The organism is Pseudomonas sp. LSJ-87 (assembly GCF_032971465.1).
In the GTDB taxonomy this organism is placed as follows: Bacteria; Pseudomonadota; Gammaproteobacteria; order Pseudomonadales; family Pseudomonadaceae; genus Aquipseudomonas; species Aquipseudomonas putida_Z.
Map to the genome: position 1 here is coordinate 54980 of NZ_JAWJYQ010000023.1, position 56552 is coordinate 111531.

General features: G+C 64.6%; 52 protein-coding genes, 1 pseudogene and 1 riboswitch (2 of these 54 running past the window's edge). Of the genes and pseudogenes, 26 read left to right on the forward strand and 27 right to left on the reverse strand.

The window, feature by feature from the left end:
• Positions 1-1903, forward strand: the 3' portion of a protein-coding gene (paaZ, locus tag RYH74_RS15335; protein ID WP_317409680.1) for a phenylacetic acid degradation bifunctional protein PaaZ. It extends 149 nt beyond the left edge of the window; the window shows 1903 of its 2052 coding nt (coding positions 150-2052); the start codon falls outside the window, past its left edge; its stop codon occupies positions 1901-1903.
• Between the two features lie 156 nt (positions 1904-2059).
• Positions 2060-2230, forward strand: a complete 171-nt coding sequence (locus tag RYH74_RS15340; protein ID WP_158090796.1) for a hypothetical protein — start codon at positions 2060-2062, stop codon at positions 2228-2230.
• Between the two features lie 255 nt (positions 2231-2485).
• On the opposite strand, the gene RYH74_RS15345 is transcribed toward RYH74_RS15340, so the two are convergent.
• Positions 2486-2743, reverse strand: a complete 258-nt coding sequence (locus tag RYH74_RS15345) for a DUF6555 family protein (RefSeq protein WP_025339101.1) — start codon at positions 2741-2743, stop codon at positions 2486-2488.
• Positions 2744-2912: 169 nt separating this feature from the next.
• Entirely contained in the window at positions 2913-3122 is a 210-nt protein-coding gene (locus tag RYH74_RS15350) for a general stress protein (protein WP_003259459.1), read from the reverse strand.
• A 275-nt stretch (positions 3123-3397) separates the two neighbouring features.
• On the opposite strand from RYH74_RS15350, the gene RYH74_RS15355 reads away from it, so the two are divergent.
• Together RYH74_RS15355 and RYH74_RS15360 are read left to right on the forward strand one after the other, a co-directional pair.
• The gene (locus tag RYH74_RS15355) at positions 3398-7180 is read left to right on the forward strand and encodes a CheR family methyltransferase (protein ID WP_317409681.1); all 3783 of its coding nucleotides are present in this window, start codon (positions 3398-3400) and stop codon (positions 7178-7180) included.
• 81 nt (positions 7181-7261) lie between these two features.
• Positions 7262-7660, forward strand: coding sequence for an NUDIX hydrolase (locus RYH74_RS15360; protein WP_075045227.1), 399 nt, complete (start codon positions 7262-7264; stop codon positions 7658-7660).
• Positions 7661-7768: 108 nt separating this feature from the next.
• On the opposite strand, the gene RYH74_RS15365 is transcribed toward RYH74_RS15360, so the two are convergent.
• Together RYH74_RS15365 and RYH74_RS15370 are read right to left on the reverse strand one after the other, a co-directional pair.
• Positions 7769-8320, reverse strand: coding sequence for an ATP-dependent Clp protease proteolytic subunit (locus RYH74_RS15365; protein ID WP_084785184.1), 552 nt, complete (start codon positions 8318-8320; stop codon positions 7769-7771).
• A 22-nt stretch (positions 8321-8342) separates the two neighbouring features.
• On the reverse strand, positions 8343-8717 hold the full coding sequence (locus tag RYH74_RS15370; protein WP_025339097.1) for a low affinity iron permease family protein: 375 nt from the start codon (positions 8715-8717) through the stop codon (positions 8343-8345).
• Between the two features lie 166 nt (positions 8718-8883).
• Between RYH74_RS15370 and RYH74_RS15375 the strand changes: the two genes are divergently transcribed.
• From RYH74_RS15375 to RYH74_RS15395, 5 genes are read left to right on the forward strand one after another with little or no spacing between them, the layout of a single operon-like run.
• The gene (locus RYH74_RS15375) at positions 8884-9801 is read left to right on the forward strand and encodes a DUF72 domain-containing protein (RefSeq protein WP_084785183.1); all 918 of its coding nucleotides are present in this window, start codon (positions 8884-8886) and stop codon (positions 9799-9801) included.
• Positions 9798-10583: an endonuclease/exonuclease/phosphatase family protein gene (locus RYH74_RS15380; RefSeq protein ID WP_075045224.1), complete on the forward strand. Its 786-nt coding sequence runs from the start codon at positions 9798-9800 to the stop codon at positions 10581-10583. Before RYH74_RS15375 ends, RYH74_RS15380 begins: the two co-directional genes overlap by 4 nt.
• Entirely contained in the window at positions 10580-11782 is a 1203-nt protein-coding gene (gene clsB, locus RYH74_RS15385) for a cardiolipin synthase ClsB (RefSeq protein ID WP_075045223.1), read from the forward strand. Before RYH74_RS15380 ends, clsB begins: the two co-directional genes overlap by 4 nt.
• Positions 11782-12729, forward strand: a complete 948-nt coding sequence (locus RYH74_RS15390; RefSeq protein ID WP_317409682.1) for a lysylphosphatidylglycerol synthase domain-containing protein — start codon at positions 11782-11784, stop codon at positions 12727-12729. Before clsB ends, RYH74_RS15390 begins: the two co-directional genes overlap by 1 nt.
• 34 nt (positions 12730-12763) lie before the next feature.
• Complete coding sequence (locus RYH74_RS15395) at positions 12764-13192, forward strand: hypothetical protein (protein WP_317409683.1); 429 nt, start codon at positions 12764-12766, stop codon at positions 13190-13192.
• Between the two features lie 333 nt (positions 13193-13525).
• Here the strand turns inward: RYH74_RS15395 and RYH74_RS15400 are convergent, their stop codons facing one another.
• Both RYH74_RS15400 and RYH74_RS15405 read right to left on the reverse strand, forming a co-directional pair.
• A complete protein-coding gene (locus tag RYH74_RS15400; protein WP_025339091.1) occupies positions 13526-13750 on the reverse strand; it encodes a metallothionein in 225 nt (74 codons plus the stop codon).
• Positions 13747-14211 (reverse strand): phosphotransferase system, HPr-related protein, encoded by a 465-nt coding sequence (locus tag RYH74_RS15405; protein ID WP_085589667.1) that lies wholly within the window; start codon positions 14209-14211, stop codon positions 13747-13749. The genes RYH74_RS15400 and RYH74_RS15405 overlap by 4 nt, the downstream gene beginning before the upstream one ends.
• Before the next feature lie 128 nt (positions 14212-14339).
• Between RYH74_RS15405 and ligD the strand changes: the two genes are divergently transcribed.
• The 5 genes from ligD to RYH74_RS15430 are packed head-to-tail and all read left to right on the forward strand — an operon-like array spanning position 14340 to position 19949.
• Positions 14340-16832, forward strand: a complete 2493-nt coding sequence (gene ligD, locus RYH74_RS15410) for a DNA ligase D (protein WP_317409684.1) — start codon at positions 14340-14342, stop codon at positions 16830-16832.
• Positions 16833-16886: 54 nt separating this feature from the next.
• Complete coding sequence (locus RYH74_RS15415; RefSeq protein ID WP_317409685.1) at positions 16887-17930, forward strand: acyl-CoA dehydrogenase family protein; 1044 nt, start codon at positions 16887-16889, stop codon at positions 17928-17930.
• Positions 17927-18682 carry a PIG-L family deacetylase gene (locus RYH74_RS15420; protein ID WP_317409686.1) on the forward strand — a complete coding sequence of 252 codons (756 nt, stop codon included), beginning with the start codon at positions 17927-17929 and terminating at the stop codon, positions 18680-18682. Before RYH74_RS15415 ends, RYH74_RS15420 begins: the two co-directional genes overlap by 4 nt.
• 11 nt (positions 18683-18693) lie before the next feature.
• Complete coding sequence (locus tag RYH74_RS15425; RefSeq protein WP_025339086.1) at positions 18694-19293, forward strand: class I SAM-dependent methyltransferase; 600 nt, start codon at positions 18694-18696, stop codon at positions 19291-19293.
• Positions 19290-19949 carry a glycosyltransferase gene (locus tag RYH74_RS15430; RefSeq protein WP_085692588.1) on the forward strand — a complete coding sequence of 220 codons (660 nt, stop codon included), beginning with the start codon at positions 19290-19292 and terminating at the stop codon, positions 19947-19949. Before RYH74_RS15425 ends, RYH74_RS15430 begins: the two co-directional genes overlap by 4 nt.
• A gap of 209 nt (positions 19950-20158) precedes the next feature.
• On the opposite strand, the gene RYH74_RS15435 is transcribed toward RYH74_RS15430, so the two are convergent.
• From RYH74_RS15435 to RYH74_RS15490, 12 genes and pseudogenes are all read right to left on the reverse strand, one after another.
• Positions 20159-20980 carry a Ku protein gene (locus tag RYH74_RS15435; RefSeq protein ID WP_046614175.1) on the reverse strand — a complete coding sequence of 274 codons (822 nt, stop codon included), beginning with the start codon at positions 20978-20980 and terminating at the stop codon, positions 20159-20161.
• A 72-nt stretch (positions 20981-21052) separates the two neighbouring features.
• Complete coding sequence (locus RYH74_RS15440; RefSeq protein ID WP_075045213.1) at positions 21053-21958, reverse strand: SDR family oxidoreductase; 906 nt, start codon at positions 21956-21958, stop codon at positions 21053-21055.
• Between the two features lie 441 nt (positions 21959-22399).
• The gene (locus RYH74_RS15445; RefSeq protein ID WP_157896960.1) at positions 22400-22912 is read right to left on the reverse strand and encodes a hypothetical protein; all 513 of its coding nucleotides are present in this window, start codon (positions 22910-22912) and stop codon (positions 22400-22402) included.
• Positions 22913-23290: 378 nt separating this feature from the next.
• On the reverse strand, positions 23291-23878 hold the full coding sequence (locus RYH74_RS15450; protein WP_084785181.1) for a nucleosidase: 588 nt from the start codon (positions 23876-23878) through the stop codon (positions 23291-23293).
• A 56-nt stretch (positions 23879-23934) separates the two neighbouring features.
• Positions 23935-25041: a carboxylate-amine ligase gene (locus RYH74_RS15455; protein WP_075045210.1), complete on the reverse strand. Its 1107-nt coding sequence runs from the start codon at positions 25039-25041 to the stop codon at positions 23935-23937.
• A 6-nt stretch (positions 25042-25047) separates the two neighbouring features.
• The gene (locus RYH74_RS15460; protein ID WP_317409687.1) at positions 25048-26001 is read right to left on the reverse strand and encodes a class I SAM-dependent methyltransferase; all 954 of its coding nucleotides are present in this window, start codon (positions 25999-26001) and stop codon (positions 25048-25050) included.
• Positions 26001-27335, reverse strand: coding sequence for an iron-containing redox enzyme family protein (locus tag RYH74_RS15465; protein ID WP_075045209.1), 1335 nt, complete (start codon positions 27333-27335; stop codon positions 26001-26003). Before RYH74_RS15465 ends, RYH74_RS15460 begins: the two co-directional genes overlap by 1 nt.
• A 21-nt stretch (positions 27336-27356) precedes the next feature.
• Positions 27357-27554, reverse strand: coding sequence for a hypothetical protein (locus tag RYH74_RS15470; RefSeq protein ID WP_003259932.1), 198 nt, complete (start codon positions 27552-27554; stop codon positions 27357-27359).
• 60 nt (positions 27555-27614) lie between these two features.
• Positions 27615-27734: pseudogene (locus RYH74_RS15475) on the reverse strand (general stress protein); the annotation flags it as partial.
• A 205-nt stretch (positions 27735-27939) separates the two neighbouring features.
• Entirely contained in the window at positions 27940-29223 is a 1284-nt protein-coding gene (locus RYH74_RS15480) for an NTP/NDP exchange transporter (RefSeq protein ID WP_075045208.1), read from the reverse strand.
• A 4-nt stretch (positions 29224-29227) separates the two neighbouring features.
• Entirely contained in the window at positions 29228-30136 is a 909-nt protein-coding gene (locus tag RYH74_RS15485) for an aldo/keto reductase (protein ID WP_317409688.1), read from the reverse strand.
• Positions 30137-30225: 89 nt separating this feature from the next.
• On the reverse strand, positions 30226-31089 hold the full coding sequence (locus RYH74_RS15490) for a Dyp-type peroxidase (RefSeq protein WP_025339073.1): 864 nt from the start codon (positions 31087-31089) through the stop codon (positions 30226-30228).
• A 184-nt stretch (positions 31090-31273) separates the two neighbouring features.
• Here RYH74_RS15490 and RYH74_RS15495 point away from each other — a divergent pair, with 184 nt between their 5' ends.
• Positions 31274-32167, forward strand: coding sequence for a bile acid:sodium symporter family protein (locus tag RYH74_RS15495; protein ID WP_317409689.1), 894 nt, complete (start codon positions 31274-31276; stop codon positions 32165-32167).
• 169 nt (positions 32168-32336) lie between these two features.
• Here RYH74_RS15495 and RYH74_RS15500 read toward each other — a convergent pair whose 3' ends face one another.
• Complete coding sequence (locus RYH74_RS15500) at positions 32337-32804, reverse strand: sterol desaturase family protein (protein WP_085589635.1); 468 nt, start codon at positions 32802-32804, stop codon at positions 32337-32339.
• Between the two features lie 397 nt (positions 32805-33201).
• On the opposite strand from RYH74_RS15500, the gene RYH74_RS15505 reads away from it, so the two are divergent.
• Positions 33202-33915: an MgtC/SapB family protein gene (locus RYH74_RS15505; protein ID WP_013972648.1), complete on the forward strand. Its 714-nt coding sequence runs from the start codon at positions 33202-33204 to the stop codon at positions 33913-33915.
• A 17-nt stretch (positions 33916-33932) separates the two neighbouring features.
• Positions 33933-34442 carry a GNAT family N-acetyltransferase gene (locus RYH74_RS15510; RefSeq protein ID WP_075045203.1) on the forward strand — a complete coding sequence of 170 codons (510 nt, stop codon included), beginning with the start codon at positions 33933-33935 and terminating at the stop codon, positions 34440-34442.
• A 132-nt stretch (positions 34443-34574) separates the two neighbouring features.
• Here RYH74_RS15510 and RYH74_RS15515 read toward each other — a convergent pair whose 3' ends face one another.
• On the reverse strand, positions 34575-36143 hold the full coding sequence (locus RYH74_RS15515; protein WP_286099831.1) for a sensor domain-containing diguanylate cyclase: 1569 nt from the start codon (positions 36141-36143) through the stop codon (positions 34575-34577).
• 152 nt (positions 36144-36295) lie between these two features.
• Here RYH74_RS15515 and RYH74_RS15520 point away from each other — a divergent pair, with 152 nt between their 5' ends.
• Complete coding sequence (locus RYH74_RS15520; RefSeq protein ID WP_085664821.1) at positions 36296-36796, forward strand: DUF4142 domain-containing protein; 501 nt, start codon at positions 36296-36298, stop codon at positions 36794-36796.
• A gap of 8 nt (positions 36797-36804) precedes the next feature.
• A complete protein-coding gene (locus tag RYH74_RS15525; protein WP_075045200.1) occupies positions 36805-37056 on the forward strand; it encodes a hypothetical protein in 252 nt (83 codons plus the stop codon).
• Positions 37057-37231: 175 nt separating this feature from the next.
• Here RYH74_RS15525 and RYH74_RS15530 read toward each other — a convergent pair whose 3' ends face one another.
• The 4 genes from RYH74_RS15530 to RYH74_RS15545 form a co-directional block, all read right to left on the reverse strand.
• Positions 37232-38224 carry a DNA-binding protein gene (locus RYH74_RS15530; RefSeq protein ID WP_317409690.1) on the reverse strand — a complete coding sequence of 331 codons (993 nt, stop codon included), beginning with the start codon at positions 38222-38224 and terminating at the stop codon, positions 37232-37234.
• A 228-nt stretch (positions 38225-38452) separates the two neighbouring features.
• The gene (codA, locus tag RYH74_RS15535) at positions 38453-39694 is read right to left on the reverse strand and encodes a cytosine deaminase (RefSeq protein WP_317409691.1); all 1242 of its coding nucleotides are present in this window, start codon (positions 39692-39694) and stop codon (positions 38453-38455) included.
• Between the two features lie 178 nt (positions 39695-39872).
• On the reverse strand, positions 39873-40535 hold the full coding sequence (gene tenA / locus RYH74_RS15540) for a thiaminase II (RefSeq protein ID WP_317409719.1): 663 nt from the start codon (positions 40533-40535) through the stop codon (positions 39873-39875).
• A complete protein-coding gene (locus RYH74_RS15545) occupies positions 40532-41179 on the reverse strand; it encodes a TenA family protein (protein WP_286099827.1) in 648 nt (215 codons plus the stop codon). Before RYH74_RS15545 ends, tenA begins: the two co-directional genes overlap by 4 nt.
• A gap of 78 nt (positions 41180-41257) precedes the next feature.
• Positions 41258-41372, reverse strand: a riboswitch (TPP riboswitch).
• 241 nt (positions 41373-41613) lie between these two features.
• On the opposite strand from RYH74_RS15545, the gene RYH74_RS15550 reads away from it, so the two are divergent.
• The 4 genes from RYH74_RS15550 to RYH74_RS15565 all read left to right on the forward strand — a co-directional run bounded on the left by RYH74_RS15550 (position 41614) and on the right by RYH74_RS15565 (position 49718).
• Entirely contained in the window at positions 41614-45006 is a 3393-nt protein-coding gene (locus RYH74_RS15550; RefSeq protein WP_317409692.1) for an Ig-like domain-containing protein, read from the forward strand.
• A 157-nt stretch (positions 45007-45163) separates the two neighbouring features.
• Positions 45164-46147 carry an SCO family protein gene (locus tag RYH74_RS15555; protein ID WP_075045196.1) on the forward strand — a complete coding sequence of 328 codons (984 nt, stop codon included), beginning with the start codon at positions 45164-45166 and terminating at the stop codon, positions 46145-46147.
• 81 nt (positions 46148-46228) lie between these two features.
• Entirely contained in the window at positions 46229-48553 is a 2325-nt protein-coding gene (locus RYH74_RS15560) for an EAL domain-containing protein (protein WP_317409693.1), read from the forward strand.
• Positions 48554-48767: 214 nt separating this feature from the next.
• Positions 48768-49718 carry a site-specific integrase gene (locus RYH74_RS15565; protein ID WP_075045195.1) on the forward strand — a complete coding sequence of 317 codons (951 nt, stop codon included), beginning with the start codon at positions 48768-48770 and terminating at the stop codon, positions 49716-49718.
• On the opposite strand, the gene RYH74_RS15570 is transcribed toward RYH74_RS15565, so the two are convergent.
• Positions 49708-50625: an SMP-30/gluconolactonase/LRE family protein gene (locus tag RYH74_RS15570; protein WP_317409720.1), complete on the reverse strand. Its 918-nt coding sequence runs from the start codon at positions 50623-50625 to the stop codon at positions 49708-49710. The two genes, RYH74_RS15565 and RYH74_RS15570, sit on opposite strands and share 11 nt — an antisense overlap.
• 205 nt (positions 50626-50830) lie before the next feature.
• On the opposite strand from RYH74_RS15570, the gene RYH74_RS15575 reads away from it, so the two are divergent.
• A complete protein-coding gene (locus tag RYH74_RS15575) occupies positions 50831-51772 on the forward strand; it encodes a LysR substrate-binding domain-containing protein (RefSeq protein ID WP_317409694.1) in 942 nt (313 codons plus the stop codon).
• A gap of 302 nt (positions 51773-52074) precedes the next feature.
• On the opposite strand, the gene RYH74_RS15580 is transcribed toward RYH74_RS15575, so the two are convergent.
• Together RYH74_RS15580 and RYH74_RS15585 are read right to left on the reverse strand one after the other, a co-directional pair.
• Positions 52075-53235, reverse strand: a complete 1161-nt coding sequence (locus tag RYH74_RS15580) for a glycerate kinase (RefSeq protein ID WP_317409695.1) — start codon at positions 53233-53235, stop codon at positions 52075-52077.
• Between the two features lie 120 nt (positions 53236-53355).
• Positions 53356-54453 carry a sugar diacid recognition domain-containing protein gene (locus RYH74_RS15585; protein WP_317409696.1) on the reverse strand — a complete coding sequence of 366 codons (1098 nt, stop codon included), beginning with the start codon at positions 54451-54453 and terminating at the stop codon, positions 53356-53358.
• 163 nt (positions 54454-54616) lie between these two features.
• Between RYH74_RS15585 and RYH74_RS15590 the strand changes: the two genes are divergently transcribed.
• Together RYH74_RS15590 and RYH74_RS15595 are read left to right on the forward strand one after the other, a co-directional pair.
• Positions 54617-55945 (forward strand): MFS transporter, encoded by a 1329-nt coding sequence (locus RYH74_RS15590; protein ID WP_317409697.1) that lies wholly within the window; start codon positions 54617-54619, stop codon positions 55943-55945.
• Positions 55946-56142: 197 nt separating this feature from the next.
• Positions 56143-56552, forward strand: the 5' portion of a protein-coding gene (locus RYH74_RS15595; RefSeq protein ID WP_317409698.1) for an FAD-dependent oxidoreductase. It continues 1111 nt past the right edge of the window; 410 of the gene's 1521 nt are visible here — the first part of the coding sequence; its start codon is at positions 56143-56145; its stop codon lies off the right edge, out of view.

A 56552-nucleotide genomic window follows, 5' to 3' on the forward strand; every position in this document is an offset into this window, starting at 1 on the left:
CCGCGCCCGTGGCCTGGCCGCGCTGATGGCGATGGACTTCCAGCAACGCGCTGCCCGCCTGAAGGCGCTGGCCCTGTACCTGGCCGAGCGCAAGGAGCAGCTCTACGCCCTGTCCCACCACAGCGGCGCCACCCGTGCCGACAGCTGGATCGACATCGAAGGCGGCAACGCCACGCTGTTCTCCTATGCGGGCATCGGCAGCCGTGAACTGCCGTCAGGCAACCTGGTGCACGAAGGCCCGGCCATCCCGCTGGGCAAGCAAGGCCATTTCGCCGGCAGCCACATCCTTGTGCCGCGCGCCGGCGTGGCAGTGCACATCAACGCCTTCAACTTCCCCATCTGGGGCATGCTGGAGAAGTTCGCCCCGACCTTCCTAGCCGGCATGCCATGCATCGTCAAGCCGGCGACCTCGACCAGCTACCTGACCGAGGCCGTGGTGCGGCTGATGAATGCATCCGGCTTGTTGCCCGAAGGCAGCCTGCAACTGGTGATCGGCAGCACCGGCGACCTGCTCGACCGCCTGCAAGGCCAGGACGTGGTGACCTTCACCGGTTCCGCCGACACCGCCGCCAAGTTGCGCGTCACACCGAACCTGGTACGCAACTCGGTGCCGTTCACCGCCGAAGCCGATTCGCTGAACTGCGCCATCCTCGGCCCGGACGTGACCCCGGATAGCGAAGAGTTCGATCTGTACATCAAGGAGGTGGTCCGCGAAATGACCACCAAGGCCGGCCAGAAATGCACCGCCATCCGCCGCGCCATCGTACCGGCCAGGCACATCGACGCCGTTGCCACGCGCCTGCGCGAGCGGCTGGCCAAGGTGGTGGTCGGTGACCCGTCGCAGGAAGGTGTGCGCATGGGCGCCCTGGCCTCTCACGATCAGCAGCACGATGTGGCCGAGCGGGTGCGCAGCCTGCTGCAGAGCTGCGACCAGCTGTTCGGCGCTAGCGATGGCTTTGCGCCGCGTGGCGAGGGCGTGGCCGAGGGCGCGTTCTTTGCCCCGACCTTGCTTCAGGCCCGTGACCCGCATGCCGAAGGCGGTGCCCACGATATCGAAGCGTTCGGCCCGGTCAGCACGCTGATGGCCTATGACGACCTCGATGAAGCCCTGGCGCTGGCCGCGCGGGGCAAAGGCAGCCTGGTGGCGACCCTGGTCACCGCCGACCGCAACGTGGCAGCCAAGGCCATCCCGGTGGCTGCCGCCTGGCATGGCCGCCTGCTGGTACTCGACAGCGAGGCAGCCAAGGAATCCACGGGGCATGGCTCGCCATTGCCGCAGCTCAAGCACGGCGGCCCGGGCCGCGCTGGTGGTGGTGAAGAGCTGGGTGGCCTGCGTGCCGTCAAGCACTACCTGCAACGTGCCGCTGTACAGGGTTCGCCGAGCATGCTCACGGCGGTAACCGGCGAATACGTGCGCGGTGGCGAAGTGATCGAAACCGAAGTGCACCCGTTCCGCCGCTATTTCGAGCAGTTGCGCATCGGCGAGTCGCTGCTCACCCACCGGCGCACCGTGACCGAAGCCGACCTGGTCAACTTCGGCTGCCTGTCGGGTGACCATTTCTACATGCACTTCGACGAGATCGCCGCCAAGCAATCGCAGTTCGGCAAGCGCATCGCCCACGGCTATTTCGTGTTGTCGGCAGCAGCCGGGCTGTTCGTCTCCCCGGGTGCAGGCCCGGTACTGGCCAACTACGGCCTGGATACCCTGCGCTTCATCAACCCGGTGGGCATCGGCGACACCATCCAGGCGCGCCTGACCTGCAAGCGCAAGATCGACCAGGGCAAGACCAGCCCGCTGGGCCAGCCCCAGGGCGTTGTGGCGTGGGATGTGGAGGTGACCAACCAGCTGGGCGAGCTGGTCGCCAGCTACGACATTCTCACCCTGGTGCTGAAACAGCCCTGACAGTGCCGTTGGTCAGGGGCGGTGGATATCCAATCGACCTCCCCTGGCTGTTACCGCTCTCATTCAATGAGGGGTGGTCAATGGCTTCGCCTCTCACTCCTGTATTGGGCCCGCCTGATCGCGGGCCTTTTTTTCATCGAGAGCGAGGGTTGCGAGATGAAAGATTTTACTGCGATGGGTGGCGGTAGCGCACAGGATGACTGGCCAGAGCTCGAGCCGGACCGGCGCAATGACCGGGCAGATGACCCGGATGCCGACCCCAATGTGACAGATGACGAAGAAAACCGCCCCGGCGTGCCGGCCAGCGACCCCGAGTCCGGTGCATGACCGTCATGCAGACGGTCTGCACGATCCCCTGTGGGAGATTGCCCAGCCCTTTGGGCCGCGCTGTCGCACAGATAACGGAATTCGCAAGCGATCCTCGTACCCTGTGGGAGCGGCTTTAGCCGCGAAGAATCCAACGCGGTGCATGGCACCGGCTGCGCCGGTGTTCGCGGCTAAAGCCGCTCCCACAGAGGATCGTGCCAACTTTTAGAATTTGAGCAGGACATATGTTCCCGCACGGATTGTGCAGTCGGGGAATCACATTGTCGCCGCTGACTGGTTCGGCTTGCCGCCGGATACCCGCCAGCTCACCGCGGTAATCCCGTAGCGCTCGGCCATCGGCCTGCTGACTTTCCTGATCTTCTCTCGGCCGAACTTGGGGATGATGCCGATGCCCGCATCGCAACTTGCCCAATGCCAGGCCTCGGCATTGTCCAGCGTCTCCAGACGGATGATGAAACTGCGCGGCTGGCCATGCAGTTGGTAATCGATGATGTACAGCTGTGGGCTTGGCATCGCAGGGGCCTCCTCTTCTCCATGGATGACACCCTGATTGATCGGGGTACGGCCAGAAGATTCAAAAAATTGTCGAACATCAGGTACCAGAGGCTATTGCAGCCTCGTTACGCAGTACCTGGCCGGCACCCGGTACCTGCGGATACCGGGTGTCCAGCAACCCTTCAACTTACTGCTGGCGGCCCCCGCCGTGGCTGTTCTGGCCGCCCTTGCGACCGGCCTCCGATGCCCGTTGGCGGTCGTTGGCGAAGTTGCCGCCAGAAGCCTGCCCGCCTTTGTGCCCCGCGCGGGAGGCCCGTTCCCGGTCATTGGCGAAATTGCCAGGGTTGGTTTCCTTGGTGCCGCCGCGCTGGCTGGTTCGCTCTTGATCCTGCGCCATGTGGTTTCTCCTTGCGATGGATGGGTCGCATGGATGTTTGCCATGCCTTGGTTCCGAGCCGCCGATCACACAGTCTGCTCAATGGTTTTGCCGGCAACTGACCAGTGGCACCAAACATGCGTCGGCAAAAGGTTTGCGTGGCGGAAGCAGGCGGGTCGCACTTTCCTGTGCCTGCGGAGGTCTCAACAACATGGCGACGGCCTATAATCCCGCCACACACACGCCCGATGATGCTGCTACGGGCGGAACGTTCCGGTCTGCACAAGGCTCCGTCCATGAAGTCGTCCCCCAAGCAACCTGCCTCGCCCCAGAACCCGGCGCTCAGCCCCAGCCACCTGGATTTCCCGGTGGTGGGCATCGGTGCATCGGCAGGCGGCCTGGAAGCGATCTGTACGCTGTTCCGGCAAATGCCCAGCGACTGCGGCATGGCCTTCGTCGTGGTCCTGCACCTGTCCCCCGACCACCAGAGCGTCGCCGACCGCATCATCCAGGAGACCACGCAAATGCCGGTGCGCCAGGTGACCGAGCCGGTGCCCATCGAGCGCAACCACATCTACGTGATTTCACCGGCCAATCGCCTGTCCACCAACGATGGCTACCTGCGCGTGACCCCGGCCAATCGGCGCCGTGGCGACCACGTGGCCATCGACCTGTTCTTCCGTGACCTGGCTGACGTGCACAAGGACCACGCCTTCTGCGTGGTGTTGTCCGGTACCGGTGCCGACGGCGCCGTGGGCCTTTCGCGGATCAAGGAGCAAGGCGGCGTGACCTTGGCGCAAAACCCGGACGACGCCCAGTACGACAGCATGCCCCGCGCCGCCATCGAGACCGGCATGGTCGACCTGGTGCTGCCGGCGGCAGAAATGCCGCAGAAGCTGCTGGAACTGTGGCGCAATGCCCGCCAGGTCCGGCTCCCGGAAATCGAGGACGACACCCTGCCACCGGCCTTGGGCACCCGTGCCGGCGATGCCCAGGCCAGCGAGCCGATGCTCGAAGAGATCCTGCTGCAATTGCGCAGCAATACCGGCCACGACTTCCAGCACTACAAGCGCGCCACGGTGCTGCGGCGCATCGAGCGCCGCCTGCATGTGACCGGCCAGGCAGACCTGGCGGCCTACCTGCATTACCTGGAACAGCACCCCGCGGAATCCCGGGCGTTGCTGGCCGACATGCTGATTGGCGTGACCAATTTCTTCCGCGACCGCGAAGCCTTCGAAGCCCTGGAGCGCCATGTGCTGCCGCAGCTGACCTGCGAACGCGACCCGGCCGAGGGCGCGGACGAGATACGCGTGTGGTCGGCCGGCTGCTCCACCGGCGAAGAGGCGTACAGTCTGGCCATGCTGGTTTGCGAGCAGCTGGCACTGGAGCAGCGCTCGCACAAGGTACAGGTGTTCGCCACCGACCTGGACGAACGCGCCATCGGCATCGCCCGCAGTGGCTCCTACCCTGAAGCGATCGTTACCGACGTGCCGCCCAGCCGGCTGCGCCAGTTCTTCCTCAAGGAAGACCAGCATTACCGGGTGCGCAAAGAGGTGCGCGAGAAGGTGCTGTTCGCCCGGCATAACCTGCTGTCGGACCCACCGTTCTCGCAGATCGACCTGATTGTCTGCCGCAACCTGCTGATCTACCTGGACCGTGAGGTGCAGCGTGACATCCTGCAGATGTTCCACTTCGCCCTGCGCCCGGGTGGCTACCTGTTCCTCGGGTCGTCCGAGTCGGCCGACATGGCCAGTGAACTGTTCGCCCCGGTGGACAAGCGCAACCGCATTTTCCGCGCACTCGATGCCAGCAATACCGGCCGCCGTTCCGGCCGTCAGCTGCCCGGCACTTCGGCCGCCAGCCTGCCCCAGGGCGCGCTGGCCAAGGCCAAGCCGGGGCGCAAGCCATCCTTCGCCGACCTGCACTACCGCGCCCTGGCGCGCCGCATGCCGCCCAGCCTGATCGTCGATATCGACGGCAATATCCTGCACATGAGCGAAGGCGTGGGGCGTTTTCTGCAAGTGGGCGGTGGCGAACCGAGCCGCAGCCTGCTCAACCTGGTACTGCCGCCCCTGCGCCTGGCCCTGCGCAGCACCTTGTTCCAGGCGCGTCAGGGGACCGAGGCGGTGACCTCGCGCCCTGTCGACCTGGCGGAAACCATGGGCAAACTGCAGGTGGAGATCACCGTGCAGCCGTACAAGGACGACCTCAGCGCCAGCGATTGCCTGCTGGTGGTATTCGAGGAACGCGCGCCCGACCCGTCCCTGCCGTTACCCGGCGTCATCCGCCAGACCGACAGCATGGTGCTGCACAACCTCGAACGCGAACTGCAGCGCACTCGCCTGCAACTGCAGGAAACCATCGAGCAGTCAGAGGTCTCCAGCGAGGAGCTGACGGCCTCCAACGAAGAGATGCAGGCCATCAACGAGGAGTTGCGTTCGGCCAGCGAAGAACTGGAAACCAGCAAGGAAGAGCTGCAGTCGATCAACGAGGAACTGCTCACGGTCAACTACGAGCTGAAGAACAAGGTCGAGGAAACCGACAAGGTCAACGACTACCTCAGCAACCTGATCGCCTGTACCGAGATCGCCACGGTGTTCGTCGACCGCAACCTGCATATCCGCTGGTTCACCCCGCGCGCCACCGACCTGTTCAATATGCTGCCGGTCGATACCGGCCGCTCCCTGCTCGACATCACCCACCGCCTGGATTACCCGGCGCTGGCCGACGATGCCCGCGCCGTGGCCCAGGGCGAGGCCATCATAGAGCGTGAAATCGGCGGCCAGGGCGATCACTGGTACCTGGCGCGCCTGCTGCCCTACCGCTCCAGCGAGCAGAAAATCGACGGCACGGTGCTGACCTTCATCGACATCAGCAGCAGCCATGCCGCCGAGGAGCGCGTGCGCCTGGGCGAAGAGCGCCTGAGCAAGCAGCTGGCCGAGACGCAGAGCACCAGCCACATGAAGGACGAATTCTTCGCCGTCATGTCTCATGAACTCAAGCACCCGCTCAACCTGATCCAGCTCAATGCCGAAATCCTGCGCCGCCTGCCGTCGCTGCGGAACATCAGTGCAGCGAGCAAGGCCGTCGGTACCATCTGCGATGCGGTAACCAGCCAGGCGCGGATCATCGACGACCTGCTGGATGTGGCGCGCATTCGCACCGGCAAGCTCAAACTCAAGACCGAGCCTGTGGACCTGCTTGCCGTCCTGCAGGGCATCCATGGCGTGGTAGTCAGCGAGCAACATCCCTGCACAGTTCGCCTGGAGCTGCCCGCCGACAACCTGCCGGTGATGATCGAGGGTGACGTTACCCGCCTGGAGCAGATCATCTGGAACCTGCTCAACAACGCGCTGAAGTTCAGCCCGGCGGGCAATGACATACGCCTGGTGCTGAGCCACGACGAGGACCATGCCCGCCTGCAGGTAATCGACCATGGCGTGGGCCTGAGCCACGACAGCCTCGAGCATATCTTCGACCTGTTCAGCCAGGCTGCGCCGCAACATGCCAGCCACAGCCGCGAAGGCCTGGGCATCGGCCTGTCGCTGGTACGGCAACTGGTCGAGGCGCATGGCGGTACCGTCCTCGCCACATCAGCGGGGCTTGGCCTGGGCTGCACCTTCACGGTCACCCTGCCCCTTTGCGAAACGCAGCCCCAGCAGCGTACGCAGGGCTCGGAGCCGCCGAGCGAGGGCCGCCTGAACGGAATTCGCGTGTTGCTGGTGGATGACTCCGTAGAGGTGCTGGCGGTGATGCAGGAGCTGCTGGAAATGGAGAGCGCCACTGTCAATGCCTTCAGCAAGCCACGTGAGGCCCTGGACGCCGCTGCGGGTGAGGAATACGACATCATCCTGTCCGATATCGGCATGCCGATCATGGACGGCCATGCGTTGATCAAGGCCCTGCGTGGCTACGTGCACCTGCGCCATACCCCGGCCATCGCCTTGACCGGTTATGGCGCCAGTGCCGACCAGTACAAGTCGCGCCAGTCGGGCTTCGACCGGCATCTGAGCAAGCCGGTGGGCTATGACGAGCTGGTGGAGGCCATCGAGGCGCTGAGCGGCTCGGTGCCTTACTGACCGTTGGTCGCTTTAAACGCAACGTTCATTGCTGCCGGGGGCCGAATCTACATGGAATTAGGGATTCGCCCAGGAGCCTGAATGAAGCCAGTCAAGCATCGCGCCACCATCATCTGCCGGCATGGCAAACAAACCCATAAATGGTTGTGGGTGAGAAAGCCCAACGCCGCCTGGACCCTGCCCGGCGGCAAGATAGAGCCCGGCGAGACGCCGGTACAGGCAGCGGAGCGTGAATTGCTTGAGGAAACCGGGTTGCAGGCAGAGTCGCTGACCCTGTTGATGCGTCATGAAGCGGCAGAGCGCATGCATTATGTGTTCGAGGCGGAGTTCGCCGACGCCCCGCATCCCAAGGCGCAGCATGAAATTGTCGATTGCCGGTTCGCTCACCCGGACCAGGTGCCCATGCTCAAGGACGAGATCAAGCTGCTGATCCGCTCGTTGCTGGCCTGTGACCGGGCTACGGCAGCGTCAGTGAGGTAGACCTTCTTCACCTGTGCCGGCCCTTTCGCGGGTGAACCCGCTCCCACAGGCATTCCACCGAACCTGTGGGAGCGGGTTCACCCGCGAAGAGGCCGGCACAGGAATCCGCTAGGCATGCACGCTCCACTGACACGCCTCCACCTCGATCGGCATCTCGTCAATGGCATGGATCATCCCGTTCGCCAATGCCTCCCGTGGCCCGAGTATCCGCGGGTAGGCCATCAGATACCGCGGCACATCCAGCACCTCGTCCGCGCCTTCGGTCCGCTCGGCGACGATCTGTGCATACAGCCGCAGGTCATAGTCCAGGCTCATCGCATACTCGGCCATGCGGGAGTGGTCGACCGAGCCATGCAAGGTCCAGTGGAACGGATGAAACAGGAACTTGCTGTAACTGCATGCAGTGCGCCGATCCCCGGCCAGGAACAGGATGTTGCCCATGGATTCCACCGTGCCGAGGTTGTGGGTATGCACCTCGACCGGTAACGCCCGCAGGAAGTTGTACAAGGTAAACCCGTAGCTGCACTCGCCGCCCATGGTGGCGATGTTCAGTTGCAGGACTTCGGCCCCCTGCTGCAACGCCCGCGAACAGGTGTTGATCAGGTTGCCGCAGGTGGATGAATTGATAGGCCCGGTGAAGTGGACGATATGTCTGGCCATGCTTGCCTCCAGGGTTGGCAGGTCATTCCTTGGGTTTCTGCGCATCGTCACCCTGCCCGGCCATCTGCCGGTACTGCTTGCGCAGGGCATGCAGCTCGGCCGGGTCCATGTCTTCCAGGTCCAGCAGCGCCTTGTGCGCCTGTTGGGTGGTGCGCAACAGCTCATCGATCTTGATGTGCAGTTCGTCGTTGTCGCGGTTCTGGGTGTTCTGGATCAGGAACACCATGAGGAAGGTGATGATGGTGGTCGAAGTGTTGATCACCAGTTGCCAGGTGTCGTTGAAGCCGAACAGCGGCCCGGTCACTGCCCAGATCAGGATCAGCAGGCAGGCGATGCCGAAGGTCAGCGGGCGGCCGGCCCAATTGGCCAGCCATTGGGCGAAACGGTCGAATTTCATCCTGGCGCCCTTCCTCGTAGCAGGTATGCGGTGGAAACGCCGCGGGCCGCAAAGTTCCACGCAGCATCAGCCTTTTCCGTTGGTCAACCGTGCTGAACCCTGGCCGTTGTTGATCGGTCGCACTTTCAGAGTGACCGAACAAGGACCCGGCAATGAGGAAGGCAGCGTGAGCGATATCCGCATCGGCATCTCCGGTTGGCGCTACGGCCCGTGGCGCAAGGATTTCTACCCGAAGGGCCTACCCCAGGACGACGAACTGGCGTTCGCTTCGCGAGCGGTCAACAGCATTGAAATCAACGGCTCGTTCTACAGCCTGCAAACACCCGAACGCTACCAGGGCTGGCATGACGAAACGCCGCCTGGGTTCGTGTTCGCGGTAAAAGCCCCGCGCTACATCACCCATGTACGGCGGCTGAAGGATATCGAAGAGGCCGTGGCCAATTTCTTCGCCTCCGGGCCGCTGCTGCTCGGCAAGAAGCTGGGCCCGTTCCTGTGGCAGTTTCCGCCGAACATGAAGTTCGACGAGGCCCGCTTCGCCCGCTTTCTCGAACTGCTGCCGCACAGCCGCAAGGATGCCCGTGAATGCGCGCAGGGGTGTGCGCAACGCCTGAAGGACAACGGCAGCACCGATATCAAGGGCAACGCACGGCTGCGTCACGCGGTGGAAATCCGCAACGAAAGCTTTTTGTGCGAAGCCTTCATCAAGCTGCTGCGCAAGCACCGGGTAGCGCTGGTAGTGGCCGACAGTGCCGGTAAATGGCCCTATGTCGAGGACCTTACCGCTGACTTCGTGTACATGCGCCTGCATGGCGATGTCGAGCTGTACAGCAGTGGCTATACCGCCCAGGCGCTGCGGCGCTGGAAGCAGCGCATCCAGCACTGGAGCCAGGGCCGCCAGGCCGACGATGCCCAGCTGGTGGTGCCAGGGCCGCCACCGCGGCGCGCCGCCCGTGACGTCTACTGCTATTTCGACAACGACCAGAAAGTCCATGCGCCTTATGACGCCCGCCGCCTGTTGCAGAAGCTGTCGTTGGACCATGAGCTGATGACCGAGCCTGGCGTGGTGCCGGAGGTGACCCTGTGAACAGGACCCTGCCTGCCCCGCACTGCATCATCGACAAGATCACTGCCGTGCGTCAGCTGAATGTACTGACGTTGAACGTGCACAAGGGCTTCACCTTCTTCAACCGGCGCTTCATCCTGCCCGAGTTGCGCGAAGCCGTGCGCGCCACCGGCGCCGACCTGGTGTTCCTGCAGGAAGTGCACGGCAGCCACCAGCAGCATGCCCTGCGCCACCCGGCCTGGCCGGATACGCCACAGTACGAGTTCCTGGCCGACAGCATGTGGCCGCAGTTCGCCTACGGCCGCAATGCCGTATACCCCCATGGCGACCACGGCAACGCGCTGCTGTCGAAATTCCCCATCAGCCGCTTCGACAACCTGGATGTCTCGGTGCAGGGCAACGAGCAGCGCGGCCTGTTGCATTGCCAGCTGGAAGTGCCTGGCCATGACCAGGTGCATGCGGTGTGCGTGCACCTGGGCTTGCGCGAGGCCCACCGGCAACGCCAGGTGAAGCTGCTGCTGGACCTGCTAGGCAGCCTGCCGCCCAAGGCCCCGGTGATCGTTGCCGGCGATTTCAACGATTGGCGGCTGAAGGCCGACGCGGTGCTGTGCGAACACCTGGTGGAAGCGTTCGGCGAGCATTTCGGCACCCCGGCACGCAGTTTCCCGGCGCGCCTGCCGCTGTTGCGCCTGGACCGCATCTACCTGCGCAACGCCATGCCCGGCACGGCCCAGGTGCTGTCCAAGTACCCGTGGTCGCACCTTTCCGACCACGCCCCTCTGGCTTCGGAGATCAAACTGTGAACCGACCCTGGGTAGACGGCAACAGCGTGCAGTTGCTGATCAATGGCGAGCAATACTACCCCCGCGTGTTCGAGGCCATGAGCCAGGCACGGGAGGAAATCCTGCTGGAGACCTTCATCATCTTCGATGACAAGGTTGGCCAGCAATTGCAGCAGGTGCTGATCGATGCCGCTCGCCGCGGCGTGCGTGTCGAAGTGGCCGTGGATGGCTATGGCACGGCCGACCTGCCCGACTCCTTCATTGCGGCCATGACCGATGCCGGAGTCAGTTTCCACGCCTTCGACCCGCAGCCGCGGCTGGTGGGCATGCGCACCAACCTGTTCCGGCGCCTGCACCGCAAGATCGTGGTGGTCGATGGCGAGCGGGCCTTCATTGGCGGCATCAACTACAGCGCCGACCATTTGGGCGACTTTGGTCCCATGGCCAAGCAGGACTATGCCGTGGAGGTCGTCGGCCCGGTGGTGGCACAGGTTCATGCCTCCAGCAAGCGCCTGATGTCACCGGTGCTGCAGCCGCCCAGCGCGGTAAGGCCATTGACCGAGCCTGCCGGTACCTGCACCGCCGTGCTGGTCGAGCGCGACAACAAGGTGCGCAGCACCGATATCGAAGCCCACTACCTGCAGGCGTTTCGCAGTGCCCGGCGGCGCATCGTGGTGGCCAATGCGTATTTCTTCCCGGGCTACCGGCTGATGCGTGAATTGCGCAATGCGTCCCGGCGCGGCGTGGAGGTCCGGCTGATCCTGCAGGGCCAGCCAGACATGCGCTGGGTACGGGCGCTGTCGCGACTGCTGTACAACTACCTGCTGCGCGACGGTGTGGCCATTCACGAGTATTGCCAACGGCCGTTGCACGGCAAGGTGGCGCTGGTGGATGATGAGTGGGCCACGGTCGGCTCCAGCAACCTGGACCCGCTCAGCCTGTCGTTCAACCTTGAAGCCAACCTGTTCATCCGTGACCGCGCCTTCAACCAGCAGCTCAACCAGCACCTGCAGGCGCTGGCCCGCGAACAATGCAAGCCGGTCACCCTGGAACGCATGGTTCGCGGCTACTGGTGGCGGGCACCGCTGATTTTCGTGTGTTTCCACGTGATCCGCCATTTCCCGCGGATTGCCGGTTGGTTCCCGGCGCACCGTCAGCACCTGCGCTCGGTGCAGCCGGAGGCCGAGGCACAGGTTGACTATCACGAGGGCAAGACCTGATGGCGCGAAAACACTGGCAAATCTGGGGCAAGCGGCTGTTCACCCTGGCATTCCTGATCCTGATCCCTGCGCTGTTGTACCTGCTGGCGCGCAACCTGGACTGGAACGAAGTGCGCCAATCGTTGCTGGCCTACAAGCCTGGCACCCTGGCCATCGGCCTGGTGCTGGCCGGGTGCAGCTACCTGACGTTCGCCAGCTACGACCTGCTGGCCCGGGCCTACACCGGCCACCACCTGCCGGCCCGCCAGGTGTTGCCGGTTGCCTTCGTGTGCTATGCCTTCAACCTCAATTTCACCACTTGGGTGGGTGGCGTTGCCTTGCGCTACCGGCTCTACAGCCGCCTGGGCCTGGACACGGCGACCATCACGCGCATCCTCACCCTGGGCCTGCTGACCAACTGGATGGGCTACATGCTGCTGGCTGGCACAGTGTTCGCCTTGCGCCTGGTCGAGCTGCCCGCCAACTGGGCGGTCGGCGCCAGCGGCCTGCAACTGATCGGCCTGGTATTGCTGGCGATTGCCGCAGGCTACCTGCTGGCCTGTGGTTTCGCCAAAAAGCGCACCTGGCGCTGGCGTGACCATGAGGTAACGCTGCCGTCGCTGCGCCTGGCGCTGTGCCAGGTGGTACTGGGTGCCAGCAACTGGGCGCTGATGGCACTGCTGATCTTCTGGTTGCTGCCTGGCGAAGCCTTCTACCCGTCGATACTTGGCATCCTGCTGATCAGTTGCGTGGCTGGTGTGGTCGCGCATATCCCGGCCGGGCTGGGTGTGCTGGAAACGGTGTTCCTGGCCCTGCTGCATGGGCAGCTTGCCCAAGGCACACTGGTGGCGGCCCTGCTGGGTTACCGCACGCTGTACTACCTGATGCCGCTGTTGCTGGCGGTGCTGACCTACCTGATCCTGGAGAAACGCGCCAAGGCCATGCGCCGGCGCGACAAGCCTGCCTAGACCTATCGAGGGCCACTGGCCCGGGAGGTGGCAAATGCGTGGCGCTGTCTTGAAGCCGATATTGATACTGATGGTGGCGAGCCTGGTCAGCGGCCAGGCCCTGGCCGAAGCTTGCAACGTGCTCACCCGTACCTCCAGCGAGGCGGTAACGCCGGTGGAGCGGCACAGCTGCTACAGCTACAGCAACCTGCCCGCCGAAGCGATCAACTGGTCATGCAGCAACGAGAGCAAGGACATGCTCAACAGCGAAAAGCACAAGGTCGCGCGTTGTGCGGATGGCAGCGTTGGCAGTTGCATCGCGCCGTTGACCCAAGAGGCATTGGCCAACCCCAAGGCAGCTGGCGGTGACAAGCCGGCGTTGCCCAAGGATGCGCGGGTGATCACCTACTACTACGACACCCCCAGCCTGGGCCAGGCCCGCACCGATTGCGAGCGTAGCAACGGCATCTGGCAGACTCACTGAGCCAACTGTATTGCCTGCTCTGGCCCTATCGCCGGCAAGCCAGCTCTCATAGAACTGCATATAACTCATTGAATTAGCAGGGACCCTGTGGGAGCGGCTTTAGCCGCGAACACCGGCGCAGCCGGTGCCATGCACCGCGTTGGATTCTTCGCGGCTAAAGCCGCTCCCACAGAGTACGAGGATCGCTTTCGAATTCAGTTATCTGTGCGACAGCACAGCCCTTGAAGTCAATGCGGTCGGTGTGGGAGCTGGCTTGCCGGCGATAGGGCCAGAACAGGCATCCACGGCAGTTGCATCAAATAATGATGTCCTGGCCGCGAGGCCCTTCAGGCTTCAGGGCGAAATCGGGTCACTCGCCGGGAAGGTCTCGTCCAGCGCATTGTCCACCGCGCTTTCCCCGGTCTTTTCGCCACAGTGGCAATCAGGCATCCGGCACGGCTCACCATTGCGATGCCCGCTGGCACAGGCCTCGCAGCAATATACCTTGCCTTCGAGCTGCAAGGCATTGGCATCCACGGTGCAGGAACAATGCGCACAGGCACAACGTACCTCGTTCATGGCTTGCTCTCCTCGTCATCGATCACATCATCGGCCCAGGGCTCTCCATCCAGCGGCGCGGAGCGGGCCAGTTCGGCTTCGTCCAGGCCTATGCCGCCGCCAATCTCGTTGGCCTCTACCCGCCTCAGGGTCTTGTCTGCAGGGCCGCCGCTGCCGCCCGGTTCATGCGGGTCGCGGGCACCGGTTTCATCCAGCAAGGTGTCCGGGCTCAGGTCGTCGTAAGTGACGTTGTCCTCGTGCAGGCTGTCGCTCAACGCCTCGCCGCCGGTCATGCCGCTTTCGGCCACGCGCCGCGGTGGGAACTCGCGGGCCACGTCCGCGGCCGGTCGCTCGTCACCCACACGCCCCTCGCGTTCATCCAGGCGCTCGTCGAAGTCCAGTTCATGCACGCTGCCCATGCGGTCTTCGGTGTCGTCGATTTCAGTGGGGGTATACGGCTTCGGTTCATCTGCTCGGGCCATGTGCGTTCTCCGTCAGGTGGCTTCATTCGGTCGACTGCAGCTGCTGCTGGAAGATTCAGAGTTTTTTTGAACTACCGCCCGGGCCGCTGCCTCCGAGATTAGAGACTGCGAACCGCCCGGAGCCCGCCATGGCCAAGCCCCTGCAGGAATATGCGCGCAAGCGCGACTTCAATGCCACGCCCGAGCCCAGCGGCAAGCGCAGCCGTGGCAAGCGGGCCCACGCGCTGCAGTTCTGCATCCAGAAGCACGATGCCAGCCACCTGCACTACGACTTCCGCCTGGAGCTCGATGGCACGCTGAAAAGCTGGGCCATCCCCAAAGGGCCGTCGCTGGACCCCAAGGTGCGCCGCCTGGCCGTGCACGTGGAGGACCACCCGCTGGACTACGCCGACTTCGAAGGCCATATCCCCGAAGGCCATTACGGCGCGGGCGACGTGATCGTCTGGGACCGGGGCATCTGGGAGCCCGAAGGCGATGCGCATGAGGCCTATGCCAAGGGCAAACTGCGTTTTCGCCTGCAAGGCGAAAAGCTCAGCGGTGTATGGAACCTGTTCCGCACCCATCTGGCCGGCAAGAAGGAGCAGTGGATGCTGGTCAAGTCGCACGACAGCCAGGCGCGCAGCGAAGCCGACTACAGCATCGTCGACGCCCAGCCCGACAGCGTGCTCAGCGACCGCACGCTGGTGCCGCGCAAGCCGCCAGCAAAAAAGGCCGCCGCGCCACGTCGCAAAACCGCCAGCAAAGGCCGGAAGGTGCCGTTGCCGGCACAGCTGCAGCCACAACTGGCGACCTTGGTCGACTCCCCGCCCAGTGGCGACTGGCGCTACGAGGTCAAGTTCGACGGTTACCGCATCCTTGCCCGCATCGACGGTGATGACGTGCGCCTGTTCACCCGCAATGGCCATGACTGGAGCGGCAAGATGCCCAGGCAGGTTGCCGCCTTGCGTGCGCTGGGCCTCGATTCGGCCTGGTTCGATGGCGAGGTGGTGGTGGCCGGCGAAGACGGCGCGGCGGACTTCCAGGCGCTGCAGAACGCTTTCGACACCGAGCATGACGAGCACATCACCTATTACCTGTTCGACCTGCCCTTCCTGGGCGGCCAGGACCTGCGTCAGTTACCGCTGCAGGACCGGCGCAACACCTTGCAGCAGTTGCTGGAACACAACGAATCGGACGTACTCAAGTACTCCTCCGACTTTGACCAGCCCGTCGAATCCCTGCTCGACAGCGCCTGCCGGCTGCAACTCGAAGGCCTGATCGGCAAGCGCGTCGACAGCCCCTACAGCGGCCGCCGCAGCCCCGACTGGATCAAGCTCAAGTGCAAGCAGCGCCAGGAGTTCGTGATCGTCGGCTACACCGACCCCAAAGGCAGCCGCAGCGGTTTCGGCGCCCTGCTGCTGGCCTTGCACGACAACGACAGCGGCGAGTTGCGCTATGCCGGCAAGGTCGGCACCGGCTTCAGTGCAACCACGCTGGCCAGCATCCATGCCCGGCTGAAACCGTTGGAAATCGCCAGGCCGGCCCTGCCCAACCCGCCCACCGGGGCCGAAGCCCGGGGCGTGCACTGGTTGAAACCGCAACTGCTGGCCGAAGTCGCCTACGCCCAGATGACCCGTGACGGCATCGTGCGCCACTCGGTGTTTCACGGCCTGCGTGATGACAAACCGGCTACCGCCATCGACCTGGAGCGCAGCATGCCCGCCAAGACCCTGCCCAAGCGCAAGCAGGCCAACGCCCCCGAGACCTTGGGCGAGCTGCGCCTGACCCACCCCGAGCGGGTGGTCGACGCCACCAGCGGCGTTACCAAGCGTGAGGTCGCCGAGTACTACGCCGCTGTCAGCCAATGGATACTGCCCCAGCTCGAGCACCGCCCGGTGGCGCTGGTGCGCGCGCCGGATGGCCTGGCCGGGGAGCTGTTCTTCCAGAAGAACGCCGGCCAACTGCATCTGCCCAACGTGCTCAGCTACGACAAGGCCGAGGCCGGCCAGGCGGCAATGGTCGTCAACCGCGCCGACACCTTGCTGGGTGCCGTGCAGATGAACATGCTCGAGCTGCACACCTGGAACGCCACCGACAAGGACTTCGACAAGCCCGACCGCTTCGTCCTCGACCTCGACCCGGACCCGGCGCTGCCGTGGAAGGCCATGCTCGAAGCGACCCAACTGGCCCTGACGCTGCTGGATGAACTGGGCTTGAAGGTGTTTCTAAAGACCAGTGGCGGCAAAGGCATGCACCTGGTCGTGCCCCTGACCCGGCGGGCCAGCTGGGATGAAGTCAAGGCGTTCAGCCACGGCATCGTCGATTACCTGGCCAGGCTGTTCCCCGACAGGCTCAGTGCCGTATCCGGGCCCAAGAATCGCATCGGGCGCATCTTCATCGACTACCTGCGCAACGGCAAGGGCGCGACCACCGCCTGCGCCTATACCCTGCGCGCCCGCGAAGGCCTGCCGGTATCCGTGCCGATCTGGCGCGAGGAACTGCCGCAACTCAAGGGCGCCAACCAGTGGAACATCGGCAACGTGCTTGAACGCCTGGGCGAGGTGGACGACCCCTGGGCGGAGTATGGCAAGACAAGGCAATCGATCACCGTGGGCATGCGCAAGCAGCTGGGGCTTGCCTGATGACGCCTTGCCTGCAGCGCTACGCCCGCAGTGCCTCACCAAGGAGCCGAGCCCATGAGCATCGTCCAGGATTTTGACCTTACCAACCTCGATCGCCTGCTGCGAGCCTTCAGCGAGCGGCAGCAACCGCTCAACCTGGATACCCAGTTGCCGCAGCTGATCCAGGCACTGCAAGCCGACCACCTCGACCTGCTGCCCCTGCCCGGCCAGGGCAATACGCTACGGCGCTGGCAAACCCTGGCCCGGGTGGCGGGCTGTGACCTGGCCTTGGCCAAGCTGTACGAGGGCCACACCGACGCGTTGGCGATCCTTGCCGAATGCGCTGCGGCGCACCACGCTGCCGAGGGCATATGGGGCGTGTGGGCCGCCGAACCGCCGGGTGCCCGCGCCTGCATCGTCGCCCGTGATGGCGACCAGGTCCGCCTGGAGGGTCGCAAGGCCTGGTGTTCAGGCGCACTGCAGATCGACCGGGCCCTGGTCACGGCCTGGGACCAGCACGACCAGCCCCAGCTGGTGGCCATCGAACTGTCCCACCCCAGCCAGGGCCTTGCCATAGACCGCTGGCAGGCCATCGGCATGGCCACCACCGCCAGTGTCGAAGTCGAATTCAACCATACCCCTGGCATCGCCATCGGCCGCCCCGGGCAATACCTGTCACGCCCCGGGTTCTGGCATGGCGGCGCTGGCATTGCGGCCTGCTGGTACGGCGCCGCCGAAGCCCTGGCAGACTACCTGCGCGAACACTGCCACAACCCCCGCCCCGACCCACATGCCGATGCTCACCTGGGCGCGGTCGACGCCGCCCTGTACGGCGCCAGGGCGGCACTGCGCGAATGCGCGGCGTGGATCGACCGCCAGCCAGGCGCGGACGCCAGCTTCGAAGTACGCCGCACCCGCGCCCAGGTGGAACAGGCCGTGGAGCAAGTGATCCACCACGTTGGCCGGGCGCTGGGCGCCACGCCTTTCTGTCGCGACAACCACTTTGCCCGGCTGAGCGCCGACTTGCCGGTGTTCCTGCGCCAGAGCCATGCCGAGCGCGACCTGGCGGCGCTCGGCGAGCAGTTGGCGCAACGGCCGGCGGGAGTCTGGCAGCTATGAGTCAGAACCTGATCCAGGCGAACAGCGGTACGCCGTGGGCGGCCTGGCAGCAGGCCGCGCACCTGGCCAGGGCCACCTGGATCACCCCGCAGCAGCTGTGCCCGCCAGGCCGCCGCCTGGTACTGCTGGCTCCGCACCCCGATGATGAAATTCTCATGGCCGGCGGGCTGCTGGCGGGCTTTCATGGCCGGGAAGACGACCTGGTGCTGATCTCCGCCACCGATGGTGAAGCCAGCCACCCCGGCTCTATCCACTGGAGTGAACACCGCCTGCGCCGGCAAAGGCCGCTGGAGAGCCGCCATGCGCTGCAACTGCTTGACCTCGACCTCGGCCGCCTGGACTGGCGGCGGCTCCACCTCAAGGACGGCGCGTTGCCACGTGACGAGGCGTTTCTGCTCAACCACCTGAGCCAGTTGCTCAGGCCTGACGACCTGCTGATGACCACCTGGAGCGGCGATGGCCACTGTGACCACGAGGCAGTGGGCCGGGCTGCGGCGCAGGCGGCCCGGGTGCGCAAGGTGCAATGCCTGGAGGTACCCGTGTGGGCGTGGCACTGGGCGCAACCGGATGACCCGCGCCTGCCTTGGCCGCGGGCCCACCGCATCCAGCTGGACGAGGCCAGCCTGGCCCGCAAGCGCAAGGCCCTGGCCGCCCATGTCAGCCAGCTGGAGCCGGATGGCCAGCGCCCGCCCGTACTGCCGCCGAACTTGCTGGATTGTCTGCTGCAACCTTTCGAACTGGTGTTCCTGTAAATGGAGTTGTCATGAGCCTCGACCCACAGTATTTCGCCGACCTGTACGCCACCAGTGAAGACCCTTGGGCCTTTCGCACCCGCTGGTACGAAAAGCGCAAGCGCGAGCTGGTCATGGCCAGCCTGCCGCGCCAGTGCTACCAGCGCGTGTTCGAGCCGGCTTGCGCCAATGGCGAGCTGAGCGCCTTGCTGGCCGAGCGTTGTGCCAACCTGTTGTGCCAGGACCTGGACCCTACTGCGGTAGCGCTGGCCGGTGAACGCTTGGCTGGACTGAGCAATGTCTCGGTGGAACTGGCGCGGCTGCCCTCGGACTGGCCGCATGGGCATTTCGACCTGATCGTGCTGAGCGAGGTGGGTTACTACCTCGACCCGACCGACTGGTTGCAGGTGATCGAACAGTCGGTGGCCAGCCTGACCTACGACGGTGGGCTGCTGGCCTGCCACTGGAAGCATCCCATCGCCGGTTGCCCGCAGGACGGGCGTGAAGTGCACCGCATGCTGGCCCGGCACCTTCCGCTGTATCTGCAGTTCCAGCATGACGAGGCGGACTTCGTGCTGGAGTACTGGGCCTCTCAGCCCAGCGTGGTCGACCTCGACGAGACCTGCCCATGATTGCCGTGGTGATCCCGGCCCACAACGAGGCCCGGCGCCTTGGGCGCTGCCTGCGGGCAGTACTGGCTGCCGCCCTGCAGGCGCAGCAGGCGGGGCACCAGGTGGAGGTGCTGGTGGTGCTGGACCGCTGCAGCGATGGCAGCGCCGCCGTGGCAAGGCGTTTCGGTGTACAGGTGCTGACGGTGGATGCCGGCAACGTCGGTATGGCCCGCCGGGTGGGCGCGGCATACATGGTCGAGCGCGGCGCGCAGTGGCTGGCCTGCACCGATGCCGACAGCCGGGTGCCAGCGCACTGGCTGCTGTCGCAACTGGCCTGCGGGGCCGAGGTGGTGTGCGGAACGGTGCACGTCGAGTACTGGCAACCCTGGCAGACAGCGGCCTTGCGCAAGCTGTACCACAGCCGTTACCAGGCACGTGAGGGGCATCGGCATGTGCATGGGGCCAATCTGGGTGTGTGTGCCGACGCCTATGATCGAGTGGGCGGCTTCCAGCCCCTGGCGGCACATGAGGATGTGCAACTGGTCAACGACCTGCAGGCCAGTGGGGCGCAGATCGTATGGACCGCCAGGCACAGCGTGGCCACCAGCAGCCGGCGCGACAGCCGCGCGCGCGAAGGGTTTGGCGATTATCTGGCGGGGTTGCAGACGCAGGTTTGATGCTGGTTCGCAAGCGGCGCGTACCCTGTGGCAACTGTCTTGCTCAAATTCTAAAAGTTTGCGCGCCCCCTGTGGGAGCGGCTTTAGCCGCGAAGAATTCAACGCGGTGCATGGCACCGGCTGCGCCGGTGTTCGCGGCTAAAGCCGCTCCCACAGGGGCCCGCGTTATGTACAGTTCCATGCGAGCTGGCTTGCGGTGACGATTCCTTTCACGACGCCTTGCGTGTCTTCTTCGCCGGCTTCTTGCCACCGAGGCTGCGCTTGAGCAGTTCGGTGAGGTCGAGGATGTCGGCGCTTTTCCCCGCTTCCGTCGCCTCGCCCTTCTCCACAGTCTCGATCTTGCCCTTGCTGGCCTTCTCTTCCACCAGGTCCATGATGGTCTGGCGGAAGGCATCGTGGTAATCCGCGGGCTTCCAGGGCCCGCTCATGTCTTCCACCAACCGCTTGGCCATGTCCAGTTCGCGCTTGTCCACCTTGGCCTCGGTGACGCTGCTGTCCAGTTCCAGCGTTTCCAGCCCGCGCACTTCTTCGGGCCAGCGCAGAGTGATCATCACCAGCGCATCATCCAGCGGCCGCAACAGCGCCAGGTGCTGGCGGGTGTGCAGCACCACCGTGGCCAGCGCCACCTTGCCGGTTTTTGCCAGGGTTTCGCGCAGCAAGGCGTACACCTTGCCGCCACGGCGGTCGGGGGTAAGGTAGTACGGCGTGTCGAAGTGCTGCAGCGGGATCTCGCCAGCCTCCACGAAGGAAAAGATATCGATCGTCTGGGTCGCCTCGGGCCGGGCCTTGCGGATTTCCTCCTCGCTGATCACCACGTAGCGGCCCTTTTCGAACTCGACGCCCTTGACGATGTTGTCCTTGTCGATTTCCTTGCCGGTAACCTTGTTCACCCGCTTGTAGCCGACCGGTTCCATGCTGCGCTTGTCGAGCCAGTCGAAATCGACCCGCTCGGTGCGCACCGCGGTGTTGAGGGCCACGGGGATGTGCACGAGGCCAAAACTGATGGCGCCTTTCCAGATTGCCCTAGCCATGGAGGTGCTCCCAGGTTGCCTGCCAATACCTGAATCGACTGCAACGGGCGGCGAAGGTTTAGCCGCCCCGCCCTACGGCAGCGGGTTGCCGCCGGTCACGCCGAACACCTCGCCGGTGATGTAGCTGGACTCCTGGCTGGCCAGCAACACATACACCGGCGCACATTCGGCGGGCTGCCCCGGTCGCTTCATCGGTGTATGCGCGCCGAAGTCGGGGATTTTCTCCGGTGGCTGGCCGCCGCTGGGCTGCAGCACGGTCCAGATGGGGCCAGGGGCAACGGCGTTGACCCGGATACCGCGCTCGATCACCTGCTTGGCCAAGGCCTTGGTGAAGGCAACGATCGCGGCCTTGGTGGTGGCATAGTCGAGCAAGGTGGCCGAAGGCTGGTAGGACTGGATCGAGGCGGTGTTGATGATGGTCGCCCCCGCCGGCATCAGCGGAACGGCCGCCTGGCACAGCCAGAACAGCGCGTAGACGTTGGTTTTCAGGGTGTGGTCGAACTGCTCGTGGCTGACCTGGCTGATGTCCTTGCGCGCCTCCTGCTTGCCGGCGACGTTGACCAGGATGTCCAGGCCGCCGAGCTGCTCGTGGGCCTGGTCGACCAGTTCCTTGCAAAACTGCTCGTCCTTCAGGTCACCGGCAAGGGCCACCACCTTGCGGCCTTCGGCTTCGATCAGCTTGATGACTTCGCGGGCATCGGGTTGTTCGATGGGCAGGTAATTGAGGGCAATGTCGGCACCCTCGCGGGCGAAGGCAATGGCCACTGCCCGGCCGATGCCCGAGTCTGCGCCGGTGATCAGCGCCTTGCGCCCCGCCAGGCGGCCAAAGCCCTTGTAGGTGGTTTCGCCGTGGTCTGGTTCGGGCTGCATGTTGGCGTCCAGCCCTGGTGCTGGCTGGCCTTGGGCCGGGAACGGAGGGTGCGGGTACTGGGTCAGCGGGTTCTGCATGCTGAACTGGTCGTGGGGTTTGCTGGGCATGGGGGCCACTCCTCTGGTGAAACCGGTGTTGGCCCATTCGCGGTCTTGCCCGCTCCCACAGGTATTGAAACTGGTGGTAGTCCTGTGGGAGCGGCAAGCCCGCGAAGGCCGTTCTACCGATTTCGAGGTAAACCGCCATCGATGGTTTTTTCCGACTGGCCCAAACACTGACCAGCGGTCGATACGTCACTCAAAGTGACTAGTTCCGTACCTCAGCTGCGTCGACATCCGGTGCATCTGGCGCGTCTGGAGCATCTGGCGCGTCGTCCACATCCGCCCTTGCAGCGTCTCTGGCTGCATTGGCAGCGACTTTGGCTTCGTCCCTGGCGGCATCTGCCGTAGCCCTGGCAGCATCTCTGGCGGCATCAGCTTCGTCTCTGGCTGCGTCGCGGGCAGCATCTGCCGCGGCCCTGGCAGCGTCTCTGGCTTCATCTGCGCCGGCTACGCCAGCAGCTTTTGCGGCGTCACGGGCTGCATCCGCCTCGGCTCTGGCAGCGTCTCTGGCGGCATCTGCAGTAGCTTTTGCCGCATCCCGGGCGGCATCTGCTTCAGCCCTTGCAGCGTCTCTGGCTGCATCAGCATCGTCTCGCGCTGCGTCCCGGGCGGCATCTGCCGCATCGTTGTCGTTGTCGTTGTCGTTGTCGTGCGCATCGCCTGGGCCTCTGCCGGCCATGCCACCATGGTCACCATCGCCGGCCCCCGGGCCACCATGACCGCCATGACCGCCACCGCCGTCACCGCCGTGACCACTGCCTCCGCCACCGCTGCCACCACCGTGACCGCCACCGCCTCCAGAGCCACCGCTGCCACCACCGTGACCGCCACCGCCTCCAGAGCCGCTGCCACCACCGTGACCACCGCCGCCTCCAGAACCACCGCTGCCACCACCGTGACCGCCGCCACCGCCGCTGCCGCCGTGACCACCACCGCCGCCGCTGCCACCGTCTTTGGCATACACGCTGGAGAAACTACCGATGTAGTCGGGCACCAGGACGGTCGAGGCCGACAGGACGCCACCTATTGCCAATGCCAACAAACATTTCTTGAGCAACATGATGCACCTCCGCTTGGAGTTGCGTCGTCATCTCCGTATCGAACGCAATGACCAATGAGTTCGCAACCGCCCATGAAGCGGACAGCCAACCGGCGCGGCCATAGATCTGCAGTGTCAGCGAGCAGCTTCGGTTTCGCACGATCCTTCAGAGCCAGTCAGCATCTTTGCGCGGGAAATATTCCCACATATTAAGACTAGTACTGTCTGCCTGAGTTCAAAGGACCGAATATCAGGCCAAGGTACGTTTCAGGACTGTTGGGGCTGCAAAGCAGCCCCAATCACGCCTGGCTGAACAGCACCTGCCTGAAAGCCTCGGCCGCCAGGTGAACCTGCACCGCCCAGTCCTGCGCCGCGTCACTGCCAGCATCATCGGAAATGTATTTCAGGCACACGAACGGGATGCCTTCGCCGCGTGCGATCAGCGCCAGCACGTAGGCTTCCATGTCGACCACGTCATAAGGTGCATCGCCATGGTTGATCTCGAAGCTGTCACCACTGCCGCAAGTCTCCAGGGCCAGGCCGGGGATTTGCGCCCCATGCTCCAGCACCACCGGGATGTCCGACAGAGGTGTCTGGTAGCGGGCGAAGCCCAGCGGGGTCACATCCATGTCGCGCTGCACGAAGCGGGTACAGCACACCACCTCGCCCTTGCCATGGCGCTGGCTGCCGGCCGAGCCGAGGTTGACGATCAGCCTGGGCCGGCGCGCGGCAATGGCCTTGGTCAGAGCGATGGCAGCATTGACCTTGCCGATGCCGGTGAACACGGTGTTGACGTCAGCGAATACATCGCCGGCCTCGGCTTCGAGGGCGAAGACAAACAACGTGTCGTCCAGGGTAATGTCGGGGAATTGCTTGATCAGCATCATGGCGCAGGTGGTTCCGAGTGGCTGCGAAAGGCGCGGCCATTTTCGGCAAACCCCGGTTAATTGCAAGCCCCGGCGGCTACCACGGCCCGTAACGCCTGCGCCCTGCCCAGGCCGGCAGCGCTGGCCTGAGCCAGGCATTGCAGTTGCTGATCGGCATGGGTGCCGTCGCGCAGCAGGCGTTGTGCATGGTGAAAGGCACGCTCGGCGTCTGCGGTGTCGATCGGCAACTGCTCCTGCAATTGGGCCAACCAACCTTCGGCCGTGACCGGCTGTTGCTCATGCAGGCCAATGAACTTGCCCTGGCGCCCATGACGCATGGCGCGCCAGTAGTTTTCCTGGGTGATCCAGCGCTGTTCGCGGTTGCAGGCCGCCGGGTCATGCCGGTACACGATGCTGTGCTCCACCAGGTGACGAAACAGCGCAGCGATGCACAGCGCGTCCTCAAGCCGCGGGCAGCCATCGCAGATGCGCAGCTCGACTGTCGGGAAGCGCCGCGAAGGCCGGATCGCCCACCAGAAGTCGCCATCCGCGGCCAGCGATCCTGTGCGTTGCAGCAATGCGCGGTAGCGCTCGTAGGCGGCCCAGTCCGGCAAAGGCTCGGGCAAGCCCATGTGCGGCCACTCCCCGCAAATGACCCGCCGATAGCTCATGTAGCCGGTGCACTGGCCTGCCCACAGCGGGGATGACGCACTCAGCACCAGCAACAAGGGCAACCAGCCCAGTACGCGGTTGATCAATTGCATGCGGTCGCAACCTGGCGGTACGCCCACGTGTACATGCAGGCCGTTGAGCAGGCTGCGCCGCGCCACATGCCGGTAGTCGGCAAACAGTTGCTGGTAGTGCGCCGGGGTAGCGGGCTTCTGCCGCAGCCAGGCGGCATTGGGGTGGCTCGCCGCACCGTACAGGCCCATGCCCTCTTCGGCCAGCGCTGTATTCAGCCGCTGGCGGCTTTGCTGGAAGAACTCGCGTGCCTCGAACAGGTTGGCGAACACCGGCGAGGCCACCTCGATCTGGCTGCGGAACATTTCCTGGGCAAAATGCTGGCCCAGCGCCTTGCGACAACGCCCGACCACGGCTGGCGAAGGTGTGGCTGGCACCTGCCCTGTGTCCAGGTTCACCAGCAGGTATTCTTCCTCGATGCCGAACGTGCAGGGTCGGGCCATGCTGCCTCAACTGTTGCGGGTAACTGTGAGCACCACCGCAGCGATGCGCTCGACCTGCTCGTAACCGGGTTCGTTCAGTTGCTCGCCGAACACGTCCGGGTCGATTTCCCGATACACCCAGGACCATTCCGGGCCCGCCAGGCGCAGGCGAATGGCTTCGAGCAAGGCATCCCGGCCTTCGACGATCGCCACGCCGGTATACAACAGTAGCGAGCCCCCCGAGCCGAGCCGCTCGCAGGCTTGTTCGACGATCCGCAGCGAAAGCTGCGCGCCGAGCGAACCGCCGCCATGCCGATAGGTACGTTCGCTGGCATCGAGCATGTACGGAGGGTTGGCAACGATAAGGTCGAACAGCCCGGTAATGCCGCCGAGCAGGTCACTTGGCTCCACGGACACATTGCTCAGGCCCGCCAATGCCGCGTTGATCGCGGTGTAACGCAGCGCGAGCGGGTTGATATCCACGGCGCTGACCTGGGCATGGGGAGCCGCTCGGGCAATCAGCAAGGCGCCGACACCCGTGCCGCAACCGATATCCACGGCATGGTCGACACGCTTCGGCGTGCGTTGCAGGTGATCATGGATGACCTGGGCGAAACGATAACTGTCGGGGCCGAAAAACACCGCGTCGGATTGTTGGGTGGGGTACGCCGAGTGCACCAGCAGCAGGTCGTCGAGGGTGGACCAGCGCACGCGGCTGATCAGCAAATCACCGTGCTCCTCGAGTACCTGGGCCTGCCGCATCTGGTCCAGCTCATCGGCAGAAACCAGTGACGATCGGAACGGACGGTTCCAGCCGAACACATCGCGCACTGTCCTGGCCTGCCCGGCTTCCGGGCGCGCATTCACGCGAGCATGGGTTGCCGGGGTGACGCAGGTGAAGCGGTAGCCGTCGGCGCGCAAGCGCCTGCCCAGTTGCAGCATTGCCTGGTCAGCCTGGGTCTGTTGCGGATCGAGCAGCATCAGCGGGTGATCTCCTGAACAAGGCCGGTAGCACGCATATAGCGCCGAGTGGCAAGCAAGCCTTCCGGTGTTGCATGGCGGTTACCGGACATCGTGTCGATCAACGTCTCGATATCGGCGTCCGCGGCAGGAGTCGAAAGCGCATCATCCGATTGCACTTGCACCTCCCAGCTGCCAGGCAGCACGCGGCGCCCCCGGGCTTGCCAACCTGCCGCGATCCAGTCGTGCCATAGTTGTTTTTCATACGCCGTGAACACGCCACACATCGGTGCCGAGGGGCCGTCGATGAGCCCCCACCAGCGGCTGTTGGCGGGTGCTTCACCACGGCGGATCCAGCCCTGCGCCTGCAAGGCCTGCAGAAACGCGGGCATGGCGCCGGGTTCGGCCAGCCATTGGTTGACGGTACGCTTTTGCAGGCGGCAATGGTCGGAATGCATGAACTGGCCAAAATTGCGCTTGTGCTCCAGTGCCGACAGCAATTCGGATTCAAGATCGAAGCTGCTGATCAGGCTGGGTGTATCAAGCCCCAGGTCGTTCAAGCGGTAGCCACTGCGCACCCGCTGGTAGAACTGGCCAGCTTCGTCGGCCGGGCAGAGTTGGCGTAGCGCCTGGATGGACAGATGCGCATGCCCGCTGGCCGCGTTGTCGATGGTCACGTGAAGCTGGAAATAATGGCCATCGATGCCCAGTTCCGCCAGTTCGTAGGTGGTGATCAGCAGATGCAACGGTGGTTGTTCATAGCCCAGGTTGTAGCCGATAACCTCGGGAAGAAAATCATCGCCGTGGCGCCCCAATGCCAACTGCAAGGCGCCTTGCAGATAACGCTGGTCGTCCAGTTCAGGCAAACCCAGGCAACCCAGCCGGCTCAACAGCCGTTGGTAGATCAGCACATGGTTGCAGCGCGGATCACCGCCGCCCAGTTCTTCCAGGTAGGTGCGAATCAGGCCGTGATAGCGCGGATCGCCCCACTGTCGCAAGGTACTGTGCAGCCATGCCCCGTCCACTGCCTTGGTGGGCGCCACTTGTTGCAGGAACCACAACGCCTGGGCGCGGTTGGCAAAATAGCGCCGCGGCGCGCCTTGGCGGCGTTGCTCGAGGTAACTGGCATAGGCCTCGGCCACCTGGTTTGCATGGCTAGCGCTCCAGGCTTCCAGCTGAGCAGGATCGGCAGGCAAGTCATCCGGCAAACGCTGCGCGCGTACCAATTGTTCGCTCAGCCACGCCGCGCTCGTGGTGTCGTGGGCCACGAGCAACTTGTTGTAACGCTCCTTCAGGCTTGGCCCATTTGCCGAAGCTGGTATCACCGCGGCGGTCTTGCGGGTCATTACCGTCATGCCGTAGTCCTTGTCCGCGTTTTATTGGCTGGGTTTCTGGCCAGGCATCGGCTCAGGGTCTGGCGCAGGTTGGGGAGCAGGTTTGTCGCCGGGTTGCTGCATCTGCAGCGAAGGTTTGCTTTGGTCGGCATCCTTTGCCGGGTGGTCGTTGTCCCGGTCGAAACAGCCACCCAGCAAGCCAAGCGTGCCCACCAGCGCTATCAGAGGGATCAATCGCATGGGGTTCTCCTCATGTGCAGAATCGCAGTGCCCGATCGCCCGGGCACTGCGTAGCCTCACTTACGAACGGCCGCCCTTGCGGCCCGATTCGCTGGTACGGCCACCACCGGATTGCTGGCCGCCCTTGCGCCCAGCTTCGGAGGCTTTTTCGCGGTCATTGGCAAAGTTGCCCGGGTTCTTGTTGCCACCCTGGCTGCCTTGCTGGTTGCCGGTGCGGCTGTTCTCTTTGTTGGCCATGGTCTTAAACCTCGTATGACTTCGGAATGCACGGCATTACCTGCCGTACACCAGTTGGGAGTTCGGTCATTTCGGCGGATTCGGTTTAATGCGAAGCGTTCGGACCAACGGCATTAAATAAGCGGCATCAGCATATTTGGCGCGCCTGTCAGTCGCGCGATGTGGTTTCCAGGCGTGCCTGTCGCCTTCCCAGCAAACCTCCGGTCATCGCCCAGCCCAGGGCAATCAGCGTACCGATCAACATCGCCAGTTGCGGGTACTCGCCTATCACATCCAGCCCCCGCTTGACCCACCCGCTGAGCGCATCACCGCCCCGGTAGACCACGGTGTCGATGAAGTTCTTGGCCTTGTACTTGTCCTCGGCGGGCAGCACGGTGAACAGCATCTCCCGCCCCGGCCGCACCAGCGCGTACTCACCGGCCCGGCGCACCACCATCACCACCACGAACACGGCGAACACCGGGGCCAGTGCCAGCCACAGGAAGCCCGCAGCCATCACCAGCGGCACCGCCACCAGCAGCACGCCCACCCCCAGGCGGCGGGCCAGGCGACCGGTAAGGAACACCTGGGTGAGGATGGCCAAGGCCTGTACCACGGTGTCGATCAGGCCGAACACTTGGGTTTGCCGGGTACGGTCGGTGAAGGTTTCACTGACGATGCGTGCCTGTTCGAAATACAGGAAGGTGCTGACACTGGCGAGCAACACCACGAACAGGGCAATGCCCAGCAGGTAGGGCGAGCGCAGTACGGCAGTGGCACCGGCAAACGGATTGCCGCCCAGTGGCCGGGAACCTGCCCGCTCGGCTTGCGCCGGCAGTGGATGCCGCGTTCGCCAGCGTTGCAGGTACAACGTGGCGCCAATGCTGCCCAGCAGCAACGCCGCGGCCAGCACCAGCAACCCGGCATGGCCCAGCGGCGCCACCAGCAGCGTGCCCAGGATGGGGCCACTGAGCCCACCCAGGCTGGCCCCGGCCGCCAGCAGGCCGAACAGGCGCTTGCCTTGCGCGGTGGAAAACAGGTCGGCGAGAACGCTCCAGGCCAGCGAGATGCTCAGCAGGTTGAACACCGACAACCAGATGTAGAAGGCCCGAGCCGTCCACGAAGCTTCCGGATTGCGGGCAAACAGCACGGCGAACAGCAGCAGGTTGCTGGCGAAGAAGCCGTAGGTCCAGGGCAGGATGTACCGGCGCTGCACCTTGGAGGCCAGCCAGCCAAACAACGGCAGGCACGCCAGGGTGGCGATGAAGGTGCCGGTGAACAGCCATTGCAGGTTGTCCACGCCACCGGCAACGCCCATGGTTTCGCGCACCGGGCGCAGCATGAAATAGCCAGTGAACAACAGGTAGAACAGCAGCAAACCGGCGATCACCGCCGGCCCTTCGCCGGGCTGGATATTCAGCCCCTGGTCCAGGCGCCGCCGCCAGGCTGCCATGGTGTCAGGCAAACTGCTTGATCAGCGCCTGTTGCTGCGCCTGGGTCAGCAACGGCCCGTGCCCGGCCTTGAGCTGGTCAAGTTGGCGCTCGGGTCGGCTGGTCGCGGGGATGACCGTGGTCACCGCCGGGTGACTGATGGCGAACTTGAGAAACAGCTGCGCCCAGCTGCCGATACCTGCCTCTGCGGCCCAGCCGGGCAAGGCCTGGTCCTTCACCCGGGCGAACAGGCGGCCATCGTCGAATGCCCGGTTGATCAGCACGGCGACGCCCTTGTCCTGGCACAGCGGCAGCAGTTCGCGGGCGGCGTCGGGGGCATTGACCGAGTAGTTGATCTGGATGAAGTCCAGCGGTTCGCTGCGCACGATGCGGGCGGCCTCGTCCTGGCCACTGTTCAGGTAATGGGTGATGCCGACATAGCGGGTCTTGCCCTGCTGCTTCAACTCGCGGGCATAGGGCAGTTGGGTCTGCCAGTCGCGCAGGTTGTGGATCTGCAGCAAGTCGACCTTGTCGGTGCGCAGGCTCTCGAGGCTGCCGGCCCATTGCGCTTCGGCGTCTGCCCGGCTGTCGGCGGCGATCTTGGTGGCGATGAAGCACTGCCGGTGCCAGCCGCCCTCTTCCAGCAGCTGGCCGAGAATGCTGTCGGCGCCGCCGTAGTTGGGCGAGGTGTCGATGACCCGGCCACCGCCTTCGAAGAACGCCTTCAGTACAACTTTCAGCTGCTGGTACTGGGCCGAACCGGCTTGCACTTCGAAACTGCCGGAGGTACCGGCACCGATCACCGGCAGCGCTTCACCGGTGCTCGGCACGTTGCGGGTCAGCAAGCCCGCCGGGGCAGCGGCGTGCAACCAGGGGCTGGCGGCCAGCAAGCCCAAGGTAGCACCCGCACGTAGGACATCACGACGTGCGTACATGGAAAAGCTCCCGTCACGAAGCGGAAACTTTCAAGGCTAGCCGCTGTACCCCGCTGCGTCCGGTGTTTCTGTATCTGGATGTTTAGCGATCAGGCTTGCAGCAGCAGGCTCAGGTCGACACCCGTCTCGCTCATGGGCGGGCACCAGTAGTAACCACCGGTCAGTGGCCGGCTGAAGCGGTACAGGCCGTCGATGATGCCGTCCTCCAGGCCGCTCATGCGCCGCAGCTGCACCTCGAACGCATCGAAGCTGTGGCCCAGGGCCACGAAGGCCAGGCCAGCGCCACGTTGGTCTGCCCAGGCCACCGAACGACGGACGATGAACGCTTCTGGTTCGAAGCTTTCCTGGGCCGTGCGCTTGACGTGGGCGGACTCGGGGGCGTCCTCGAGCTCTTCGTTGTCGCTGAGGCGACGGCCGATGATGTTGTCCTGGTCGGCCTGGGGCAGCGACTTGAAGTACTCCAGGTCGTGCTTCCACAACTGGAACGCGGCAAAGCTGGAGCCATCGGCGCCAATGGCCGCTTGCACGGCCTCTTCGTCCACCGGGTTTTCGGTGCCGTCCTCATAGCCGGTCAGGTCATGGCCGCCACGGTGCAGGAAGCCGTCGACGCTGTCGGCCAGGCGCAGGGCCGGTGCCAATGCCAGCTCCAGAGCCTGGGCCCGCAGCAGCAGGTCGCCGCGCTCGTTGCCGCGCAGCCACAGCCACAGGGCGTGTTGGGTGCTGGGGTTCTCCACTGCAGCATCCAGCTGCGGGAAGGCGCGCAAGCCAGGTACTTCACGGCCCAGGGCCTTGGCCAGCGGGGCGCCGACACCCAGGATCAGCTGTTCGCCATCGACCTGCGGCAGCAAGGCATCCAGGGCAGCAGGCAGGGCCTCTGGCGACTGCAGGGTGAAGAACAGGTGACGGGCGTGGGCCGGCACCGGGGTGGCAAGCAGACCTTGCTGGAACGGCATGACAGGCTAATCCTCGGTAAAAACCGGAATGCTACTGCGCCTGCAGGCCTACTGCAACGCGGCATACAGCCTCGCTGGCCGCTGCGCTTGGTAACAAACGGTTACCAAGGGCTGGCGCTTTGCAATTAGCTATCAATCAGGGCCGACCTACACTGCTCGGGATCCTTCGCCCGAGAGACCGCCCATGACAGCCTCACCTTTGCTCACAGCCTTTCTGCCGCTGGCCTTGGGCATCATCATGCTCGGCCTCGGGTTATCGCTGACCCTGGCCGACTTCGTTCGCGTGGTGAAATACCCCAAGCCGGTGGTGGTAGGCCTGGTTTGCCAGATCCTGCTGCTGCCGCTGGTGTGCTTCCTGATTGCCAACGGCTTTGGCCTGGAGTCGGCCCTGGCGGTGGGGCTTATGTTGCTGGCCGCCTCGCCTGGAGGCACCACGGCCAACCTGTTCAGCCACCTGGCCCATGGCGATGTGGCGTTGAATATCACCCTGACGGCGGTCAACTCGCTGATCGCGATCCTGACCATGCCACTGCTGGTGAACCTGTCGCTGAGCTGGTTCATGGCATCGGACCAGGCCATACCACTGCAATTTGCCAAGGTGATGCAGGTGTTCGCCATCGTCCTGCTACCGGTGGCGCTGGGCATGCTGGTTCGCCGCTTCGCACCCGCTTTCGCCACGCGCATGGAGAAGCCGATGAAGCTGGTGGCCGCGTTGTTCCTGGCGTTCACCATCGTCCTGGCGCTGGCCAAGGACTGGCAGACCGTGGTTGCGTACGCGCCGGTGGTGGGCCTGGCCGCGCTGCTGTTCAACCTGCTGAGCCTGAGCGTGGGCTACTGGGTGCCGCGCCTGCTGAACATTCCCAAGCGCCAGGCGATTGCCATCGGCATGGAGATCGGCATCCACAACGGCACCTTGGCGATTGCCCTGGCATTGAGCCCTTCGCTGCTGAACAACGCCACCATGGCAGTGCCGGCGGCGCTGTACAGCCTGATCATGTTCTTCACCGCGGCGGCGTTTGGCTGGTGGGTGAGCCGCGGGCATGTGGCGGCGCAGCCCAAGGGTGAAACAGTGAACTGAGGGCCTTTCCACGTACCCCTGTGGGAGCGGGTTTACCCGCGAAGAATCCAACTCGGTGCATGGCACCGGCTGCGCCGGTGTTCGCGGCTGAAGCCGCTCCCACAGGGTCCCTGCTGACTCAATGAGTCATGTGCAGTTGCATCATCGTGGGCTGCTCTGCCAGTCCCTGTCACAACTGGCTGCGCTTACGCCGCAACTGCTGTTTCAGCACCTTCAACGGCGGTGCATAGAAAAACCCGAACGACACACTCCCCGTGCGCCCCTTCACCGCGTGATGCAACCGGTGCGCGCGATGCAAACGCTTGAGGTAGCGGTTGACCGGCCGTGGCTTGCGTGGCCAGTGCCGATGAAAGAAACCGTCGTGGGCCACGACATACAGCACGCCATACCCCGCCACCCCGCCGCCCACCCACTGCAAGGGCGCATAACCACCCTTGCCCAGGGCCACCAACAGCGTGGCGATCAGCCCCAGGGCCACCAGGTACAGGTCATTGGTTTCGAGCATGCCCAGCTGCGGCTCATGGTGCGAGCGGTGCAGCCACCAGCCCCAGCCATGCATGATGTACTTGTGAGCCAGCGTGCCAACGCCCTCCATGGCCACCAGGGTGCCGAACAGTACGGCGAGATTGAACAGCATGGAACGGTCCGGGGGATGGCAAGGGAAGGCGCAAGGGTACCGATTGCCCGCATTTTTTTCCATGCAGGCGCGACCGGTAGCAGGCCCATTGCGGATGAAGCCATTGTCATGTTTTTGCCCTTGACCTGGCCTGCCACGGGGCGTAAGGTCCGCGGCGCAATTTTGCATCCCTGAACAGGAGACCTGCATTGGACAGTAGCCCCAGTCGCATGCGACAGGCCCACGTGGCGCGCTAGTCCGGCAGTGTCCTGCACTGTCTGGCCGGCCTGGCAAGACGGTGGTTTCTTGTAATCCCCCTCTTCTTCCTCCCCCTTCGTGGTCCTGCGCATTTTCTGGTTTTTCAACCGCGCCAGCTGATGGCGTTCTTGCGGGCGTGTGCCCGTGGAAGAGGTTTGCTATGGATTGGAAAGTATTTCTGCTGCGTGTCAGCATCGCCCTGCTGCTGGGGGCGCTGATCGGCGCCGAACGTCAACTGCGCCAGCGCCTGACCGGGCTGCGCACCAATGCACTGGTCAGCACCGGTGCCTGCCTGTTCGTGCTGATGACCCAGGCGGTGCCGGGCATGGCGCCCACCGATGCGTCGCGTATCGCCGCGTACGTGGTATCGGGCATCGGTTTTCTTGGTGGCGGCGTGATCATGCGCGACGGGTTCAACGTACGTGGCCTGAACACCGCTGCCACGCTGTGGTGCACGGCCGCGGTCGGCGTGCTGTGCAGCCTCGGGCTGCTGCTGGAAGCGACGCTGGGTAGCCTGGTGGTGCTGTGTGCCAATATCCTGTTGCGCGACATTGCCCAGCGCCTGGACCGCCAGGAAGTGGTGCCGGCCAGCGAGGTGGAACAGCACTTCGAGGTGCGCATCGTCTGCCGCGCCGAGGACGAGATCCAGGTCCGCAGCCTGATGTTGCACAGCCTGGGCGACCCGCAGCTGCGCCTGCAGTCACTGCACAGCGAAGACCTGGCGAACCCCGCACGCCTGGAAGTACGCGCCGAACTGCTCGGCACCGCGCAGGCGCCAGCTCAACTGGAACGGTTGGTCAGCCGGGTCAGCCTGGAGAAAGGTGTAAGCTCGGTGCGCTGGCAATTGCAGCCGCAGGTGCTGGCGGCAGACTAGAACGAAAGGACTTCTTCATGCGCATTCGCCCTACCCTCGAGCAAGACATTCAATGGCTACCGGGCGTCGAGCGCTCGGCGGCCCAGGCCTTTGCCGCCCGGCCGGCGCTGGCATGGCTGGCGCAAGGAGATGTGATGGACTGCGGCACCCATCAGGCATTTGTCGAAGCTGGCGGGAGCTGGGTGGCCGAGGGGCCGGATGGGCGCATTCTGGGGTTTGCCTGTGCCCGACTCGAGGACCAGGCGCTGCATCTTCATGAAGTTTCGGTGCGTCGGGAGGCCCAGGGGCAAGGTGTCGGGCGCAAGCTGCTGCAGCAGGTGGTCGATGCGGCGCGTCAGGCGGGGGTGCGGGAGCTGACCTTGACCACCTTTGCCGATGTGCCGTGGAATGCGCCGTTCTATGCGCGGTTGGGGTTCGAGGTGATTGATGAGGGGCTGCTGGATGCACGCTTGCAGCAGATTCTGGCCGAGGAGCGTGCCCATGGGCTTGAGGGACGTTGTGCGATGCGCCTTGGCTTAGATATTTAGACCCCGGGGCTGCTTTGCAGCCCATCGCCGGCAAGCCAGCTCCCACAGGGACCGCGCCGTGCCAAAGAGATGCACATTACCTGTGGGAGCTGGCTTGCCGGCGATGGGGCCGGTACAGGCAACCCAAAGCCTTCATTCATCTACACTCACCACCGAACTTTCTGCCACACGATACCCATCCCGCCCCTGGCGCTTGGCCTGGTACAGCGCCGCATCCGCTGCCGCCATCAGGCGCTCGGCCGTCACTCCCTCCCGCGCCAGGTCACCCACGGCAATCCCCGCACTGAACGACACCCGCCCCAGTGGGCTGCCCGCATGCTCCAGCGGCTGCCGACGCAACAGCTGTTGCACTTCCTGCACCAGCAGTTCCGCCCCGCGAACATCGGTATCAGGCAGCAGCAATGTGAACTCCTCGCCCCCATAGCGCACAGCCAGGTCGGCCGGCCGCTTCAGCGCCTGCTGCAGCACCTCGGCAAAGCGCCGCAGGCACTGGTCACCCGCGGGGTGCCCGTAACGGTCGTTGTAGGCCTTGAAGTAATCCAGGTCGAGCATCACCAGCGCCAGCGGATAGCCCTGGCGTCGCGCCCGGCGTAGCTCCGGCTCGAACACTGCATCCAGCCGCCGACGGTTACCCAGGCCGGTCAGGCTGTCGGTCAATGCCAGGGCCTTCAGGGTCTGGTGTGCTTGGTGCAGCGCCCGCTCGATCACGATACGCTCGCGCAACTGGCGCAACACCACGCCACCAAAGGCCGCCAGCCCCACCAGCAACAGCAGCAAGACCGCCACCGACTTGATCGCATCGTGTCGCCAGGGCGCAACGATCGACTCCCGCGACAAGCCCGCCTCCACTACCAACGGGTAGCTGCCCAGCGCGCGAAAGCCATACAGCCGTGGCGTGCCGTCCACCACGGCGACCGCCTCGGCCACCCCTTCGCTTGCATACGGCAGGTGCTTGCGGAAGATCTCGCTGCTGCTCAGGCTGCGGCCCACCACCTGCTCGACGAACGGCCGCCGTACCAGGATGGTGCCGTCGCGCTTGGCCAGCACCAGCGCGCCACGTTCATCGATCTTGAAGTCGCCGTAGTAGCGCACGAACCACTCCACCTTGATGGTGCCCAGCAACACCCCGGCGAAGCTGCCATCGGCATATTGCAGGCGCCGTGAAATGGGGATGATCAGGTCGCCAGTGGAACGGCTGCGCACCACCGAACCGATGTGTACCCCACGGTCGGTATGGTCGCGGTGGTAGATGAAGTAGTCGCGGTCGGCATTGTTGGCATTGGGCGGGACTACCGCCTGGTCGGTCACGATCCAGCTGCCATCCGGGCCATACACGAACAACCCGTGCAACTGCGGCATGATGCTTTTCTGCTGCACCAGCAAGGTATGCAGACGCGGCCGGTCGATGTGCTCGAAGCCGTCGCCTTCCAGGCGCTCGGCCAGCGCCGCGGTAATTGCGTCGACCTGGCGGATGGCGTCTTCGGCATGCTGCGCCGTGGCCCGGGCCAGGTTGGTGACCATGTTTTCGGCGTTGGTGAAGGCGTGCCGGTAGTCGCGCCAGATACGCCAGCCTTCCACCACGACGAAGGCCAGCATCACCACCAGCATGAACGCCAGTACCAGGCGGAACAGCGCCACGGCGCGGCCCTCGCCGGTTATCGCGAAGAACCCGTCTTCATCCTGTTTCCTGGCTGCACACATTGAAATCCCTAGCCATACCGCGTTCGCCGCCTTTCACTATAGTTCAGCACCACCTGGGCGCAGCCGGCCAGGAAAAAGATTAAACCTTTGCCGCCCATTCACCCTCAACCGTACGCGACACTGAGGTCGCGCCACGGTTTAAGGAGTGAAGCATGAGCAGTCTCTTCATCAAGCGCGTCGGTTTTTCGATGGTGTTGGGCCTGGCATCGGTACACGCGATGGCGGCGAGTTCCGATGACTTCGTCGAAGCGGCCACCGAGGCCGGTATTGCCGAAGTGGTCACTGGCAAGCTGGCTCTGGAAAAAACTCAGAATGCCGAAATCAAGACCTTCGCCCAGCAGATGGTCACTGACCACACCAAGGCAAATCAGAAACTCGGCGACATCGCTCGCAAGCTCGATATATCCGTACCCGATGAGGCGGCAATAACCGACAAGGTCAAGAAAATGATCCTGGAATGGCGGGAGGAGTCGTTTGACAAGTCTTACGTCAACAACCAGGTCGACGCTCACGAAAAGGCGGTGGAGTTGTTCAAGAAGGAAGCGGCATCGTCCGACAAGGCTGAATTGAAGGCCTTTGCCAGCGAAACCCTGCCCAAACTCGAACAGCATCTGGAGCATGCCAAGGCGCTTCAGGCCAAACACGGCAAGTGAGGCCCGCCATGAGTAACGATGCATTGAAAGCCGAAGTGCTGACTCGCCTGCTGCACGCTCACCCCCAGGGGCTGGGCAAGGAAGTGCTGGACAACTATCGGGGCGAGAAAGCCGTGGCCGGTATGCTCAAGACGCTGCAGGAGGCCGGTTTGATCCAGGATGGCAGCGTGGCGGTGAGCAGCGACCACCAGATCAGCGTGAACTACCCCATCAAACTCTCGGCTGCGGGCGTGGAGGCAGCCAGACAAGCCGAAGACTGAACGCGCCCTCCCGCCCAACCTTGTCGCACAGGAACAGGGTTCGAGAGCGTGTCACATTCCCTGTGGGAGCGGGCGTGCCCCCGAAGGGCCCAACGCGGTGTATGGCACCGGCTACGCCGGTGTTCGCGGCGGTTCGACGCCTCGACACGCCCGCTCCCACAGGGCCTCTTCGCAGCTACTGCGCCACGTTGGCGGCAGACAACTGCGACTGACACTGGTGCAACGCCTCGTCTCGTGCCTTGAGCTGCTGTTCAAGCTGCTGCAACTGGCGAGCCTGTTCCGTGCACAAGTCGCGCCTGGCCTCCAGGCTCTGTGCCTGTACATCCAGCTGCCGACGCATTTCCTCGCTGGCACCCTGCGCCTGGGCCAGGATCGTGCGCAAGCCCTGGATCTGTGCATCACGCTGCTCCAGCAATTCATCCTGCGCCCTGCAGGCGCTGGCAGCCTGGCGATGCTCACCCAGCAAGCGCTCGTTGTCGCGGTGCAGGCGGGTCAGCTCGTCCTGCTTGACGATCATGCCCTGCTGCAGTTGGCGCACTTCCACCTGCAACTGTTGCAGCTGCGTCTCGTGGCGGCGCTGTTCCTGTTCACGCTGTTCGCGGCTGGCGTTGCGGTAATGCTCCAGCGCGTCGCGGGCATGACGGTGCTTGTCTTCCAGTGACTTTACCTGCTCGTCCTTGTCGGCCAGGCGCACCTGCAGCTCGCCCAGCGACTGGTTGAGGCTGGCACTGCGCAGCTGTTCGGCTTGAAGGGTGCTTTGGGTGGAGAGCAGTTTCTCCGATGCGGCCGCCAGCGCGGCCGCGTCGATCTGATGCTGCTGATGCGCCGCAGCCAGTGCCTGCTGGGCAATCGCCAGCTGCGCCTCCAGTTGTTCGCGCTGTCGAGTGAAGGCGCTTTCGGCCTGCTCGATCTTCAGGTCGGCCTCGTCCTGCAACTGGGTTGCCAGCTGCCCGACCATTCGGCTCAGCACGTCGCTCAGCGCAATGCCGCCCTCGGAGGCCACAGGCTGCTGGCCATTCAACTCTTTCAAGTAGCGGTGAATCGTGGTCTTGGAACCGGTGTTGCCCAGTTCGATACGTATGGCATCGATGCTGGGGTTCTCGCCCCGGGCAATCAGCGCCTGACGCGCCTGCTGCACTACAACCTTGTTGATACCGCCCCGGGCCATGCTTGCTCCTACGATTTTGTAACGTGTTATGTACCATGTAATTACGTACCAATTATGGAGACATGCCATTGCCCATGCAAACATTTCCTATGGTGGAATAATCACGGCTTATCGCATGTGATTGGTTCATGAAGCCCGTGCAAGGGAATAAAGCAGTACGCCAGACAGCAAAACGCCCCGCTCGGCTTCAAGCCGGCGGGGCGCTGCAGAATGCTGACGCAGGGGGCGTCAGGTGTAGTGTTCAACCCTGGCAGGCGTTCTACGCATCAGCACCTTGCCGTTGCGTACCGACACCAGCGCATGCCCCTGGCTGCGCACCATTTCGTAATCGTCCGGCGCCGACAGCAGCAACAGGTTGGCCGGCCGCCCCACTTCGATGCCGTAGCGCTCGCCCAGGTTCAGGGTGCGGGCGCTGTTGTCGGTGATCAGGTCCAGGCAGCGCTGCAGGTCTTCGTAGCCAAGCATGTGGCAGATGTGCAGGCCGGCCTCGAGAATACGCAGGATGTTGCCGTTACCCAGCGGGTACCAAGGGTCGACGATGGAATCCTGGCCAAAGCACACGTTCATCCCGGCCCGGTCGAGCTCGGCCACGCGGGTGACGCCGCGGCGTTTCGGGTAGTTGTCGAAACGCCCTTGCAGGTGAATGCTCTCGGTCGGGCAGGACACGAAATTGATACCCGACTGCTTTAGCAGGCGGAACAGCTTGTAGCAGTAGGCATTGTCGTACGAGCCCATGGCCACGGTATGGCTGGCTGTCACCCGGGCGCCCATGCCGCGCACCCGTGCCTCTTCGGCCAGCACTTCGAGAAAGCGCGACTGCGGGTCGTCGGTCTCGTCGCAATGTACATCCACCAGGCAGCCGGTACGCTCGGCCAGGTCCATCAGGAACTTGACCGACGACACGCCCTGGTCTCGGGTGTTCTCGAAATGCGGGATGCCGCCAACCACGTCGGCGCCGATGACCACCGCTTCAGCCATCAGCGCCCGGCCATTGGCATAAGACTCGATACCCTCCTGGGGGAAGGCGACGATCTGCAGGTCGAGCAGGTGGCGCACTTCGTCACGCACTTCGACCATGGCCTTGAGCGCAGTCAAGGTGGGGTCGGTGACATCGACATGGGTACGCACATGCTGGATGCCATGCTCCACCAGCATGCCGATGGTCTTTTTCGCGCGGTTCTTGATGTCGTCGTGGGTGGTGATCGCCTTGCGCTCGGCCCAGCGCTCGATGCCTTCGAACAGGGTGCCGCTCATGTTCCAGCGCGGCTCGCCGGCGGTCAGCGTGGCGTCCAGGTGGATGTGCGGTTCTATGAAGGGCGCCACCACCAGGTTCTGCCCGGCATCCAGGTCATCGGCAGCGCGCGTCGCCACCCCTTCGGCCTGGGGCACGATGGCGGCGATGCGTTCGCCGCTGAGCTCGATGCGGAACAGGCCGGGCTTGCCGCGCAGGCGTGCGTTGATGATGTTCATGATGCTTCTCCCTGGGCTTTGCGGGTGGCTCTACCCGCATAGTGGCCCAAGCCTTGTGGTATTTGCTACTGGCCCTATCGCCGGCAAGCCAGCTCCCACAGGTAAACCACAGCCCTGAAGTCTGTGCAGTACCTGTGGGAGCTGGCTTGCCGGCGATAGGGCCGGCGCAGGCAGCAAATCAGGCTCCGTCCAAGCCCATCTGCCAGAAGTCCGCCTCCAGGCTGGACGCCTGGCCGAAAATCCCCACCAGCTCGGCAAACCGTTGCTCGGTCATGCTCCGCGCTGCCAGCTCGTCCAGATGCTTGCGCGCCGCGGTGGCGACACCCTGGTAGCCTTCACCGGCATACTCGGCGATCCACTCGCGGTACGGGTGATTGCTCAGATCGCCAATGCGCTCGGACAGCGCCCGGCCAATCTCGGCGTAGCCGATCACGCAAGGCGCCAAGGCCACATGCAACTCCAGCAGGTCACCCGCGGCACCGCAGTCCAGCACATAGCGGGTATAAGCAACCGTGGCCTGGTGCTCTGGCGCGGCCTCGATATCCGCCTGGGTCAGGCCCCAGCGTGCGCACAGGCGCAAGTGCAGCTCGGTTTCATCCAGAATCGCCGCCAGCCCGGCCTGCGCGACGCGGATGTCGGCCGGGCGTCGGCTCTTGTAGGCGGCCAGCGCCCAGGCGCGGGCGAACTGGATGAGGAACAGGTAATCCTGTACCAGATAGGTGCGGAAGGCGGCTTCGCTCAACGTACCCTCGCCCATCTGGCGCACGAACTCGTGGTCGACGTAGCTGTTCCATTGCGGCGTGGCAGCAGCCTTGAGGCGGTCGAAGATATCCATGCTTATTTGTCCTCCGGGTAGACGGCATCGAAGAAGGCCAGCTCCAGCGCCACGGTGCGCTGGTAAAAGTCAGCCGCCAGCGCGGCTTCCTGCGGGCCGACGCGGTCGAGTTCGGCTTGCAGGAAGGCAACGAAGTCCTGGAATGCCGGGTTGTCGTGCAGGGTGATCCATTCGGCGTGGACGAAGTTGTCCGGCATCGGCTTTGGCGCCTTCAGCGCCCAGTCCAGATACAGGCCTTCGGCGACGTTGAGCACCGCCAGCGCGGCCACATAGGACCGGGTGGCCGCCGCTTCGCGCATGATCGCCTTGAAGCCTGCGGTTGGCACAGTGTCGGCCGGTTCGCTGCGTTGCGCGGGGCTTACCCCCAGGGCCTCGAAGGCGCGCAGGAAGTAGGTGTTCTCGTCACTGGAGATCATCCCCGCAAAGCGCCCGAAGCGCAGGCGCGCCTCGAAGGTGTCGGCAGTGGCGATGGCCGCGCCCAGCAGGGTCAGGAAGCTGTCGAGGAAGCGGTGGTCCTGCACCAGGTAGTCGACCATGATCGGGTCCGGCAGGCTGCCGTCGCACAATTGGGTGACGAAGCGGTGGCCAACGGCCGCCGACCAGGTCGGCTCGCTGCGGCGGCGCAGGGACTGGCTGAAGCGTTCGGTCATGTTGCTGTCCTTGATGGGGGTGACAGCGAGACCGCGATGGTTGGCATGGACGGGCCTCGCAGTGAGGCCGGCAAAAAGGCAGGTTTCAAGTCCCATCCCTTCGCCGGCATGATCCGGATCAGGTTCGAAGGGTCACCGCGCTGCAGCATCTAGCGGTTTCTCAGCCCGATGCCGGGCTCCCCTTGGTGGCGCTCAGGTATACCCCAGGGCGCTGCTGCTGTCACCACCCAATCTGTGGGCAATGGGTGACCCACTAGTGGGGCCCCTCACCCATTTTTGACGCAATGGCATTTAGCGCACATCAGGCGCCACAAGGATTTGTTTAGAAACACATTCCTCGTATTTGGTTGGCACACCCGTTGCTCTAGCCCCAGAAACGGGCAAAAAGCCATTGATGGCCGCAGGCCATTATGTCGAGAGCGAGGCACAAGGCAATGAAAACACCTGCCGTGATCCACCCTGCCAGGCATGCATTCCAGCTGTCCACCCTCACCACGCTGATGCTCGGCCTCGGGCTGGTCACGGCTATCGCCGCTCCCCTCGACGACAACAGCATGCCACCGCCGACCGACCCTTCGGCCTATACCGACCAGCCGGAAGATCCAACCCAGGCCTTGCTGGACCTTTACAGCATGCCAGAGGCCAATCGAGGCGCACTCGAGTTGACCGATGGCGTGTACGGTGACCGCGACACAGTACGCGCCAACAACGTGCTGCCGCCGGCCCTGCAAACTGGAGAAAAATACCCCACCAACGGCAAGCCCAGCCCTTTGTTCGGGGCGCTGCCGTTTACCCAGCAGTTACTGCTGTTCGAGGAATTCGGCACGGAAAAACTCGACCCCACGTTGCCGCCGCCGGCCCTGACCTTCCCGGTGCCCACCTTGGGCGCAGCACCGGCGCAGGACCCTAATGTGGTGGCCCGCAGCGGCCCTAGCGGCACGGCCCTGGAAGCCTTCCTCAAACAGCCGGGCCTGTACCCGTTCCCGACCCAGTATTCCAACGTGCTCGACCGCAACCCGTGGAAGGCGCAGATCGAAATGTTCCTCAACCGCCAGCCGGTCGGCTCGCCGGCGGAAGGTCGACCACCAGGAAAAGGCTGGTCGCACCAGCGCTGGAACGAGTTCTACCCGCAGGCAGGGTTCAAGACCGCCCAGGCCGGTGCGCGCATCAACCTCGGCCTGCGTGACCGCAAGCAACTGCACAACTATGCAGTCGGTGAATTTGCCCCGGGAGGTCTGTACTACCAGACTTCCGACATCCCGAACACATTGGGCACCACCAAGGGCATCGACACCCGCTTCCACCCAAAAATGCCGCTGCAGAACCACAAGTCACTGTGGACCTTCGACGGCACCTTCCCGCCCAAGCTGCTGATGGCGCGCTATGGCCAGCCGATCCTGATGCGCCACTACAACGCCCTGCCGATCGACCCTTCGGCCAACAACGGCTTTGGCCTGCACACCCTCTCCACCCACGAGCACAACGGCCATTCGCCGGCCGAGAGCGACGGCTATGCCAATGCCTACTTCTTCCCCGGCCAGTATTACGACTACCGTTGGCCGTTGCAGCTGGCCGGCTACGACACCATTAACACCCGCGCCCAGGACCCGCGTGCGGCGTTCCCCTGCTCTCCGGGTGAAACCCTGTTCGTCAATGACGCCTCGCCAGGCCTGAAAACCTGCCAGAACGGCAGCATCAAGATCCGTGGTGACTGGCGCGAAACCATGAGCACCCACTGGTTCCACGACCACATGATGGATTTCACGGCGCAGAACGTCTACAAAGGCAACGCCGTGATGATGAACTACTACAGCGCCCTGGACCGCGGCAATGAGGCGCTGCAGGATGGCGTCAACCTGCGCTTCCCCAGCGGTTCGGGCATGCCGTGGGGCAACCGCGACTACGACGTCAACCTGGTGATCGCCGACAAGGCCTGGGATGCCAACGGCCAGCTGTGGTTCAACCCGTTCAACACCGACGGCTTCCTCGGCGACCAGATACTGGTCAACTGGCAGTACCGGCCCACGCTCAAGGTACGCGCGCGCAGCTACCGCTTCCGAATCCTCAACGGCTCGGTATCGCGCTACCTGAAGCTTGCCGTCGTGCGGGAGATTGCCGGCAACAGCGGCGAGTTCAAAGGGCCCACTGGCTCCAACCTGTCGTATGCGCGAGTGCCGTTCCACATGATCGCCAACGACGGCAATATCATGGAACACACCGTGCCGTTCGACGGCACCCTGGACCTCAACGGTGACGGCAACCTGCAAGACAACAACGGCATCCTGCCGCTGCAGGGCATCGCCGAGCGCTACGACATCATCATCAACTTCGCCAAACATGGCATCAAGGTCGGCGACAAGCTGTACCTGGTCAACCTGGAGGAACATCAGAGCGGCAAGGGCCCGGAGGGTACCATTGCCCTGGCCGATGTGCTGTCGGAAAAATACAAGGCGGTGATCAAGCAGACCAGCAATGGGCCTGAGTGGGACAACGGCGACCCGGCGATCGGCAAGTTCATGCAGTTCGTGGTTCAGCCGTACAGCGGCCAGGACCTGAGCATGGACCCGGTTGCCTATGAACCGGCCAAACCGGGCAAGGCCGAAGGCCTGAAAATGCTGCCGCTGCCGATAGACCGTAATTCGGCCACCGACCAGGCCAAGCTCAAGAATGCCCGCCATCGCGAGTTCATCTTCGGTCGCTCCGACGGTACCGACACCCAGCCCTGGACCATCAAGACCGATGGCGGCTTTGGCTACAGCATGGACCCAGGGCGCATCAGCGCGGCGCCACAGCTGGCCCAGCAGTCCACCGACGGCGGTTTCAGCGGCGACGGCACCCTGGAAGTGTGGAAGATCATCAACGGCGGCAATGGCTGGAGCCACCCGGTGCATGTGCACTTCGAGGAAGGTGTGATCCTCAGCCGCGATGGCAAGGCCCCGCCAGAATGGGAAAAATGGGCGCGCAAGGACGTGTATCGCATCGGGCCGGATATCGACTCGTCGGAAGAAGTGGAAGTGGCCCTGCGCTTCCGAGAGTTTGCCGGGACCTACATGGAGCACTGCCACAACACCCAGCATGAGGACTCGTCGATGCTGCTGCGCTGGGACCTGGAACACCCAGGCCAGTTCCAGGTGATGCCGACCCCGTTGCCGGGTTGGGATGGCGTGGAGTACGTGGCTTCGGTTGGCCTGCCGACCTTCCGCACCAAAGACCATGATGACGACGACCCGGCCAACAAACCGCCGATCGCGGCCAACGACAGCGCGGCTACCACGGCAGGCAAGCAAATCACCCTGAACGTGCTGGCCAACGACACCGATCCGGAAAACAACCTGCCGTTGACCGTCGTCGGCCTCAGCCAGCCGAGCTCCGGCCAGGGCGCTACCAGTACCGACGGCACAACGGTCACCTACGTCCCACCGGCCACGGTAACCACAGCGTTCACCGCCAGCTTCAACTACTCGGCTCGTGATGCCAAGGGCGCCGAATCGGTGGCCCCGGCCACGGTCAGCATTGCGGTGAGCCCGGCAGCGGCGGTCGACCAGATCCAGGTCACCAGTGCCACGGTGCAGGTGCGCAGTGGCAACCGCTTTACCTGGGATATTTCGGGCACCACCACGGTGGCCACCGGCAACAGCATCACCGTGACTGCGGCAACCACCAGTGGCCCGCTGCTGCTGGGTACGGCCACGCTGAGTACCACTACCAGCGGCGCCCGTTGGCGCTTGTCGACCACAACCACCGGCAGCGGCCCGGCCACACCGGCGACCGTGACCGTGAAATCGGCGCTGGGGCAGAGCGTGACGGCGCCAGTCAGCATCAGGTAACCGAAAAGCGGGGGCCGCTCTGCGGCCCATCGCTGGCAAGCCAGCTCCCACCTCGACCGCGTCGACTCCAAGCCTTGTGCAGTACCTGTGGGAGCTGGCTTGCCGGCGATAGGGCAGCAGGGCAGCCCCCAATACCGTTATCGACGAGGACCGCATCATGTCCGGCTCATGGCGTTTCCTGTTGGTGCTCTCACTGTTCGCCGCCGGCATCCCGTTCTGGCCGCTGCAACCGCAGCACCCCGTGGCCGAGGAAGCTGCAACGCCTTGGGGTGCCGACTACTTCCCCAACATCCCGCTGCTCACCCAGGACGGTGAAAAAGTGCATTTCTTCGACGACCTGATCAAAAACAAGGTGGTCGCCATCAACTTCATCTTCACCGGCTGCTCCGATTCCTGCCCGGTGGAAACCGCCCGCCTGCGCCAGGTACAGAAAATCCTCGGTGACCGGGTCGGCAAGGACATCTTCCTCTACTCCATCAGCATCGACCCCTACAACGACACCCCCGCCACCCTCAAGCGCTACGCCGAAAAGTTCGGTATCGGCCCCGGCTGGACGCTGCTCACCGGCGAGCCAGCCGATATCGAACAATTGCGCCGCAGCCTGGGCCTGTACATCGATGGCCTGGAAAACGGCCGCTCAAAGGACCACAACCTGAGCCTGATCATCGGCAACCAGGCCACCGGTCGCTGGATGAAAGCCTCGCCCTTCGAAAGCCCGTACATCCTCGCCGACCGCCTGGGCAACAGCCTGCACAACTGGAAACAGGCCAGCGCCATGGCCAACGACTACGCCCAGGCTCCCGAGGTGCGCGCCCCCAGCAGTGGCGAGCAGCTGTTCCGTACCCGTTGCTCGTCCTGCCACACCCTGGGCAACGCCGAGCCAGGGCAGCCCGGCATCGGCCCCGACCTGCTCGGCGTGACCCGCCAGCGTGATGCCAACTGGCTGACCCGCTGGCTGAAGGAGCCCGACCTGATGCTGGCCCAGAAAGACCCCTTGGCCATGCTGCTGTACGAACAGTACAACCGCGTGGCCATGCCCAACATGCGCCTGGGCGATACCGAAGTCAGCGCGCTGATGAGTTACATGGAGGAAGAAACCGCGCGCCTGCAGACGCCCCTGGCCGATAAGGGCAATCCTTAAAGGCACTTAGCCATCAGTCATTAGGCTGTCATCTTACTGTCGTATTTTTCGACCATCACCCAGGGTCGGGAACTATCAGCAGTGATTCGCCGTTCGCTTTCATCCGCCAGCCTTCTGCGGCTGCTGATCCTGATGCTCTGTGCAGCCACCCTGGCCTTTCTCTGGGGGCTGCACGTTTCGCAGAAGGCCGCCGCCCGCCAGGACGCGCTGTCGGCCAAGGCCGCCGAGCACTTGAACCTGGCCAGTATCGTCGGCGAAAGCCTGCGCCAGCTGGTGGATCGCGCCCAGGCCGTGGGCCGGGTCACCCAGGACGACATGAAGGTGCTGCGCCAGGGCAGCGCCAGCCTGGCGCGGATGCTTGCCGAAGACCCGGTCTTCAAGCGCATGAGCCTGTACGACCGGCAAGGCCGGCTGTTGTCGGCCAGCCATGCCGACGAGGCCGCCGAGCTGCCCGAAGACTGGTTGCGCCAGCTGCAGCGGCACGTTGCCCGCTACGGTTTCAAACCGTTCCTGCCCAGCGTGCAGCCCCCCGGCCAACCGGCCACCCTGCCCAACTGGCACCTGCCCTTCCTGCTGCCGCTGACCAACCTGCCCGGCCGCGAAATCGACAATATTCTCGTGGTGCAGCTGGACATCGGCTACCTGGCGGTGCTGCTACAGCACATCGACCTGGGCAGCAGCGGGCTGGTGCGCCTGCTGCAGGATGACGGCCTGGAGCGGTTGCGCATCGATAGCAGCGGCGTGGTGGTGGCTGGCGACGCCCTGCTGCCCGGGCTGCCGGACAGCGGCAGTGAAGCAGGTATGCTGACCCAGTACGCGGCCGGCGACCCGTACCAGAGCCTGTACCGGCGCCTGCCCGAGCGGGGTTTCAGCGTGGTGGTCAGCCAGCGCCAGGACGAAATCCTCGCGCCCTCGACGCTGGCCTATTCCCGGCAGTTCTGGCTGAACCTGAGCATGACCCTGATGATCCTCGCCAGCCTGCTGTGGACCTTGCGCCTGTTGCGCAAGCGCCAGGAGGCCTTCAGCGCGCTGGAACAGGCCCAGCAGGTCAACCAGCAGTTGATCGGCCGCCTCGAGGACGAACACCGGCGCAGCAGCCATGCCGCGGCCACCGACCACCTCAGCGGCCTGCACAACCGCCGCCAGTTCGTCGAGGTGGCCAGCCAGGCGCTGACCCGGCAACGCGGCAAGCGCCGGCTGATGGCGATCCTGTTCATCGACATGGACCGTTTCAAGTCGATCAACGACTCGCTCGGGCACAAGGTCGGCGACCTGCTGCTGCAGGCCGTGGCCGGGCGTATCCAGCGTCTGCTGGAGCCAGGCGACGAGGCTTCGCGCTTTGGTGGCGACGAGTTCGTGGTGCTGCTGGCCGGCGAGCGCAGCGAGGAACAGATCAATGCCTGGGTCCGCGTACTGGTGCAGAAGCTGTCGGCCACCTACGCGCTGGACGGCCAGGAGGTCAACACCAGCCCCAGCGTGGGCGTGAGCATCTGCCCGCGCGATGGCCAGGACATCGACAGCCTGATCCGCAGTGCTGATGCCGCGATGTACTCGGCCAAGCAGGCCGGGCGCGCCCAGTACCGTTTCTTCGACCCGTCGCTGAACCTGGCCGACATCCACGCCTTCACCCTCGAACAGGCCTTCGGCAGCGCCCTGTCCGAGCGCCAGTTCGTGCTGCACTACCAGCCACAGATCCGCCTCGACACCCAGCAGGTGCTGGGCTACGAAGCGCTGGTGCGCTGGGACCACCCCGAGTTCGGCCTGCTGTACCCGGACCGGTTCATTGACCTTGCCGAACGCAGCGGCTTCATTGTCGAGCTGGGCTGGGAGGTGCTGCGCCTGGCCTGCGAGGCCTTGTCGGGTTGGCACGCCCAGGGCCGGGAGACGCGGCTGGCGGTCAATGTATCCGCCCTGCAGCTACGCCAGGCGGACTTCGCTGCACGGCTATTGAGCAAACTGCAGCAGTACGCCATCGCCCCGCAGCAGCTGGAGCTGGAAATCACCGAAACCACCATCCTCGACCCCGAAGGCACGGCGGTGGCGCACCTGCACACCCTGCGCGACGCTGGCCTGGGCATCAGCCTGGACGATTTCGGCCGCGGCTACGCCGGATTCGCCCACCTGCACTCGCTGCCGCTGAGCAAACTGAAGATCGACCGCTCGCTGATTGCGCCGCTTTCCAACAGCCACGACGACAGCCCGATCGTGTCGTCCACCATCATCCTTGCCAAACGCCTGGGCCTGGAAGTGGTGGCCGAAGGCGTGGAAACCCGCGAACAAGTGGTGTGCCTGAAGCTTGCCGGCTGCGATATCGCCCAGGGCTACCACTTCAGCCGGCCACTGTCGCCGGCGCAGTTGCGTGACTACCCGCTCTTCAACGGTGTCGAGGACAAGGCCTGCGTGTAACGCAAGCCAGATCGGGGCTGCTTCGCAGCCCATCGCGACACAAGGCCGCTCCCACAGGTACAGCGCTGGACCTGCAGGCAGCGCAACCCTGTGGGAGCGGCCTTGTGTCGCGAAAGGGGCGCAAAGCGCCCCCGACAATCCCGCCAGCATCGCAGTCAGGACAGGCAACCCATTTCGGTTTATCGTGTGCCCATCATCTACTCGCACCCGCACCATGACCGACATCGAGCGCTACCTCCGCGCCGCCACCCGTGACAACACCCGGCGCAGCTACCAGGCCGCCATCGAGCATTTCGAAACCCACTGGGGCGGTTTTCTGCCGGCCACGGCCGAGAGCATCGCCCGCTACCTGGCCGACCACGCCGACCAGCATGCCGTCAGCACCCTGCGCCAGCGCCTGGCGGCGCTCAGCCAATGGCACGTCGCCCAAGGTTTCCCCGACCCGACCAAGGCGCCGCTGGTGCGCCAGGTGCTACGCGGCATCCGCACCTTGCACCCGACCCCGCCCAGGCAGGCCGCGCCGCTGTTGCTGCAGCACCTGCAAAGCGCAGTGGAATGTTTCGAAGAAGAAGCCCGCCAGGCCCGGGAACAGCATGACCTGGCCACCCTGCGCCGGGCGCGTCGTGACGCTGCGCTGCTGTTGCTGGGCTTCTGGCGCGGTTTTCGGGGTGATGAACTGGCGCGCCTGCGCGTGGAGCATATCCAGGCCGAGGCGGGTGTCGGCATCACCCTGTTCCTGCCGCGCAGCAAGGGCGACCGCGAGGCCCTGGGCGTACAACATCGCACCCCGGCCCTCAAGGCCTTGTGCCCGGTCACGGCCTACCTGCAATGGCTGGAAGTCGCCGGCATCGCCCATGGGCCGGTGTTCCGCAAGCTCGACCGCTGGGGCAACCTCGGCGACACCGCGCTCAACAGCAACAGCCTGGTCGGCCTGCTGCGGCGCATGCTGGAACGCGCCGGGGTACCGGCGGCGCTGTATACCGGCCACTCGCTGCGCCGTGGCTTCGCCACCTGGGCCACGGCCAACGGTTGGGAGTTGAAGGCGCTGATGAGCTATGTGGGCTGGAAAGACGCCAAGTCGGCATTGCGCTACATCGACGCGGCGCAGCGCTTTGGCGAACTGGCTGTGCTACCGGCCAGCCAGGCGCAAAAGCTCATTCCTTGAAGGTGTGCCGGGCGATGCCGCCAATTTCCGGGCTGATGGCATACAGGTCGCCAGCGTCGGGGTAATGGTGCAGGTCTTCGGCACTCATGCCGAAGCGCGCGGTACTGATGAACAAGGTATTCATGCCCGCCCCGCCGAAGCAGCAACTGGTGGGGCACGGCACTGGCATCAGCACCTGGTCGGTCAGATGGCCATGGCGGTCATAGCGCAGCAGGCAACTGCCATGGTACTGGCATACCCACAGGCCGCCTTCCCGGTCCAGCGCAAGGCCGTCCGGGCGCCCCAGTTCGGCAGGGGTTTCGGCAAACAGGGTGACCGCACCAAGCCGGCCTTCGGCCAGGTAGCTGGCGCGGTAGATCGAGCGCGCTGCCGAATCGACGAAGTACACCGTGTGGCCGTCCTGCGACCAGGCCAGGCCGGTGGGCAACGCCATGTCGTCGTGGATCACCTGGTCGCTCAACTGCCCGTCAAAGCGGAACAGCGCCCCGGTATTGCCACTCAGGGCATCGTCCATCAGCCCGGTTACGAAGCGGCCCTGCGGGTCGCAGGCGCCGTCGTTGAAACGGTAGGTCGAACGTGGGTGAACCGACACCGAATGCCGGCGTACCTTGCGCAGCGGCACATCGAAGATGGCCACGCTGGCGTCTTCGGTGAAAATCAGGTTGCCCTGGTCAGTCAACGCCAACGCGCCGATGCGTGCCGCGGATTCGTACAGGCATTCGGCTTCGCCATCGGGTGTCAGGCGGTTGATCCGCCCGCCTGAGATATCGACGAAGTACAACGCGCCGCTGCATTCATCCCAGACCAGGCTTTCGCCCAGGTCGGCGCGGGTGTTGGCGACGTTGACTGGCACATGGCTGCATGCCTTGAGGCGGTTACGCAGTACGTCCACCTCCGCCAGCGTCATGGAACAGGCCAGTCCCAGGCCCTGTGCGGCATCGGTGAAGACCGCAACGTTGTCGTGGAAAGGCTCTGTGACGGGCATTTGCTGGCTACCTTCGATTCTCCTTTCTACGATAACAACAAAAAAATCAATGACTTAATATTAAAAGCATGTAACTTTGATATCTCATGGATATCACCGCCGGTTCACCGGGCCGAAGGACCGCAGGATGATCGAGACACGTTTGCTTCGGCAGTTCGTTGCCGTGGCCGAAGAGCTGCACTTCCACAAGGCCGCCGAGCGCCTGCACATGGCGCAACCACCGCTGAGCCAGGCGATTGGTCGCCTCGAGGACAAGCTCGGTTTCAGCCTGTTCCTGCGCAACAAGCGCGGGGTGCGGCTGACTGCTGCGGGCACGGCCTTCCTCGACACCGCCTACCGCACGCTGGCCGAGCTGGAACAGGGCATCGAGTATGCGCGCAATGTGTCCGCCGGCATCTGCGGCAAGCTGGACATCACCGCCATTTCCATCGCTTATTACGAGTCGCTGCTCACCACCTTGCGCCGCTTTCGCGAGGCGTACCCGAACGTGCAGCTGACCATCCGCGAGATGCCATCGGCCTCGCAGGCCAAGGCCCTGCTGGCCGGTGAGGCGGATATCGGCTTCATGCGCAGGCTGCCGTTGCCGGCTGGCACCCTCGAGTCACGGTTGCTGCTCGACGAGCAAATCGTCATGGCCCTGCCTGCCCGCCACGCCAAAGCACAGGAAGGGGCGGTAGACCTGCGCGAGTTCGCCGATGAGGATTTCGTCTTCACCCCGCAAGCCCTGGGCGGCGGCTACCATGCGCAGTTGACGGCGCTGTGCGAGGCGGCGGGTTTCTACCCCAGGGTGGTGCAGGAAGCGGCACAGGTCCACACCCTGCTCGGCCTGGTGGCCTGTGGTTTTGGCGTGGCCCTGGTGCCGGCCTCGTTCATCGGCTCCATACCGCGCGAGCGCGTGCAGTTCCGAGCAATCCTGCCAATCGACGACCAGCCCACCCCGGGCCTGGGCTTGTACATGAAATGGAACGCGCGGAATGCTTCACCGGCGCTGGCCAACTTCATTGCCATGTTCGAGAATTCGGGCGTCGCTGGGCATCAGGGGGCACTGTCCAGGAACAGCATCACATAACCCCCTCTCATAGAACGGCACATGACTCATTGAATTAGCAGGGGCCCTGTGGGAGCTGCTGGTCACTGTCTTCGGTATGGATACGATCGCGTTCATACCTGTCCTTCTTGTGTCGCCTGTACTGGCCTCTTCGCGGGTAAACCCGCTCCCACAGGATCACCGCAAAGGCTGAATCCGTGCAGTCCCTGTGGGAGCGGCTTTAGCCGCGAACACCGGCGCAGCCGGTGCCATGCACCGCGTTGCGTTCTTCGCGGCTAAAGCCGCTCCCACAGGGTACGCGGACCGCTTGCGAATACAGTTCTCTACGCGACAGCACAGCCCAAGGGACGCTGCGTTGCGCAGCGCCACAGCCGCCCGATATCACAAGCCCGCGCCCGCAGCAGCCCAGCTGCATTGGCACATGCCTGCTCCAGGCTCATCGGCCCGCTGGCCAGGGCAAAGGCAGCATCGACACCATGGGCATACAGCTGCTGGTAGCCTTCACCCAAGGTCCCGGCCAACACCACCACCGGCACCCCGTGGCGCTTGGCAACCCGGGCCACGCCCATCGGCGTCTTGCCACGCAAGGTCTGGGCGTCGAAGCGACCTTCGCCGGTCACCACCAGGTCTGCGCCCTGCACCAAGGCATCCAGGCCGGCCAGTTCGGCCACCACTTCCACCCCAGGGCGGAACTGCGCGCCCATGAAAGCACGCGCGGCGAACCCCATGCCGCCGGCAGCGCCACAGCCAGGGTAGTCCCGCACATCCTCACCCAGCAGCTGCGCACAATGGTCGGCAAAATGCCCCAAGGCCTGGTCCAGCGCCTGCACCTGCTGTGGGTTGGCGCCCTTCTGCGGGCCGAAGATCGCCGAGGCGCCATTGGCGCCACACAGCGGGTTGTCGACGTCTGCTGCGACTTCGAACTGCACCTCGGCCAGGCGCGGGTCAAGGTCGCTGGCATCGATGCGGGCCAGCTTGGCCAAGGCCAGGCCGCCCTCCTCCAGCGCTTGCCCATCGGCGTCCAGCAGGCGCAGGCCCAGCGCCCGCAACATGCCGCTGCCCGCGTCGTTGGTGGCGCTGCCGCCGATGGCCAGCACTACCCGTTGCGCGCCGGCGGCCAGGGCGGCGGCAATCAGCTCGCCGGTGCCCCAGGTGCTGCTGCGGCAGGCATCGCGCTGGCCTGGCGGCACCAACTGCAGGCCACTGGCCTGGGCCATTTCGATGATCGCCGTGCGGCTTTGCGGCAGCCAGCCCCAGCCGGCCTCCACGCTTTGCCCCAACGGCCCGCGCACGGTCTGACGACGCAGTTCGCCGTGGCTGGCGGCGAGAATCGCATCCATGGTGCCTTCGCCACCGTCGGCCATCGGGCACTCGACCAGCTCGGCCTCCGGCCAGGCCTCGCCCAGGCCCGCCGCAATGGCGCGGGCGACACCGGCAGCGTCGAGGCTGTCCTTGAACGAGTCGGGGGCAATGACGATCTTCATGGGGTTTCTCCTGTCCTGATGAGCGGCATGCTGACAGGTGGCTGCCAAGGAGGCCTCGGTCAAATGCACAAAACGCCGGGCGGGTTGTTTGGGCAGATGCCTTTCGCCGGCACTGGCCCTTCAGTCGGCAGGCAGCAGCTGCAACCCCAGGTACAAGCTAAGCATCCCTTCCATGCGCAGCGGGTCGACCTCGCCCAGCTCGGCAATCCGCTCCAGGCGGTAGCGCAGGCTGTTGCGGTGGATGCCCAAGGCATCGGCACAGGCCTGGCTCTGGCCGTCATGGGCACACCAGGCGCGCAGGGTGGTGAGCAACTGCCCGCTGCTGTCCTTGCTGCGAATACGCTGCAACGGCTCCAGCAATTCATCCAGCGCATCATCGTTGCGATGCCGCCACAGCAATGCCGGTAACCGGTAGCGTTGCAGGCTGAGCAGGCGCTCGCCGGGCAGTACCTCGCGCCCATAGGCCAGCAGGTCGCGCACCCGGCGATAACCCCGGCGCAGTTGCTCCAGGCTTTGCGCGGGACTGCCCAGGGCCAGCCGCTCCACTTCCCAGCCATGGCGCTGCAGGCGTTCCAGCAGGCGAGGTTCGTCCAGCACCACGCCTGCCGGGCGACACCACAACAACGACTGGCGGGCCGGGCTTACGCACCAACTGTCCGGGTAGCGGCTCATCAACCATGCCGCCAGGGTTTCGGCGGCTGGCCCCGAGGCCAGTTCGAACAGGCACGGTACCCGTGGCAACTGGGGTTTCAGGCCCAGTTGCCGGGCCTCGTCGAGCAACCGCGGAGAATCGCCGCTGCCGCCCAGCAGCAGGGCCAGCAAATCGTCACAGCGCTGCCGTCGCCATTGCTGGTCGGCCTGCAAATGGCGCTGGGCCAGCAGCATTTCGGCGGTCATGCGCACCAGTTCACCATAGGTACGCACTTGCTGCGGGTCACCGGTCAGGCCGAGTACGCCCATCAATCGGCCATCCAGCATCAGCGGCAGGTTCACCCCGGGCTGCACGCCCTTCAGGCATTTGGCCGCGTCGGTATCCAGTTCGACGATGCGGCCGTTGGCCAGCACCAGTTGCGCGCCCTCGTGGCGGGTGTTGATACGCTCCGGCTCGCCACTGCCAAGGATCAACCCCTGGCTGTCCATGACATTGACGTTGCATGGCAGAATGGCCATCGCGCGGTCAACGATATCCTGCGCCAGGTCATGGTCGAGTTCGAACATTGAACGGTCCTTTGGGTGTCAGGGTTTTGGGCTCGGGCACAGCAGCCCGGTGCAAGTGCTGTGCAAAAGCACAAAGACAGGCACGCCGCAGTCCCCGAGACTCGTCAGGGCGAGCGCCGGAACAGGCGACGCGGCGACAACCATAACAACAGAGAACCCGATCATGGCATACAGCCCCGCCCCTGACCAAGGCACGGACACCAACCGCAACGCGCTGTACCGGCGCATCACCCTGCGGCTGATTCCGTTCATTTTCATCTGCTACCTGTTCAACTACCTGGACCGCGTCAACGTCGGCTTTGCCAAGCTGCAGATGCTCGACGCCCTGAAGTTCAGCGAAACGGTGTACGGCCTTGGCGCCGGCATCTTCTTCATCGGCTACGTGCTCTGCGGCCTGCCGAGCAACCTGGCACTCAACCGCTTCGGCCCGCGGCGCTGGATCGCGCTGATGATGATCGCCTGGGGCAGCCTCTCCACCTGCCTGCTGTTCGTCACCACGCCCACCGAGTTCTACGCCTTGCGCCTGCTGACCGGCGCCGCCGAAGCCGGCTTCTTCCCGGGCGTGGTGCTGTACCTTTCGCGCTGGTTCCCGGCGGCACGCCGCGGTCGCATCATGGCCCTGTTCATGTCGGCGATCCCGGTTTCGGGCCTGCTCGGCGGGCCGTTCTCCGGCTGGATCCTCCAACACTTCGCCGCCGGCCAGCACGGCCTGGCCGGCTGGCAATGGATGTTCCTGATCCAGGGCCTGCCGACCGTTGCCCTGGGTGTACTGGCGGTGTTCCTGCTCAGTGACGGCTACCAGAAAGCCGCCTGGCTGAGCCCGGCCGAACGCCAGCTGATCGCCGCCGACCTCGAGGCCGATGCCGCCAGCAAGCCGAGCACTACCGGCGACGGCGTGCTCGCCGTGCTGACCAACCCGCTGATCTGGACCTTCGGCTTTGTCTACTTCTGCATCCAGAGCGGTGTGTACGCGATCAACTTCTGGCTGCCGTCGATCATCAAGAACATGGGCTTCGACAACCCGCTGCTGATCGGCTGGCTCAGCGCCATCCCGTACCTGCTGGCCGGCGTGTTCATGATCCTGTGCGGGCGTTCGGCCGACCTGCGCAACGAGCGCCGCTGGCATCTTGTGGTGCCGATGCTGATGGGCGCCATCGGCCTGCTGATCGCGGTGAACTTCGCCGGCAACCCGGCCATCGCCATCCTCGGCCTGTCGATCGCCACCATGGGCGCGCTCACCGGCCTGCCGATGTTCTGGCCGATGCCCACCGCGCTGCTCAGCGCCGGCGTGGCTGTCGCGGGCCTGGCGATCATCAACTCGGTGGGCCAGATGGCCGGTTTCCTCAGCCCGTACCTGGTCGGTTTCATCAAGGACCAGACCGGCTCGACCGATGCCGCGCTGTATTCGCTGGCGGCGTTGATCGTGCTGGGTAGCCTGGTGGCCTTGCGGGTTACCCGGGCTGGTGCGCTGAGTACTGCAAGGGCCAGTTGAACCCATTCGCGGGCTCGCCCGCTCCCACAGGATCACCACAAGCTCGAACACTGTGGTGTCCCTGTGGAGCGGGCAAGCCCGCGAAGAGGCCAGCCCAGGCCATACAAACGCTAGCTCCTCCACCGATCGTCAGCTCAACGCATCCCCTCCCCAGCCCAGGCGTCAAATGGTTCCAAAGGTCCCTTTGGAGAACCCCCATGACCCAGCACGCCGTGGCCCGCCTGGCCCAACTCGACGAACACCGCCCCCTGCGCGTCCAGGCCGGCAACGAGGAGATCATCCTCATCCGCCAGGGCGACCAGGTGCACGCCTACCAGGGCAACTGCCCCCACGAAGGCGCGCCACTCAATGAGGGCGTGGTATGCGGCGGCCTGCTGGTGTGCCCCTGGCACAAGGCCGCGTTCGCCGTGGACGAGGGCGCGGTCTGCGAGCCGCCGGCCCTGGCCGACCTGCGCCGCTACAAAACCTGGGTCAAGGGCGACGAGGTCTGGGTCGACGACCAACCCCTGCCCAGAACCGAGCCGCCCCGCCACAGCGACGCCCGCTGTTTCGTGGTGGTCGGCGCCGGTGCCGCGGGCAGCGCCGCAGTCGCCACCCTGCTGGACCA

Bases quoted from the DNA above. Each gene is read 5' to 3' on its own strand.
- RYH74_RS15340 (WP_158090796.1), top strand. From the start codon at position 2,060: ATGAAAGATTTTACTGCGATGGGTGGCGGTAGCGCACAGGATGACTGG.
- RYH74_RS15345 (WP_025339101.1), bottom strand. From the start codon at position 2,743: ATGCCAAGCCCACAGCTGTACATCATCGATTACCAACTGCATGGCCAG.
- RYH74_RS15350 (WP_003259459.1), bottom strand. From the start codon at position 3,122: ATGGCGCAGGATCAAGAGCGAACCAGCCAGCGCGGCGGCACCAAGGAA.
- RYH74_RS15355 (WP_317409681.1), top strand. From the start codon at position 3,398: ATGAAGTCGTCCCCCAAGCAACCTGCCTCGCCCCAGAACCCGGCGCTC.
- RYH74_RS15360 (WP_075045227.1), top strand. From the start codon at position 7,262: ATGAAGCCAGTCAAGCATCGCGCCACCATCATCTGCCGGCATGGCAAA.
- RYH74_RS15365 (WP_084785184.1), bottom strand. From the start codon at position 8,320: ATGGCCAGACATATCGTCCACTTCACCGGGCCTATCAATTCATCCACC.
- RYH74_RS15370 (WP_025339097.1), bottom strand. From the start codon at position 8,717: ATGAAATTCGACCGTTTCGCCCAATGGCTGGCCAATTGGGCCGGCCGC.
- RYH74_RS15390 (WP_317409682.1), top strand. From the start codon at position 11,782: ATGGCGCGAAAACACTGGCAAATCTGGGGCAAGCGGCTGTTCACCCTG.
- RYH74_RS15395 (WP_317409683.1), top strand. From the start codon at position 12,764: ATGCGTGGCGCTGTCTTGAAGCCGATATTGATACTGATGGTGGCGAGC.
- RYH74_RS15400 (WP_025339091.1), bottom strand. From the start codon at position 13,750: ATGAACGAGGTACGTTGTGCCTGTGCGCATTGTTCCTGCACCGTGGAT.
- RYH74_RS15405 (WP_085589667.1), bottom strand. From the start codon at position 14,211: ATGGCCCGAGCAGATGAACCGAAGCCGTATACCCCCACTGAAATCGAC.
- ligD (WP_317409684.1), top strand. From the start codon at position 14,340: ATGGCCAAGCCCCTGCAGGAATATGCGCGCAAGCGCGACTTCAATGCC.
- RYH74_RS15415 (WP_317409685.1), top strand. From the start codon at position 16,887: ATGAGCATCGTCCAGGATTTTGACCTTACCAACCTCGATCGCCTGCTG.
- RYH74_RS15420 (WP_317409686.1), top strand. From the start codon at position 17,927: ATGAGTCAGAACCTGATCCAGGCGAACAGCGGTACGCCGTGGGCGGCC.
- RYH74_RS15425 (WP_025339086.1), top strand. From the start codon at position 18,694: ATGAGCCTCGACCCACAGTATTTCGCCGACCTGTACGCCACCAGTGAA.
- RYH74_RS15430 (WP_085692588.1), top strand. From the start codon at position 19,290: ATGATTGCCGTGGTGATCCCGGCCCACAACGAGGCCCGGCGCCTTGGG.
- RYH74_RS15435 (WP_046614175.1), bottom strand. From the start codon at position 20,980: ATGGCTAGGGCAATCTGGAAAGGCGCCATCAGTTTTGGCCTCGTGCAC.
- RYH74_RS15440 (WP_075045213.1), bottom strand. From the start codon at position 21,958: ATGCCCAGCAAACCCCACGACCAGTTCAGCATGCAGAACCCGCTGACC.
- RYH74_RS15445 (WP_157896960.1), bottom strand. From the start codon at position 22,912: ATGCCAAAGACGGTGGCAGCGGCGGCGGTGGTGGTCACGGCGGCAGCG.
- RYH74_RS15450 (WP_084785181.1), bottom strand. From the start codon at position 23,878: ATGATGCTGATCAAGCAATTCCCCGACATTACCCTGGACGACACGTTG.
- RYH74_RS15455 (WP_075045210.1), bottom strand. From the start codon at position 25,041: ATGGCCCGACCCTGCACGTTCGGCATCGAGGAAGAATACCTGCTGGTG.
- RYH74_RS15460 (WP_317409687.1), bottom strand. From the start codon at position 26,001: ATGCTGCTCGATCCGCAACAGACCCAGGCTGACCAGGCAATGCTGCAA.
- RYH74_RS15465 (WP_075045209.1), bottom strand. From the start codon at position 27,335: ATGACGGTAATGACCCGCAAGACCGCCGCGGTGATACCAGCTTCGGCA.
- RYH74_RS15470 (WP_003259932.1), bottom strand. From the start codon at position 27,554: ATGCGATTGATCCCTCTGATAGCGCTGGTGGGCACGCTTGGCTTGCTG.
- RYH74_RS15480 (WP_075045208.1), bottom strand. From the start codon at position 29,223: ATGGCAGCCTGGCGGCGGCGCCTGGACCAGGGGCTGAATATCCAGCCC.
- RYH74_RS15485 (WP_317409688.1), bottom strand. From the start codon at position 30,136: ATGTACGCACGTCGTGATGTCCTACGTGCGGGTGCTACCTTGGGCTTG.
- RYH74_RS15490 (WP_025339073.1), bottom strand. From the start codon at position 31,089: ATGCCGTTCCAGCAAGGTCTGCTTGCCACCCCGGTGCCGGCCCACGCC.
- RYH74_RS15495 (WP_317409689.1), top strand. From the start codon at position 31,274: ATGACAGCCTCACCTTTGCTCACAGCCTTTCTGCCGCTGGCCTTGGGC.
- RYH74_RS15500 (WP_085589635.1), bottom strand. From the start codon at position 32,804: ATGCTGTTCAATCTCGCCGTACTGTTCGGCACCCTGGTGGCCATGGAG.
- RYH74_RS15505 (WP_013972648.1), top strand. From the start codon at position 33,202: ATGGATTGGAAAGTATTTCTGCTGCGTGTCAGCATCGCCCTGCTGCTG.
- RYH74_RS15510 (WP_075045203.1), top strand. From the start codon at position 33,933: ATGCGCATTCGCCCTACCCTCGAGCAAGACATTCAATGGCTACCGGGC.
- RYH74_RS15515 (WP_286099831.1), bottom strand. From the start codon at position 36,143: ATGTGTGCAGCCAGGAAACAGGATGAAGACGGGTTCTTCGCGATAACC.
- RYH74_RS15520 (WP_085664821.1), top strand. From the start codon at position 36,296: ATGAGCAGTCTCTTCATCAAGCGCGTCGGTTTTTCGATGGTGTTGGGC.
- RYH74_RS15525 (WP_075045200.1), top strand. From the start codon at position 36,805: ATGAGTAACGATGCATTGAAAGCCGAAGTGCTGACTCGCCTGCTGCAC.
- RYH74_RS15530 (WP_317409690.1), bottom strand. From the start codon at position 38,224: ATGGCCCGGGGCGGTATCAACAAGGTTGTAGTGCAGCAGGCGCGTCAG.
- codA (WP_317409691.1), bottom strand. From the start codon at position 39,694: ATGAACATCATCAACGCACGCCTGCGCGGCAAGCCCGGCCTGTTCCGC.
- RYH74_RS15545 (WP_286099827.1), bottom strand. From the start codon at position 41,179: ATGACCGAACGCTTCAGCCAGTCCCTGCGCCGCCGCAGCGAGCCGACC.
- RYH74_RS15550 (WP_317409692.1), top strand. From the start codon at position 41,614: ATGAAAACACCTGCCGTGATCCACCCTGCCAGGCATGCATTCCAGCTG.
- RYH74_RS15555 (WP_075045196.1), top strand. From the start codon at position 45,164: ATGTCCGGCTCATGGCGTTTCCTGTTGGTGCTCTCACTGTTCGCCGCC.
- RYH74_RS15565 (WP_075045195.1), top strand. From the start codon at position 48,768: ATGACCGACATCGAGCGCTACCTCCGCGCCGCCACCCGTGACAACACC.
- RYH74_RS15570 (WP_317409720.1), bottom strand. From the start codon at position 50,625: ATGACGCTGGCGGAGGTGGACGTACTGCGTAACCGCCTCAAGGCATGC.
- RYH74_RS15575 (WP_317409694.1), top strand. From the start codon at position 50,831: ATGATCGAGACACGTTTGCTTCGGCAGTTCGTTGCCGTGGCCGAAGAG.
- RYH74_RS15580 (WP_317409695.1), bottom strand. From the start codon at position 53,235: ATGAAGATCGTCATTGCCCCCGACTCGTTCAAGGACAGCCTCGACGCT.
- RYH74_RS15585 (WP_317409696.1), bottom strand. From the start codon at position 54,453: ATGTTCGAACTCGACCATGACCTGGCGCAGGATATCGTTGACCGCGCG.
- RYH74_RS15590 (WP_317409697.1), top strand. From the start codon at position 54,617: ATGGCATACAGCCCCGCCCCTGACCAAGGCACGGACACCAACCGCAAC.